Raw genomic sequence first — 57671 nt, forward strand, 5'->3', positions numbered from 1 at the left:
CAAGCTGCTGGCATTGCGCGAACAGGTCAGCACCGCCACCGGCGCTACGTTTATCTTGCAGCCCTGCATCGGCCTGGTCGAACGCATCGAGCAGTGCGCGATGGGCAACGAACCGGGCGACGCCACCAGTGCCATGCTGGAACGCTATATCGCCCCGCTACTGGCGCAAGGTGTCGACACCCTGGTGCTCGGTTGCACCCACTACCCCTTCGTACAGGACGCCATCACCCGCACGGTGCGCGCCCATACGCAGCAGCCGGTGACCCTGATCGATACCGGCGAAGCCGTGGCGCGCCAGCTGGCCCGCTTGCTGGATGCAGCCAGCCTGCGCCGCAACCTGAACCACGCGCCGCAGCTGCACGGCTACACCACCGCCGGCGTCGAGGCCTTGACGACCGCGTTTGCCGGTTTGCTGGACTTGCATCCGCCCGTGGCGCAACTGTCGATCTAAGGGAAACGCGGTGTTTTCAGGCAATCTTTCGAATAATTAAAAAAGACTGCATTTAGATTTGCCACTTCGCCGAGTTCTTTGTATAATTCGGCACCTGTTCAGCAAAACACTCGCTGAACTAGCAGTAAGACAGTGGTGGCTGTAGCTCAGTTGGTAGAGTCCAGGATTGTGATTCCTGTTGTCGTGGGTTCGAGCCCCATCAGCCACCCCACAGAATAAAGATGAGCCCGGTTTTCGAACCGGGCTTTTTCTATTCCGGCGCCGGTTTATCTATTTCCAATACATCAAATCTGAGCGGCTTTGCGATTGAGGTTCGCCTTGGCAGGAACCGCACTTTCAAGATCGGCTTGAGGAACATACCGAGATCTCAGCATGTTCCTCAAAGCGGCACCAGCACATGGCTTTGGCGCTCCCTCCTAGACCTCTTCCCCTCCACGCAAGTTCTCCAATGCCAAACGCGACTAAACGCAAGGCGCTCGACATCATCGAGGGCAAGATCATCGCCGGCTCGGTGACCCAACTCATCGAGCGGTTCCGCGATGAGATCGCGCCCACCCATTACCTCGACCAGTCCAAGGACGGCCTGGCCGTCCGGGAATCCGGCTACAAAAACTTGACCAAGTTCTTCGGCAAGATGGACCCAAAATCGCTGCGCTTGCTGCACGGCTATCAGTACCTGGACGCGCGCGCCAAAGCCGGCGCGCCGGCGAAGGCGAACAAGGAATTGTCGCTGATGTCGACCATCTGCAAATACGCCGTGCGCTGGGGCGTGATCGAGGCGATGCAGTTCACCGGCATCATGCAGAACGACATCGAGAAGGATGTACGGACAATCACCCGCAGCCAGGTGGTCCGTTTTTATCTTTGGTCGCTGCGCCAGACCGCCACATTCCGCAACCTGGGCTGCGCCGCCATGTTCACCTACCTGACAGGCTTTCGCGCGGCCGAGGTGCGGCCGTTCCATATCTCGGGTAAGACAAAAGAAGGCGTCATCGTTACCTGCGCCAAGCGCAAGAAAGGCCAGGCCGAGGTAATGAAGCTGCGGGAATGGTCGACCAAGTTGCGCGTGGTCGTCGCGCGCGCCGAGCAGACGCACTCGGTGCCGCGCCAGTTCCTGTTCGCCAACTCAAAAGGCCAGGCCTATACACGGTCGGGAATGGGGTCGGTGTGGCAGGACGCCATGTTCGAGTGGATCGCGTCGTCTGACGCCCAGGCGGCCGCCGCACTCGCTCGCAAACGCGCGGCCGAGCTCGAATATATCCTGGCGTACAAGAAGGGGCTGAAAGTGGCAAAGTATGAAGCCGACTACCGCCTGGCAGACCACGCGCAATATTTTTTCACTGCAGGATATGCGGCCCGCCGCCATCACAGCCAAGTTCGATCAGCGTAACGTCGACGCGTACGATTTCGCTGCTCACGCGAATCCTAGCACCACGCACAAACATTATGATCGTAGGAAAATAAAGAAGGCCGGAGCCACTGAATAAGTATTCTCCTTAGCCCGAGCATCACCCCCCATCACAAACCACCACCCTACTGCCTCCCCAACCCGGACAACGACTTTTCTGTTTTGATGCCATTCTGAAAAAAAGTTGTCGCGGGCCATTTTCGAACCGAAGCGTCCCTTGGTAACAAGATGCTTCGAATCCTTGAAATGGCTATTGTTACTGGCCAGCCACTGTATCAACCGTTCCAGAAGAAAGCCTGTTTGCTCGGGAAGTAGCCCACCCTTGAAGTATAAGTGGCGCTATGGCGCCAGTTTGGAAAGCAAGAATTGCACTGAACACATCTCCTGAAAAAAGATACATGGCAACGACAAAAATGCCAGCTAGTGGTAACCCGATCAATAATCCAATTACGAAAAACGGATATTTCCAAATAGACAATTTGTCTTCTATTTTTCTTTTCGAATGCTTAATGAGCTCGACGATAACACCCATTAATCCTCCCAAGGCTCCAAAAATTAGAGGACCCGCGATAGGATAATTTATCCACCACGTTTGTAATAAATTAGCCGCCAAAGTCAATCTCCTGACGATTAGACGCGAAAAAGTCCGTGAATTTTTCCTCCAATGAGGCCTCAGACACAAACCGTTCTTTGGTGGTAATCAAAACATTTCCATCTTTAGTTCGCTTAGGAAATATTTTTAGTTTCTTTGCGAAATTTCCATCCCCTCTAATACCGGTTTTTATTAGACCTGCTGGTATTTTTGTCTCACGAGATATTCCAATTAGCGTACGCCCCCTGTATTTTCTATTTGAAAGTAACTTTATAATTTCCTTCTTTTGTTCTTCAGTCAAGTCTCCCGTACTAGAGTGAGCTTGTTTTTTTGGCCTGCCAAACATAGTAATTTCTCCAATAATTATTAACTCAAAGACTACATATCCAATGGAGTCATATTTACTCGCCTTATTGCCTTTAAGTAATAGAAAACCCATCCACTGGCGTGAATATTATGTAAGGTTGAAGGAGCGGTTTAACCGAACTCAGCCGTTGGCCACTAGAATAGCATCTTGCAAATGAGGATACTCATTGAGGCGCTCGTTAGCAAGCTACAATTTTCCAACGAGCAGGCTGCAGGCCGCATAGGCTAGTGAGGAAAAATGCTTCATCGTTGGAACAATATATTCTTAAGTATTTGATTATAAAAATAAAATTCTGTTCAGCGCTAGGATTATGATTCCTGTTGTCGTGGGTTCGAGCCCCATCAGCCACCCCAAAGAATAAAGATGAGCCTGGTTTTCGAACCGGGCTTTTTCTATTGCGGATCCAGTTTTATCATGACCCGGGATAACGGCACCGCAGCGCTACTTGCACCTGATGGCGATCTTGTTCTCCCCGACATGCTCACCTTGTCGATAAGTGAAAGTGCAGCTGTCGATGCTGTCATCGAGCCGCTTTGCCAGGGTCAGCTGGCCGGTGCCACCGTAACGGCAGGCCAGCCATTTCCCCTCCGGGAACTTGCCATCAAGCCGATAAGTATCTATCCAACCGTTTTTCACACGCTGTTGCCGGAAGTCCGACAGTTCGCCCAGTTGTTCCGGCGGCCCGCTCATCGGCACCGCCGCATGCAGGTAGAGCGGCGAGCCGACAAACGTGCTCCAGCCCGGTGGCGTGTCGATGAGTTGCAGGGATCGTTGCGAAATGGATGCGGGGCATTCAATCAAAGGCGTCGCAGCGCTTGCCGTCGATTGCAGGTATGACATCGCAAACAATAACCTTGCTGGCCAGCGCACCCATGGTGCTATCTTCGTTTTCGAACACGTCATGACGAACCTCAGTCAATCACGGAAAAGGCATCGGCGTTATCGCTGGCGTGGATGTAATTACCTCGTTTGTCCTTGCCTTGCGAGCGTATCAGCCGTACCGAGATTTCGGTCTTGCCGTCAGCCTTCCACTGGTCGGCAATATAGATGCCGTTTATTGCCAGGCCCATGAACAAAGCGGCATGATTGCCGTGTGCACGGTTCGGGTAACGCCCCCGGATAAATGTGGCGATCGCGGTTCCTGGTTTGATCGTGGCATTCCCGACCACGGCTTCACCCTCGCGCCAGTTTGCCGTGACCGGCGCGCCGGCATAGTGCTGCACCAGCGCGACGCAGTGGCGGCTGCCGACTACCGGCTTGCCTTTCAGCTCTGCGGCATCGGAATAAATATAGGACATGAATCATCTCCTTGAGATCGAAGTCATGCCACTTTATCGGCGTTCAAGGGTGGCGCTTTTAAGCAAGCACAACGGCCTTTCAATACCATGCATATCCATGCAAAAAAGCCGGCACGCGGCCGGCTTCTCTTCTTTCACGCCACGCTGTTTATGCCGCCAGCACCGACTGCACCGTCGTCGCCAGGTCTTCCATGCGCACAGGCTTGACCAGGAAATGGCGGAAGCCCACCGTCAGCGCGTCGTCCATGTACATCGGCAGGCTGTGGCCGGTGACGGCGACCAGCACGGCGTTGGCCGTGTCGGGATTGTTGCGCAGGCGGCGGCCGATTTCGATGCCGCTGATGCCGGGCATTTCGATATCGAGGTAGACCGCGTCGGGTACGCATTGCTTGACTTGCTCGACCGCCATTTGCCAGTTGCGCACCACCACCACGTTATGGCCAAAGGTTTCCAGCAGCATGGCCAGCGATTCGCCTACTTCCTGGTTGTCGTCGACCACCAGCAAATTGAGCTTGCGCGGCGGTGCTGTCGTGTCTCCACCTTGGCGGCGTTCCGTGGACTGGTTTTCGATTGTTTGGCTCATGTCTGTGTATTTTCTGGCGTCGGCGAAAACGGCAGTATACAAGAAGGTGCGCTTGCCCATCGCACGCGAGTCCCGTACCGCGCCAGCAAGACGCGTACCACCGCCACAACAAGCCAGCTTGGCGCATTGACGAAGAGAATGAGAATCACTATCATCCAGTCCCCTGCCCTCTGGAGTTAGCACCATGCCCCACCCTCTTCCATTTACGCTGCGCCCGTGCGCGCTGGCGATTACCCTTGCCTGCCTGGCGTTGCCTATCGGTGCGCAGGCGCAGCAGGGCAGCTCGGCAGACGACGCCGGCCCTGTGCTCGAAGCGATCCAGGTCAGCAGCAATCTGCTGGGCACCAGCATGGCGGCCAGCACCAAAAATTTCGCCGGTGCACGCAGCGTGGTACAGAAGGAAGAGATCGAAAACTCGGGCGCGTCCAGCGTCAGCGATGTGATGCGCCGCATTCCCGGCGTGCAGATCAGCGACAACTCGGGCAGCGCCGGCAGCGCCGTGTCACTGAATATCGGCGTGCGTGGCTTGCCCGGGCGCTATTCGCCGCGCAGCACGGTCTTGCTCGATGGCATACCGATGTCAGTGGCGCCCTACGGCCAGCCGCAGCTGTCGTTCGCGCCGGTCAGCCTGGCCAATGTGGAAACAGTCGACGTGGTGCGTGGCGGCGGCGCGGTGCGGTTCGGCCCGCAAAACGTGGGCGGCATCATCAACTTCAAGACGCGCCGCATCCCTGCCGGCGAAGGCATCACGGGCGACGCCAGCGTGCGTTACAACAGCTATGGCGAAGGCGGCCACAACATGCAATACAGCGCATTCGCCGGCAGCCAGCTGGACAGCGGCCTGGGCCTGGCCGTGCTGTATTCGGGCATGAAAGGCAGCGACTGGCGCGTGGCCAGCGATGAAAAGCTCAATGACTTCGCGCTGAAGTTCCGCTACGACCTCAGCCCAACTGCCGAGGTCTACGGCAAGCTGTCATACTACGACGTCACCTCGCGCACGCCGGGCGGGCTGACGCAGGCGCAATACCGTCTTGACCCGTTTCAAAATACGCGCCGTAGCGACTTCTGGAGCGGCGAGCGCAAGGCGTTTGATATCGGTTATCTGAACAGCATTTCCACTACCCAGGAACTGGAAGTGCGCGCCTACTACAACGAGAGCTCGCGCCAGAGCACCCTGATCAATGCGGCCGGCACCGGCCTGGGCCACCAGCCGCGCAATTACGAAACGGCTGCGTTCGAGCCGCGCTACACGCAGCGCTTCAAGGCCGCCGGCCTGACGCATGACGTGACGGTGGGCTACCGCTACCTGCGCGAGCGCGCCGACGAGACGATTTACAACGTGGTGGTTGCCACCGGCGTGCAGCAGGCGCCAACGCGCTTTGCCGACAACAGCACCGACGCCCAGGCCATCTATATCGACAACAAGATTGCCGTCAACGCCTGGCGCATTACGCCGGGCGTGCGCTATGAACATATCAAGACGCAGCGCATCAATCATTTGCCGCAGGAAGAGAAGATCGATCTGCTCAACAACAAGGCCCTCCCGTCGCTGAACCTGGCCTATTTGCTGAGCAATAACGTGACCCTGTTCGCCAACTACAACAGTTCGTTTGGCGCCGTGCAGAACACCCAGCTCAACGCGCAATCGGCAGCGAACCCGCTGCAGCCGGAACTGGCGAAAACCATGGAGCTGGGCAGCCGCTGGAAGAGCGCCAGCCTGTCGGCGGAAGCGACACTGTTCAATATCAAGTTCGACAATCAGATACAGTCGGTGGGCAGCGGCCTGAACGCCACCTTCTTCAACCGTGGCGCGACCCACCACCAGGGCCTGGAAACGGCGCTCGATTACCGCTTCGACGAGTCCGGCCCATTGCGTGGGCTGAACGCCTATGCCACCTGGACCTATACCAAGGCAACCCTGGAAGAAGGCGCGAATGCGGGCAATGACGTGCCGTATTACTCGCGCAATACCGATACGCTGGGCTTGCATTACCAACGCGGGGCCTTGGGCTTTGATCTGTCGAGCACGCATCAGACGCGACAGTTCGCCGATGACGCCAACACGGTGCTGGAAAACCGCGCCGGCGACCTGGGCCTGATTCCCGGCTACCGGACCTGGAATACGCAAGTGAAGTGGAAGGTGCCGGGCCAGCCTGCCCTGGAGCTGCTGGCAGGCGTCAACAACCTGGCCGACAAGCGCTACTTCACGCGTACCTCGGATGGCAACCTGGGCAAAATGGTCGGCGCGCCGCGCATGGTGTACCTGGAGGGACGGCTGGCATTTTGAAGATTTCCATCGGGAAATAATTTGTTGCAGAAAGTATACTTTCAGTTTCAAAAATGAAAATAATCTGGCGAACAACTGCTCAGTTTCCCGGCTTCAATGCTACCATTTGCATGTCAATCAGGAAACAAGATTATTTTTAAATCAACAAATGGGAAAACCATAAAATTGCCAAACACCATCTTGAACATTGCCGCCCTGGCGGCCCTGCTGTCGGCCGGTGCCGCCAACGCAGCAACCGAGCTGGTAGTCAATGGCAGCTTTGAAAGCAACTCCATCGGCTCGTCATGGGCAGCAGTCAGCAGCGTTACCGGCTGGACCTCGTCGGCCAGCGGCAATTCGGCATTCGAGATCCAAAAAGGCTCCACCCAGGGCGGCGTCAGCGGCTTCATGCCGACGGCGGCCAACGGCGTGCAATACCTGGAATTGAACACCAACCGCCTGACATCGATTTCGCAAACCATCAGCACCAGCGCCGGCAGCAACTACCTGCTGTCGTTTGCCTACTCGGGCCGTCCCGATACGGCGGGCAATGCCAGCAGCCTGATGAATGTGTACTGGGGCAACACGCTGCTGACCGCCAGCCCGCTGGTCGGCACCACCACGCCTACCTGGCAGACCTTCAGCCAGAGCGTCAGCGCGCTGGGTGCCTCGACCGTATTGCGTTTCGAATCGGTAGGCCCGACTTCGGCGTCCAGCTACGGCTCCTACCTTGACAATGTCTCGGTGTCGGTCTCGGCCGTGCCAGAACCACAGACCTGGGCCATGATGCTGCTGGGCCTGGGCCTGATGGGTTTTATTGCAGCACGCCGCAAGCGCCAGGCATAAGCATCGCGCATCAGCGCAGCGCCTGCTGAAGAGCCACCCCGCAGCAATGCCGGGTGGCTTTTTTCATGCGGGCAAAACCATAAAATTCCGTCCTTGTTGCCCTATAGAATTAGATTGGGGCTACAATACTTTACTTATGTCAAACAATGCCAAGCGCGCATTGTTCCGCCGAGGCCGCCACCGCGCCTTGATTACCAATACGCACTGATAGAACAGGATGGCGAGCGCCATCAGTACCAACCATGGCTGAAGAAAAACCGATCACTGAAACGAGTTCCTATGGCAAGGACACCCCGGTGGGCCGTCCCGATATCGATGGCCGCGCCGGCGTCTTCGTGCCGACCGAAGAGTTTGACATCAATAACAGCACTTCCTTCCGCAAGGGTGCCGGCATCGTCGGCTTCGGCAATCACGACGGCACCCTGACCGTGTATTTCGAATCGAACCGTTTCGATGAAAGCAATCTGCACAAATGGGAAAACAAGGCACGCAAGGCGTATGACCGCATGGTGATGGGTGCGCCGACGGTGTCAAAAGGAAAGTTCGATGCGCGCTTCCTGGAGCAGGTGGGCATCATTGATGGCATGGGCATCAACCTGAAACACCCGGAACGGCTGACGCACTGGCTGGCGGTTTCGAACCTGCCCGAGACGGCGCCGGAAGAGCCGGTGGTGCGCTGGAAAAATCGCTGAAACGGGCTGTCAGCAAGCTATAGCTTGATTCGCAAGCATTTATCCTACACGGTGGCGGACATTCATCTGATTCCTGTAGGAATTAAATGTAACTATGATGGAGTCATACCGTAGCGCAACAGCGTTCAACCCGCCACCCATCAGGAGTTCATCATGTCCCGCCTTATTCCCTTCAGCTTTGGTGCCTTCCAAATCAGTCTGGCTGGCGCGGCAATGTACATCCTGTGCTCGGCGGACGTGCTGCATCAAGCTTCCGTGTACTTCCACTAAGAAGCTTGGCAGCATTTCCAGCGTTACCAGCGGCGGCCGCCATGATAGCGGCCATGCCCGCCCCATCCGCCACGCGGACCACGGTAGCCTGAACGCCCGAAGCCGAACATGAAGTCCAGCCCGATCGACACGGGCGGATTGTAATAATAGGGCTGCGGCGCATACACCGGCGCCGGCACATACACCGGTTGCTGCACATACACCGGTTGCTGCTGCACATACACCGGTTCAGTCGTATATTCCACCCGCGGCTCGCTCACCACGCGCGACGACTGCACGGGCTCGGACGACACCGTATGCCATTCATAAGGGTTGTAGGCCGCCTGTGACGCACGCGTGCCATAGTAGGCGGGGCCGGGCGGCGCCACCACGCAGCCGCCCAGGGCGGCCATCGAGATTACTGCCAACAAGGTTTTCATCGCACACTCCTTTTGCAATATAGTAGTGTAAGAAATAAAGTGCCCTTGCGCTGTGGATTTACCGAATGTTACACGCCGAAGCAGAGCGCAACATGAAACGTGGCGCACCTGCCACAAGCGGCGCCAGCGGCGTCAGATAAACGGAATCTCGCACTTGTCGATCGCCTTGCCGGATGCATCATGGCGCTGCGCACAGACCTGGTAGCGCACGCCGAAATCGAGCTCAATCTGCTCTACCTTGCCATACTTCAAACCAATCGTGTGCTGCACCTGCTGCTTGCCGGCCAGCGCCGCCACGTCTTTCGGGATCGCCATTGCCGTCTGCACTTCACCCTGGCGCGCATCCTGGCGCCGCGCGATGTCGATCGCCAGCGCGAAGGTCATGTTGACGCCGCCGTCGGCATAGGCAAACGACGGTGCGCTGCGCTGGGCCCGCATGACGCCCCAGGCGCACTGCCTGTCCTGCGCATCGCAGCGTTTCAGCTGCGACAGAGGATAATACTCGGCCGCCACCTTGCCATGCTTGATGGGCCAACTGGTACGCACGCCGTCGCGCTTGCCGCTCATCGGGTTGATCCAGCTGAGGCTATTGACGAGCGCCACCGTCTGCCCCATTTCCAGTCCGGGCGGGGTGCTGAAACCGGCGCAGGCCGACAGGGAAACGATGGTGGCGGCAGCAAGAGATAGTTTCAAGATGGAATGCATGATGGCCTCTGGGCATGAAGGAAACACGGCAGTATAGTGCCGAGCGTAACAGATACGGGGCGCCGTGGCGCCGCGCACATGACAGAACGGGCGGCACCGCAATCGCGGCGCCGCCCGTCAGGGGGAACAAACATCAAACCGGGCGGAAAAACACCGGCCGGCGGCGATCAGTCCAGCTTCCAGGCGTAGTCGACCTTGGTCCAGGTCTGCGCCGCGCTGCCGTCCTTGGTGCCCGGTTTGAACTTGCATGCAGACAAGCCCTTGATGGCGGCCTTGTCCAAGTTCTTGAAACCGCTGCTTTTCTCGACTTTCGAATCAGCAACAGTACCGTCGGCATTGACCAGGAAGGACATCGATACCGTGCCCTGCTCCTCGTTCATCAGCGATGCTTTCGGATAATCGACCTTGCAGGTCTTGGCATCGAAGGATGCGGGAACCTCTGCCGCAAAGCTAGCGGACGAGACAGAAAACAGCAATGCTGCTGCAACACCCATATGACGCATACTTTTAGACATTTGCTTCCCCAATAAAATCAAACAGAGTGATTACAGCTTCCAGGAATAATCGACCTTGGTCCAGGTTTGGGCCACGCTGCCATCCTTGGTGCCTGGCTTGAACTTGCAGGCGCTGATGGCCTTGACGGCGGCTTTGTCCAGGTTCTTGAAGCCACTGCTTTTGTCGACTTTCGAATCGACCACTTTGCCGTCGGCCGAGACCAGGAAGGACATCGTCACGTCGCCCTGCTCTTCATTGACGAGCGAGGCTTTCGGATATTCCGCCTTGCAGGTTTTTGCATCGAAGGTCGCTGGCACTTCGCTGGCCAGGACGGTGGCGCTTACGCCGGAGAGGAGTACAGCTGCGATAACACTACGCTTATTCATAGATACACTTTTTCAACAACGTTAAACAAAATCGTAAAACCGGCTGCGCGACTGGCCGCGCAGCCCAGGACTCTACTGCCACCATGGCACTGCTACTGGATGCTGCTACAAATTAAAACTCTTCCCATTCATCATTGCTGGTGCTGGCCGCCACAGTACGCTTGCTGGGCTTTGGTGCCGCAGGAGCGGCAGGCGCAGCCGCTTCGGTCTTGCGCGTGATCGACTTGACCGCACGCACAGCCGCGGCCGGCTTGCGCGCCAGCACCGCTGCCGGAGCTTTTACCTGCGCCGGAGACGGTACATGGACTGCTGCACGCTCTTCACCCTCGACCAGCTTGAAGATGCTGACCACGTGCGACAGTTCCGCCGCCTGGTCCTGCAGGCTTTGCGCGGCAGCCGCCGATTGCTCGACCAGCGCCGCATTTTGCTGCGTCATGCCGTCCATCTCGATGATCGACATATTGACCTGCTCGATGCCGGCGCTTTGCTCGGCGCTGGCGCTGGCAATCTCGCTCATGATGTCGGTAACGCGGCGCACGCTGTCAACCACTTCGCCCATCGTCACGCCGGCCTGGCCCACCAGGCGCGTGCCGCGCTCGGTTTTCTCGGCCGAGTCATCGATCAGGATCTTGATTTCCTTGGCGGCGCCGGCCGAACGCTGGGCCAGGTTGCGCACTTCGGAGGCCACCACGGCAAAGCCGCGGCCCTGCTCACCGGCACGCGCCGCTTCCACGGCGGCATTCAGGGCCAGGATATTGGTCTGGAAGGCGATGCCATCGATCACGCCGATGATGTCGACAATCTTCTTGGCCGATTCGTTGATCGAGCTCATGGTATCGACCACCTGCGAGACCACCGAGCCGCCCTTGATGGCGACATCCGACGCGGTCGCGGCCAGCTTGTTGGCTTCACGGGCGTTGTCGGCGTTCTGCTTCACGGTCGAAGTCAGTTCTTCCATCGCCGAGGCGGTTTTTTCCAGCGCGCTGGCCTGCATTTCGGTGCGCGAGGACAGATCCAGGTTACCGTCGGCGATTTCACGCGAGGCCGTGCCGATGGCTTCCGTACCACCGCGTACCTGGCCAACGATGCCCACCAGACTGTTGCGCATTTCCTTCATTTCGGCCAGCAGGCTGGAATTGTCCGACGAGTGCGTGTGGATGCCGATCGACAGGTCGCCCTTGGCGATGCTGCCGGCGATCGACGCCGTGTAGTCCGGTTCGCCACCCAGCTGCTTGAGCAGGCCACGGGTAATCACCAGCGCCGCTGCCACGCCCAGCGCCACGGCCAGTGCACCGAGCACGATCATGAACAGGCGCGCGCTGTCGAACGCCTTGCGGGCATCCGCTTGCATTTGTTCGTTGAGCTTGTCTTCCAGGGTAGCCAGTTGCTCCAGCGCATCGATCCATTTTTTCTGCACCGGGCGGATTTCCTTGATCATCACACGCGTTGCGGCTTCGGCATCGTTGGCCATCCACAGCGCCGACGCCTTGGCAATGGCCGGCATGGCGGCAGCTTCATATTCCTTGATGGAAGCGAGCAAGGTTTTTTCTTCGGCCGTCGACTCGACGGCGAACTTGGCTTCGAGTTTTTTCTGGGTTTCCTGGTAGGTATTGGTCTGCGACTTGATGCGCGCCATTTCCGGTTCCATGTCGCCCGAGTCCGTCATCAGGGTCAGTATGCGCAGCGAGGTGATGCGGTCGCTGACATTGCCACGCATGTCGATCACCAGGCGGGTGACCACATTGTTGACGTTAATGACGTGATCGAGACGTTCCTGGATTTGCGCCATTCGCGCAATGCCGAGTATCGTCACAGCTACCAGCAGAACCAGTACCAGGGCAAACCCCAGGCCCAGGCGTGTACCAACCTTCATTTTTGCTAAATTCATTTCGGCTCTTCGTAAATGAAACTATTGATAAGAATTTTGCCCGGCACGACAAGACGAACGTTGCGCAACGCCAATATCCGCCATGGGCCTGATCGGCCTGCCAGCGGTATCGGCTGCACGCAACACGGTGTGGTTCCTGTCCCGGCAGCTCTGTGAATACCACAGTGACTGCGCATGCAAATTTGCCTCTCATATTGCTTTTTATCTACGATTGATTCTACCGAGACATACAAAATTCATATGAGAAATATTTGTCTATAATCAATTATAGGTGTAAATTTTGCCTCAAAGCAAGCATTAACTGCCTGAATAAGTTGCAGATTAACTTTCTTCGGGGAAATGACAACATCACCGTTTCTTGCACCGTAGAAATGCCCCATGACTGTGCAAGGGTGTGCCAAAACAGCACATTGTCAACATGCATTGCCGTGTGAAACAGTGTTTTTTCACCAGAAAAAGGCAGGAATGGTAGAGGTGCAAAAATGCCTGAAAAGCAGTATTAAGGACCTGATATGGCGTAAAAACGACGCTTCAGCTATCCCAGCTGCAATGCAATAAACAGGCATGGCCGGCGGCACCGAAAACATACACGCTCCAGACCGCGCCCAGCTCCCCGGCCAGGCTGCGCCGGCCATCCGACACCAGCCGATGCCATTGCGGCTCGGCCTCGAATAGTTCGAACACCTCGCGCTCGAAACCGTCGAACAGGCGATCGTCCAATGGTCGACGATCCGGCTCGTTCATCGGGCGCAGGCGTTCGAGCAGCCACTGGCGCGGGGTACAGGCGGCGCCGCTGCAGCTCACCGTATCGAGCCGCGGCAAGGACAGGCCCTCGGGCGACAAACCCAGGGCATCGCACAGCGCCGTCAACGCCGCCTCGGGCGACACGGCGCCCAGGTAGTCACACAGAAAAGCGCTGCCGTCGTCCTTCAGTGCGCTGACCGCTTGCAGGTAACCGTGCAGCTGACGCGCTTTATCCTGCATCAGCCATGCGCCGGCGACAGACGCGCCGCAGCTTCAAGCAGCAGCCGCGGGTCGCCCGAGGCCAGTTTTTTTGAATCGGACAGGGTCTGGCGAAAACCGCGTGCGCCGGGCAAATTCTGCATCAGGCCCAGCATGTGGCGCGTAATGCTGTTGAGCTTCATGCGATCCTCTTTTGCCAGCTGCGCGCTGATATAGGGAATCATGGCTTCGAGCACCTGTTCGCGCGTTTTCACTTCCGTCTCGTCACCGTAATAGCGCTGGTCGAACTGCGCCATTACATACGGGTTGTGATACGCCTCGCGGCCCAGCATCACGCCGTCCAGGTGCTGCAGATGCAGGTCGATCTCGTCGAGCGTCTTGATGCCGCCATTGATGATGAATTCGAATTGCGGAAAGTCGCGCTTGAGCTGATAGGCGTACTCATACTTCAGCGGCGGCACTTCGCGGTTTTCCTTCGGGCTCAGGCCTTTTAAAATGGCATTACGCGCATGCACGATAAAGGTCTTGCAGCCGGCCTCGGCCACTGTACCGACAAAATCGCGCACGAAGTCGTACGACTCGCTGTCGTCGATGCCGATGCGGTGCTTCACGGTGACGTCGATATCGACCACGTCGCGCATGGCTTTCACGCAATCGGCCACCAGTTGCGGCTCGGCCATCAGGCAGGCGCCGAACGCGCCTTTCTGCACCCGCTCGGACGGGCAGCCGCAGTTCAGGTTGATCTCGTCATAACCCCACTGCTGGCCCAGCCTGGCGCTGGTGGCCAGGTCTTTCGGATCGCTGCCGCCCAGTTGCAGGGCAACCGGATGCTCTTCCTCGTTGAAGCGCAAGTGGCGCTCCACGTCGCCATACACCAGCGCACCAGTGGTGACCATCTCGGTATACAACCAGGCATGGCGCGTGATCTCGCGGTGAAACTTGCGGCAATGGCGGTCGGTCCAGTCCATCATCGGGGCGACGGACAGGCGGCGGGAAGGCAGGGAGCCAGGCGCTGCGGCTTGTTCGGTGGTCGGCTGATCGATATTGGTCATGGTCACTGGGGGGAAACGGATGGGGGTCGTCATTATACAGCGAAACACTGGCCTGCCTGGCCGTCACATCCCATGCCTTCCACTGCGCCCATCTCGCTGACCCGGGTGCCGTGCCTCGCATATTCATTGATATTCCGCCATATTCAGCTGTTCATTCCTGCATGAATCCACAAGAATACAGCTGCTCCCTACCTATACAGAAAGGTCATATCGATGAATTTTGGCGAAAAGCTCAAACAGATCAGAACGGAAAGAAACCTGACGCAGCCGCAGTTCGCGGATGCCCTCGGCATCGAGCAGTCGTATTTATCGAAACTCGAGAACGACAAGTCGCAGCCTTCGGCGGACATGTTCGGCGCCATCATCAAGGCGCTGGAACTGGCCCCCGGCGATTTTCTGGCCGGTATCGACCGGCATGTGCTGCAAAGCGCACTACGGCACATTCCCGAAGTCAGCCAATTCCTTGGCGGTGTCGCAACACGCCGCGTCCATGACGCAAGAAAATATCTGTACGGCGCCGCAGCCGCCTGCACCATTGGCTTTGCGATGATGCTCGCAGCCAACGACGGCATTTTCTTTCCCAACAAGCAGTACAAATACATCTCCCAGGGTGTGATCCTGAAAGGCGAATCGGAAGACGTGTTCAGCCAATTCCAGGAAATCTTGAATTTAAAAATGCTGGCGAACAAGATCACGATACAGGAGCGCAGCGAGATGCTGGCCAATTTCACGGCAAACCGCGCCAAAGTGCAGACGCTGGAATCGTGGGACGACCGCGGCAGCGTCTTTTTTGAAGACGTCGGCAACGGCCGGCGCAAGTTTGAACTGGCAGATACGCGCAGCGTACATTCGATGGCCAACCGGATTTTGCAATACCTGGGCGCACTGCTCACCTTCTGCGGCGTACTGGCCGTGGTGGTGGAATGGCGCATGCGCAAGGTGGCGGCAAACGCTGGCGTCACGTCCCGATAGACCAGAACAGGAAATCACATGTCAAGGTGGGCAAAGTGCGCAAGAGCATTTCATCGACATCGAGCGACTAGTGGCGGTCGAGCCGGATGCCATCATCGCAGATGATGGAAAATCCGTTGACCAGGCATGAAAAAACCGCCCAGCGGGCGGTTTTTTCAGCAGGACACCGAAGCGCCAACTAATTACGCGTCACGCGACGCTTTTTTACGCTCGTGCTCTTTCAGGAAGCGCTTGCGCAGGCGGATCGATTTTGGCGTGATTTCGACCAGTTCGTCGTCCTCGATGAATTCGACCGCGTATTCCAGCGACATCTGGATTGGTGGTACCAGGCGTACCGCTTCGTCGGTACCCGACGAACGCACGTTGGTCAGCTGCTTGCCCTTGATCGGGTTGACGACCAGGTCGTTGTCGCGCGAGTGGATGCCGATGACCATGCCTTCGTACACTGGATCGTTGTGCGACACGAACATGCGGCCGCGGTCTTGCAGTTTCCAGATTGCGTAGGCAACAGCAGCGCCGTCGTCTTGCGAGATCAGCACGCCGTTACGACGGCCAGCCATTTCGCCACGGGTGTTGTCGACCGGTGCGTATTCGTGGAACACGTGGCTCATCAGGCCGGTGCCGCGGGTCAGGGTCATGAATTCGCCCTGGAAGCCGATCAGGCCACGCGCAGGGATCAGATACTCAAGACGCACGCGGCCCTTGCCATCCGATTCCATGTTTTGCAGGTCGCCGCGACGACGGCCCAGTTCTTCCATGACGCCGCCCTGGTTGGCTTCTTCAACGTCGACCGACAGGTTTTCAAACGGCTCGTGGCGCACGCCATCGACCATTTTGAACACCACGCGTGGACGCGATACGGCCAGCTCGAAGCCTTCGCGACGCATGTTTTCGATCAGAATCGTCAGGTGCAGCTCGCCGCGGCCAGATACTTCAAAGATCGTGTCGTCGTCAGTTGGCGAAACGCGCAGCGCAACGTTGGCTTTCAGTTCGCGGTCCAGACGGTCGCGCAGCTGACGCGAGGTGACAAATTTGCCTTCGCGGCCAGCCAGTGGCGAGTTGTTGACCATGAAGTTCATGGTCAGGGTCGGCTCGTCGACGGTCAGCATCGGCAGCGGTTCCGGGGTGTCCGGTGCGCACAGGGTCGAACCGATACCGATTTCGTCGATACCGTTGATCAGGCAGATGTCGCCGGCAACGGCTTCGTCAACCAGCACGCGCTCCAGGCCCTTGAAGTTCAGCACTTGGTTGATGCGGCCTTTGACTGGCGTGGCGCCTGGGCCATTGATGACCAGCACGTCCTGGCCGACCTTGACGGTACCGCGGTTGACGCGGCCAATGCCGATCTTGCCGACGTAGGACGAGTAGTCCAGCGAGGTGATCTGCATCTGCAGCGGGCCTTCCGGATTGTCGTCACGCACTGGCACGTGTTCCAGGATGGCGTCGAACATCGGCTTCATGTCGCCGCTGCGGATATCTTCGGTCAGGCCGGCGTAACCGTTCAGGCCCGACGCGTAGATGATCGGGAAATCGAGTTGCTCGTCGGTCGCACCGAGTTTGTCGAACAGTTCGAAAGTCTGGTTGATGGCCCAGTCCGGGCGCGCGCCTGGACGGTCAATCTTGTTGACGATGACGATAGGCTTCAGACCCAGTGCCAGCGCCTTGCGCGTGACGAAACGGGTTTGTGGCATCGGGCCTTCTTGTGCATCGATCAGCAGCAAGACCGAGTCAACCATCGACAGAACACGTTCCACTTCGCCGCCGAAGTCGGCGTGGCCTGGGGTGTCGACGATATTGATGTGGGTGCCTTCGTACTCAACAGCGCAGTTCTTCGACAGAATCGTAATGCCGCGCTCCTTTTCCAGGTCGTTCGAGTCCATGACTCGGGTGTCGACCGCTTGGTTTTCACGGAAGGTGCCGGACTGGCGCAGCAGCTGATCCACCAGGGTAGTTTTACCGTGGTCAACGTGAGCGATGATGGCGATATTACGAATTGCGCGTTTTGTAGTAGACATGGTCGTTATATTTGCTGAAAAACTGCAGGGTGCGTACGGGGTGTACGGTGCGTTTCGATACTGGCTGAAACTGGAACCGCGTAGTATAGCATGTTGCGTTGCGCGGCTATTTAAATATGCTTGCGGGTCGAAGTCTCAGGATGGGATATCTTAAAAAAGCAACACAGCGCCGTAGGTCGGATTAGGCCCAAGGGGCCGTAATCCGACAACATGGTTGGCGCCAACAATATTGTCGGATTACGCGGCGCTGCCGCTAATCCGACCTACGATTCATTATGCGGTAGCAATCAAGCGCTCGGGCGCCAGGATGCTGTATTCCTGCAACTGGCCGGTGCCCAGCAACCTGGCGTCGTGATACACGCGCACCCTGCCCGGTTCGGCTGGCACGGCGACGTCTTCCTTGCCAAGCGCAATCCTCTGGCCATGCAAAAAGCGCTTGGCCAGCTCTTCGGTCAGCTGCACCGCTGGAAAGCTCGACAGCAAGGCGTCCACCGGGGCGAGCAGGCTGAGCGGCTCGGCATGCGCTGTCAGTTCGTCCAGCGTGATCACGCCGTCCAGCGTCAGATTGCCGACCTGGGTGCGGCGCAAGGCGTTCAGATGCGCGCCGCAACCCAAGGCATTGCCGATGTCTTCGCCCAGCACGCGAATATACGTGCCCTTGCTGCACATTACCGACAGTTTCAAAAACGGCGCTTCGTAGCTCAGGAACTCCAGCTTGTGGATGGTCACCGGGCGCGCTTCGCGCTCCAGGGTGATGCCGGCGCGCGCGTATTCGTACAGCGGCTTGCCGTCACGTTTCAGGGCCGAATACATCGGCGGCACCTGCATGATGTCGCCCCGGAACTGCGCCAGCACGGCATCGATCTGCTCAAGCGTCACGTTCACCTCGCGGGTAGCGATGACGGCGCCTTCGGTGTCGCCGGTGTCGGTCGTCAGGCCCAGGTGCACCAGGGTTTCATAGGTCTTGTCGGCTTCCAGCAAATCCTGCGAAAACTTGGTGGCCTCGCCAAAGCACAGCGGCAGCAAGCCGGTGGCGAACGGATCGAGCGTGCCGGTATGGCCCGCTTTTTTCGCGTTCAGCACGCGCTTGGACTTGATCAGCGCATCGTTGCTGGACCAGCCGACCGGCTTGTCCATCAGCAGCACGCCATCGACCAGGTCGCGTACGCGCTTGATGCCCGGTGGTCGTTTCGGTCCCGCCACGTTTATTGCTCGTCCGCTTTGTTATCTTCCGGCTTCTCGTCCCGCTCGGCGTCCGCCGCGCGCGTGGCGTTGGCCTTGTCGATCAACAAGGACATTTCCATGCCGCGCGAGGTCGAGCTGTCGTGCACGAAATGCAGCATCGGCAAGGTGTGGATATGCAGGCGCTTGCCCAGCAGGCCACGGATAAAGCCGGAAGCGGCCATCAGCCCTTCGGTAGTGTTCTTGATGGCTTCCTTGCTGTCTTTCAACATCGTGAAAAACACCTTGGCGTGCGCGTAGTCGGGCGTGATCTGCACTTCGGTGATGGTGATCATCGTGCCCACGCGCGGGTCTTTCAGTTCGTAGGCGACGATTTCGGCCAGATCGCGCTGGATCTGGTCTGCCACGCGCAAGCCGCGCGCCGGCATGGTTTTGCTATGTTTGGCCATGATTATGCTGTCCTAAGTGCCGCAGGGCGCATGGGTCAAACGGTTGCCCGCTGACCAATGCGCCCCACGTGTTGTGCGCGGACATCGATATGCCCGCGCTGTCGTTCTTGCTGAGATTACAGGGTACGAGCGATTTCCTGGACTTCGAACACTTCCAGCGTGTCGCCAATCTGGATGTCGTTGTAGTTCTTCAGCGACAGCCCGCACTCGAGGCCGGCGCGAACTTCTTTTGCGTCGTCCTTGAAGCGTTTCAGGGAGTCGATCTCGCCACTCCATACCACGATGTTGTTGCGCAACAGGCGGACCGACGAAGCACGCTTGACGACACCATCGGTGACCAGGCAACCGGCAATCGCGCCGACTTTCGAGACCAGGATAACCTGGCGGATCTCGACCTGGCCGATGACCGTTTCGCGTTTCTCTGGTGCCAACATGCCCGACAACGCCGACCGGATCTCGTCGATCGCATCGTAAATGATGTTGTAGTAGCGAATGTCGACGCCGTTCGACTCGGCCAGCTTGCGTGCCTGGGCATCAGCACGGGCATTAAAGCCGATGATGACCGCTTTCGAGGCAACTGCCAGGTTGACGTCGGACTCCGTGATACCACCAACGGCGGCGTGTACAACCTGTACGCGCACTTCCGAGGTCGACAGTTTCTGCAACGAACCCACCAGCGCTTCTTGCGAACCCTGCACGTCGGTTTTGATGATCAATGGCAAGTTTTTCACTTCGCCTTCGGCCATCTGGTCGAACATGTTTTCCAGTTTCGCGGCTTGCTGCTTGGCCAGTTTCACGTCGCGGAACTTACCTTGACGGAACAGACCAATCTCACGCGCCTTGCGCTCGTCGGCCATCACGACCACTTCTTCACCGGCGACCGGTACTTCGGTCAGGCCCTGGATCTCGACCGGGATCGATGGACCGGCTTCGGCAATTGCCTTGCCGTTTTCGTCCAGCATGGCGCGCACGCGGCCATACGAAGAACCAGCCAGGATCACATCGCCACGGCGCAAGGTACCGGACTGCACCAGGATCGTTGCGACCGGGCCGCGACCCTTGTCCAGACGCGCTTCGACTACCAGGCCACGCGCTGGTGCATCGACCGGCGCCGTCAGTTCCAGCACTTCGGCCTGCAGCAATACCTGTTCCAGCAGATCGTCGATACCCTGACCGGTTTTGGCCGAGACCGGCACGAATGGCGATTCGCCACCGTATTCTTCCGGCACGACCTGTTCGGCGACCAGTTCCTGCGTCACGCGGTCAACGTTGCCACCCGGTTTGTCGACCTTGTTGATCGCCACCACCAGCGGTACGCCAGCAGCTTTCGCGTGGGCAATCGCTTCTTTCGTTTGCGGCATCACGCCATCGTCGGCGGCAACCACCAGGATGACGATGTCGGTTGCCTTGGCGCCACGGGCACGCATGGCGGTAAACGCTTCGTGACCCGGGGTGTCGAGGAAGGTGATCATGCCGCGTGGCGTATCGACGTGGTAAGCGCCGATATGCTGCGTAATGCCACCAGCTTCGCCCGACGCGACTTTGGCGCGGCGGATGTAATCGAGCAAGGAAGTTTTACCATGGTCGACGTGACCCATGACAGTGACCACCGGTGCGCGCGGCTTCGATTCGAAGTGCGCGTGTTCGCCCACGTCGGCCAGCAGCGCTTCCGGATCGTCCAGTTCGGCGGCAAACGCCTTGTGGCCCATTTCTTCGACCAGAATCATGGCCGTTTCCTGGTCCAGCACCTGGTTGATGGTGCACATCTGGCCCAGTTTCATCAAATGCTTGATGACCTCGGAAGCCTTGACCGACATCTTGTGCGCCAGTTCGGCAACCGTAATGGTTTCCGGTACGTGCACATCCTTGATGACGGCTTCGGTAGGCGCCTGGAAATTCGTTTCGCGGTCGTCATGGTGCGTCGGGCGACGGCCCTTGGCACCACCACGCCAGCTGTCGCGGCCGGCTGGGCCACTGTTGCCGCGTGGCTTCGGACCACCGGTCGTGCCGCGTTTTTTCGCGTCATCGGACCAGGTCGACGATACATTGGCCGACTTGATCGATTTCTTGTCTGCCACGGCAGGCTTCTTGTCACCAGGCTTGTCGCCAGGTTTCTTGTCGGCCGGCTTGTGCAAGGTGCCTTCCGGCGCTTTCGGCTTGACTGGAACCGGTACTGGCTCAGGGGCCTTGATGGCGCGGCGTGGCGCGTTCATCATGGCCTTGATCTGGGCAACCTCGTCCGCCACGGCCTTGCGGGCGCGGTCGGTGGCTTCGGCCTTTTCAGCGGCTTCCTTGGCAGCGACGGCGGCGGCGGCAGCTTTTTTCTTTGCTTCTTCAGCGGCGGCAGCTTTTTTCGCTTCGGCGGCGGCATCGTCGGCGACTGGCGCGGCGGTGCTGGCGACAGGCGCGGCGGCGGCCTTGGCGGCGGCTTTCTTCGCTTCGGCTTCGGCTTCTTTCTTGGCGGTCAGTTCAGCCTGTTGCGTGGCTTTCGCCTGGGCTTCTTTTTCCGCGTCGAGCTTGGCCAGGCGTTCCTGTTTTTCACGCAGATCGGCTTCCTGGCGTGCAATCAGTTCAGCTTGTTTGCGAACTTCTTCTTCACGGCGCGCCACTTCGGCAGGGTCGATCACCGGTGCGACAGGCGCAACCGGTTCAGGCGTGGCGACAGGCGCCGCTTCGTCACGCTGGACGAAGGTGCGTTTCTTGCGCACTTCCACCTGGATGGTGCGCGATTTGCCGGTTGCATCGGCTTGCTTGATTTCAGTCGTTTCCTTGCGGGTCACGGTGATTTTCTTCTTTTCTGTGTCAGCCGCTGCGCCATGGGTGCGGCGCAGATGATCCAAAAGCTTGTCCTTATCATCTTTCGACAATGGATCTGACGTCGAACTTTTCTCGACGCCGGCAGAACGCAGCTGCGTCAGCAGCAAATCTGCAGGCATCTTCAGTTCGGTGGCAAATTGGGCTACGTTGTTACTCGCCATTCAGTCCTCTTTTCTATGTGTCGCGGAGATGATAAAGATACTCAAATTAAGCCTTTGCGGATTCAGCCTGACTCCATGCCTTGGCTTGCAGCGCCTTGGCACGATCGTCGTATTTCGAGTCAACCAACTTCATCTCATCGTCGGTCACATCTTTAAATTCACTTGTAATCAGTTCACGCGCACGGTCCGCAGACAAGGCCAGGATTGCGCCAAATTCGTCGTATGCCAGTGCTGCAAATGCTTCAACAGTCTTGATACCAGCCAGACCCAGCTTGCCAGCGGTGACGCGGTCCATGCCTTCCAGACCCACCAAGGCTTCGTCCATGCCTTCCAGACCCTCTTCCGAAGCGATTGCTTCGGTAACCAGCGCATCACGCGCACGGGTACGGAGTTCATTGACGGTATCTTCGTCAAACGATTCGATTTCCAGCATTTCGGAAATTGGCACGTAGGCGATTTCTTCCAGACTGGCGAAACCTTCTTCCACCAGAATGTCTGCAACTTCTTGGTCGACATCGAGCTTTTCCATGAACAGGATGCGCACGGCAGCCGTTTCCTGGGCAGCTTTGTCGGCCGATTCTTCGGCCGTCATGATGTTGATCTTCCAACCGGTCAGGTCGGCGGCCAGGCGTACGTTCTGGCCCGAACGGCCGATCGCGATGGCCAGGTTTTCTTCGTCGACAACCACGTCCATCGCGTGCTTTTCTTCGTCGACCATGATCGACGACACGTTCGCCGGCGCCAGGGCGCCGATCACGAACTGCGCCGGATCTTCCGACCACAAAACGATGTCGACGCGTTCGCCGCCCAGTTCGCCGGTGACAGCCTGCACGCGCGAACCGCGCATGCCGACGCAGGTACCGATCGGGTCGATGCGCTTGTCGGCCGTGTAGACGGCGATTTTTGCGCGCACGCCGGCATCGCGGGCGGCCGATTTAATTTCCAGCATGCCTTGTTCGATTTCCGGCACTTCCAGTTCGAACAGCTTCATGATGAAGTCCGGCGCGGTGCGCGACAGGATCACCTGCGGGCCACGCATGTTGCGGTCGATGCGCAGGATGAAAGCACGCACGCGGTCGCCGATACGCAGATTCTCTTTCGGGATCATCTGGTCGCGTGGCAAACGCGCTTCGATCTTGCCGGACTCGACGATTGCATCGCCGCGTTCCATGCGCTTGATGGTGCCGGTGACGAGCGAGTCGCCGCGTTCCAGGAAGTCCACCAGTATCTGTTCACGCTCGGCGTCACGCACGCGCTGCAGGACTACCTGTTTGGTGTCTTGCGCAAAGCGGCGGCCGAATTCGACGGACTCGATCGGTTCTTCGATATGGTCATCGATTTCGATGTCGGCGATCTGCTCTTTCGCCTCGAAGTGCAGGATCTCCTGATCCGGCAACTGCAGGCCGGCTTCGTCAGGCACCACGTGCCAGCGGCGGAACGATTCGAATTCGCCCGAATCGCGGTCGATCGAAACGCGGATGTCCACTTCACCCTCATATCGTTTCTTCGTGGCTTGCGCCAATGCGAATTCAAGGGCGCCGAAGACGACATCCTTATCGACGTTTTTTTCACGCGCCAGCGCGTCTACCAATAATAAAACTTCGCGACTCATGCTTTGCGTCCCTTAAAAACCACCTGCGGCACCAAGCGTGCCTTATCCACGTCGGCGAGCGTAAATTCCAACATCGCCGGACCATCCTTACCTTCAAATTCCAACGACAAATTCTCGCCCACGGGTTCTTGCAAGATCCCTTGGAACGATTTCCGGTTGTTCGTACCCGGCATCGCCTCGCGCAGCTTGACGATGATTTCCTGGCCTGCGAAACGGACGAAGTCTTCCAGCTTGCGCACCGGCCGGTCCAGGCCCGGGGAAGAAATCTCGAGACGCTCGTAAGGAACGTTCTCTACCGTCAGCACATGCGATAACTGGTGACTGACCGTGGCACAGTCTTCGACCGTGATCGGACCTTTTTCAGCGGCATCGGCGGCGCTGAAATCAATAAAGACGCGCAGCATTCCGCGCTCGGCACGTTCGACATCAACGAGCTCATAGCCCAAACCTGTGACTGTCTTTTCAATTAATCCCAACTGCTGCAAGAAATTCTCCAGAAATAAGGCCCGTTTTTGCATTGCGGCGCCCGATTTGACGCCAGGCGCATGCAAAAACACGCATTCAATCATATATGGCCCCTCGCGGAGCCATTACAAACGGTTCAACAAAAAAAAAATGGGCATCTGCCCATCTTCTTGTATTTCCCCAACCAGATGAAAGCACTCCCCACCGAACAACCCTGCGGAGAACTTTTATTAGGCTGCAGATTATAACCTCTTATTAACTTCGCCGCAATCCCGCACATGCGCGCAGGCCCGGCTTACAACAGTTACAAGAGTGTGCGCTGCCGGGGCAGAACCCCGGCGTGCGCTACAAGAAAGGCCTTGCTTAACCTTTGTTGCTACGACGACGCGGCATGCCATCCATGCCGCCACGCGGCTGACCACCGGAACGCACCTGGCCGGCGCCACCGCCACCGCCACCACTACGGCGCGGGCCGGTATTGGCAAAGCCGAACGTGGTTTGCAGCGGATCAGGCTGGCGCGGCGCACGTTGTTGCGGCGCACGGCCTTCGCCACCGGGACGACCCTGGCCGGCGGCGCGCGGCGCACGCCCCTGGCCTTGCGGCATGCCGTCGAAGGAAGCAGCCGAACGCGGCTGACCACCCTGGAACGGACCTTGCGGCTGGCCACGGCCAGGACCACGCGCTTCGCCGGGACGGCCCATGCCGCCTGGACGGCCTTGGCCTTGCGGACGGGCAAACTGCCCGGCCGGCTGGCCACGGCGCGGCGCGACCGGGAACGGATCGGCGTTGCGGTTGCTGGCATCGATGCGGTTGCCATTCGGCTCGTCATCGCGCTCTTTGCGCTCGACCTTGCGCGCTTCGCGGCCCTTGGCGGCGCCAGCGGCGCGTGGATCACCCGAGGCCGGCATTTTCTTCTCGATACCGTAGGCTGTCAGCAGGTCGCGCACGGTGTTTTCATCCATTTCTTCCCAGCGGCCGCGCTTCAGGCCACTCGGCAAGGTCATCGCGCCGTAGCGGGTACGGATCAGGCGCGACACCGTCAGGCCGATCGCTTCGAACATGCGGCGCACTTCGCGGTTGCGGCCTTCGCCGATCACCACGCGGTACCACTTGTTGATGCCTTCGCCGCCGCCATCGGCGATCTTCGAAAACTGCGCCAGGCCGTCTTCGAGCTCGACGCCGGCCAGCAGCTTCTGGCGCATGCCCTCTTCCAGCTCGCCCAGGGTACGCACGGCGTACTCGCGGTCGATGCCGTAGCGCGGGTGCATCAGGCGGTTGGCCAGGTCACCGGAGGTGGTAAACAGCAGCAAACCCTCAGTGTTAAAATCGAGGCGGCCAACGGCCAGCCATTTGCCGGCTTTCATGGTCGGCAGGCGGTCGAACACGGAAGGACGGCCGTCCGGGTCGTTGTGGCTGACGATTTCGCCGGCCGGCTTGTGGTACACCAGCACGCGCGGCGGCTTCTTGCTGACGCGGCGCTGGATCAGTTTGCCATTGATGCGCACATGGTCCGACGGCAGGATGCGCTGGCCGATATGGGCCGGCTCGCCATTGACGGAAACACGGCCCGAAACGATCAGGTCTTCCATGTCGCGGCGCGAACCGAGACCGGCTTCGGCCAGCACCTTGTGCAGTTTTGGCGCGTCGTCGTCGGACGTCAGGTCGCGGCGCACGGCGGCCTTTTGCACGCGGCCTGCGCCACCCTCTTCGCTGTCGAAGGCGTCGGAGGTAACGAACGAAAAGATCGAATCGGCTTCATTGAGCTTGCCTGGCGCAGCCTGGCGGCCCTTGCCTTTTTTGCGGCTCTTGCCGGCGTTCTTGCCAGTGCCCGGCATATCGTTGCGCGGCTGGCGCGGCTGGCGTCCTTGCGGCGCGGAGACCAGGTTGCCTTCGGCATCGAACACATCGGCCACCGGCGCTGCATCGGCAGCGGCAGCGGCTTCCTGCGGCGCGGCTTCAGCCTTCGGCGCTTTCTCGGCCTTCGGGCGCGGCGGCTGGCGCAGCGCGCGCTCGGCTTGCACGCCGCGCATCTGGCGCGGACCACGCGTGGTGCGGGCTTCTTCGGTTTTTTCCACCGCAGCTTGCGGCGCAGTTTCGGTCTCGACAGCGGCCGCCTCGACAGCAGCGGCCTTGGCGGCGGCGCGGGCGCGCGGCGGGCGCGGCGCCGGGGCGGCAACTTCCGCTGCAGGAACGTCGGCAGCTTCGGCAGGCGCTTTCGGCGCGGCCTTGGCGCGGGTTTTCTTTACAGCTGGCGCGGCCTCGGCCACTTCGGCGGCCGGCGCAGCGACTGCATCGGCGGCAACTTCGGCCTTGGTACGGCGCTTCGGCTTGGCGACGGCTGGCGCAGCGTCAGTGGCTGGCGCGGGTGCGCTGGCGGCGGCGGCTTCGATCTGAGCCTTGGTGCGGCGCTTGGGCTTGGCAACGATGGCTTCGTCGCTGGCGGTAACTGTCTCGGGTGTGTTCGGATTATTCATTGTTCGTTTCTTGGCTGTGCTGACCTGGCGCAGCGTCAGCCGTTAGTTCTGGCGCAGGGTCGTGAGTATAGGCTTCGTCCGTGGGCGAAGCATCGGGGCCGGCATCAGGGCTTGCTGTCACTACTGTCACAGCCGTACTGCTACCTGCACCAAGCGGTACTGCAACGTCATTGGTTGCTTTTTCAAAATTTTCTTGCAGAGCGGCTTCCAGGGCTTCGAGCCCGTTGCCCTGCATTTCGCTGATTTGCTGCAAGGGCGGCAACTGGGACAGCGAATTCAAGCCCAGGTCGTCCAGAAACTGTTTGGTGGTGGCCAGCAAGGCCGGCCGACCCACTACATCGCGGTAGCCGACCGCATCGACCCAGCCGCGGTCTTCCAGCATCTTGATCGTCTGCGAGTTGACGGCCACGCCGCGAATTTCTTCGATGTCGCCGCGCGTGACGGGCTGGCGATAGGCGATGATGGCCAGCGTTTCAAGCGTTGCCCGCGAATACCTGGGCGGCCGCTCGGGCGTCATCCGGTCGAGATACATCTTCATTTCAGGGCGGCTTTGAAAACGCCAGCCCGACGCCAGGCTGACTACTTCGATGCCGCGCCCTTCCCACTCCTGCCGCAATTCTTCCAGCAACTGCTTGATGGTATCGGCACCAACGCCGACGCCGCGCACACGGCCATTGTCATCAGCATCGACGAACAGCTTTTTCAGACTGTGGATCGTCAGCGATTCACGCGCGCACAGCAGCGCTGTTTCGAGGACTTTCTTGGCCTCAATGGTGTTCATAGCAATTCTGTGCGGATATGTATTGCAATTCGTATGCAGAGAAAGAAATCAAACGTTCATTTCAACGTAACAGATGGCATGCACCATTGACGATGTCATGCTGGGTTACAAGTTGAGGCTGTTTTTCCGACGCCTTGGCCTAAGCGCGCAAAGCGGGAGTCTTGCGGATGCGATGAAAAAATCCTGCGATCCATGGCGCTGGCCTTAAATAACCAGCAATGAAACGATGCTCCGGGCAGTTGAGCGACAGCCGTCGTTTCATCCAACGATGCCAATTGTACCTGATAAAAAGCGGAAAAGCGCAAAACCGGGCAAAACAGCATTTTGCCCGGCGTAAACGCGACAGCCCAGTCCGCTTTAATGTGACGACAGTTTCTCGGCCAGGATGGCCGAGGTGCCGAGGAAGGCCGGGTATTGTGCAGTAATCACGAAAGTGGGCACCTGCGACACATAATTGGCGAAGCGGCCCTTGCGCTCGAAACGGGCGCGGAAACCCGAGCGGTCAAAGCGCGCGCCCAGGCGTGGCACGATGCCGCCACCGATATAGATGCCGCCCAGCGCGCCGAGGGTCACGGCAACGTTGGCCGCCACCGTGCCGAGCATGCAGCAGAACGCTTCGATGACGTCGTCGCACAGCTGCGATTCGCCGGCCAGTGCACGGCGCGTGATTTCGGCGGCCGGCAGTTTTTCGTCAGGCACGCCGGCACGGTCGGCCAGTGCGCGGTAGATCAGTTCCAGGCCATCGCCGGAAATCAGGCGCTCGGCCGAGACATGTTCGAATTCGCGCCAGGCAAACTGCAAAATCGACACTTCGAGCTCATTGAAGGGCGCGAAGTTGACATGGCCGCCTTCGCTTTGCAGCGCGATCCAGCCGCCGTGCGACGGGATCAGGCCCGATACGCCCAGGCCCGTGCCGGCGCCGATCAGGCCAATGGCGGTGTTCGGACGGGCCGTACCGGCGCCCACCTGGTGCTTTTCGCTGCTCGACAGCATCGGCACGGCGCGCGCCAGTGCGGTGAAATCGTTGACCACGTCCAGGGTGGCGAAACCACACTCTTCGCGCATGGCGCGGATCGAGAACGACCAGTGATGGTTGGTCATGCTGAGAAAATCCCCGGCGACCGGATTGGCGATGGCGATCACGGCGTGGCGCACCGCCTGGCCACCGGCGGCGGCGATTTGCGGCAAGAGCAGGTAAGCTTTCAGCGCGGCGGACAGGCTGGGGTAGTCGGCACAAGGCAATACTTCGATGTGGCCGATCTGGCCGGCAGCAACTTCCAGGGCGAAACGGGCGTTCGTGCCACCGACATCGGCCAGCAGGCGCGGGCCATCGGCGTAGGCGGAATCAGGCAATGCGGGAATAGGTGCGCTCATGATTGTAAGTATAAGTGGGACGCGTGGGACGCCAAGCTTAAAGGATGAAGGAGCTTCGATGCAAGCAAAGTTTGTAGTTTAAGTACATCAAAAGGCGCATTTATCGGTAGTTCCACTCCAAATACGACAGGCAGTCACCAGGCACGCAATCGAAGTAAGTACCCGCACTCGCCACACATCAGTAAAGCATGTTGCGCAGCAGCAGAGCCGTTGCTGGCTTGCTGCTTGAAGGGCAGGCCAGCGCCACGCGTGCCGGGATGACGATTTACACCTGTTTTCGTAGGATTACTACCAAATTCCGACAACAAGATTCAGGAAGCCAGGCCTTCGTTGAGCAAGCCGGCTGGGGCCGGCGCGTCGGAACGGTAGACGGCGTTCCAGGCGTCCAGGCCGCCATGCAGCGGCTTGGCGCGGTGAAATCCATGTTCATTGAGCAGCTTGGCCACTTGCGCAGCCGTCACGTCGTTGGGGCAGCTGCAATAGACGATGATATGGCGATCCTTGTCCAGGCCGATCAGGGCCGGTACCGGTTCCTTGCCATTGAAGAACAAGGCGCCCGGCACGGCAGGCTCCAGCGCTTGCGCCGTGGCGCTGCGGGCGTCAACGATCAACGGTTCATGACCCTGCTCGATCAGGTCCAGCAATTCGGTGATGCTGATGCGTTCGACCTGCAAGGCCTGGCGGAAGCGGCGGCGTTCGAGGTATTTATACAGCAGGAACAGGCCCAGCAGGGTGGCCAGCACCAGCAGCGCGGTGCTGCCCATGGTGCTGAGCAAGTCCAGCACTTTTTCCACGCTGGCGTGAAAAATCACGCCGACCAGGATGCCGGTGCCGCACCACAGCAAGCCACCGAGGCCTGCATAGGTAAAAAAACGGGGAGCGGAGATGCCCATGGCGCCCGACATCGGTGCGGCAATCGTATTAAAACCGGGCACGAACTTGGAAACGATCAGCGCTTTCGGGCCCCAGCGCTTGAATTTGTCTTCGGTCTGGCTGACGCAATAGTCGGGCGACAGCGAGATGCGGCACAGCAGGCGCAAGATGCGCTTGCCGAAATGGCGCCCTGCCCTGAACCAGGTCAGGTCGCTGAGCAGGCAGGCGGAAAGGCCCGCCGCCAGCACCAGCGCGCCGTTCATGTCGCCATCAACGGACAAGGCGCCGGCCACCACCAGGATCGGAAAGGCGGGAATCGGCAGGCCAAGCTGCTCCACCAGCACGATCCCGAAGACAATCAGGATACCGTAATGTTCGAGCAGAAAGATAAGGTTGGGCATGACGCTATCTTACCGCAAAAGCACGTTCACACTTGCAGTCCTCTTGGTATGGCACTGAGGAGAGTACGGGTATAGGGATGGACCGGATTGCGGTACAGCTCGTCCGAATCGGCCAGTTCCACCACTTTGCCCTGATGCATCACCATCACCTGGTCGGCGATATATTTCACCACCGACAAGTCGTGCGAAATAAAGATATACGACAGGCCGAATTCATCCTGCAAGTCCTGCAGCAAATTGAGCACTTGCGCCTGCACCGATACGTCCAGCGCCGACACCGATTCGTCGCAGACCAAGATTTCCGGCTGCATGGTCAGGCAGCGTGCAATCGCGATGCGCTGGCGCTGGCCACCCGAAAACTCGTGCGGATAGCGGTGGAAGGCCTGTTCCGGCAGGCCGACCTTGTCGAGCAGCCAGTAGGCCTTGGCGATGCGCTCCTGGTCATTGGCGCCGATCTTGTGGATGCGCATCGGTTCGAGCAAAATCTGCCCCACCGTAAAGCGCGGGTTCAGCGACGCGTACGGATTCTGGAAAATGATCTGGATACGGCGTTTATACGGCAAATACTCCTTGTTCGGCATGGATATCAAGTCCTTGCCATGGAACATGGCCGTGCCGCCGGTAGCCTGGTGCAGCCGCAGCAGGGTCAGGCCCACCGTGGTCTTGCCGGAACCGGACTCGCCCACCACGCCCAGGGTCTTGCCGCGCGGCAGGGTGAATGACACATCCTTGACGGCCTGGAACTCGCGCTTGCCAAATAAGCCTTCGCGCATGTAGAAGCTCTTGCTCAGGTTGTTGACCACCAGCACCGGCTCGTCACCCGCCGTATAGCCGCGCGTGCGTTGCTTTATTTCCACACCGGGGCCGGCCTTGCCTTCCATATAGTCGGCAATCACCGGCAAACGCCATGGGCGTTCGTCCAGCGAAGGCCGGCAATGCAGCAGCGCTTTCGTGTAAGCGTCGGTCGGCGCGTCGAACACCTGGCGCACTTCGCCGGTTTCGCGCACTTCGCCGTGGCGCATGACGATCACATGGTCGGCGATTTCGCCCACCAGGCCCAGGTCGTGGGTAATGAACAGCACCGACATCTGGTGTTTCTTTTGCAGCGCGGCGATCAGGTCCATGATCTGCTTCTGGATCGTCACGTCGAGCGCCGTGGTTGGCTCGTCGGCGATCAGCAGTGTCGGCTCGCAGGCAATCGCCATGGCAATCATCACCCGCTGCTGCTGGCCACCCGACATCTGGCTCGGATAGGCGTCAATTTTGTTGGCGGGGTCCGGAATGCCGACTTCGTCGAGCAACTCCAGGGTGCGGGCGCGCGCCTGTTTGCGGTTCATGCCCATATGCTGGCGCAGCACTTCGGCGATCTGGAAGCCGACCGTAAATACCGGGTTCAAGGACGACATCGGCTCCTGGAAGATCATCGAGATATCCTTGCCGCACATGTTGCGCCGCTCGGCGATCGACAGTTTCAGCAAGTCGCGCCCGCCGAAGAAGATGCTGGAGGCCGGATCGATGATGGTGTTGTCCGGCGGCAGCAGGCCCATCACGGCCAGCGAACTGACCGACTTGCCGCTGCCCGATTCGCCCACCAGCGCCACCGTGCTGTTGCGCGGCACATTGAAGGAGATGCCCTTGACGGCTTCAAACGTGGTCTTTTTGTCGAGACGGAAAGTGACGCGCAGGTCGCGCACTTCCAACAGGTTATTCTGGTCCATGAACAACTCCTATTTCACTTTGGGGTCGAGCGCATCGCGCAAGGCATCGGTAAACAGCGAGAACGCCGTCACCAGCACGGCCATCGCCGTGGCAGCGGCCGTCAGCTGCCACCATTTGCCCAGGATCAGTTCATTCTGTGCCTCGTTGAGCATGCTGCCCCACGAGACGGTGCCGACCGGCACGCCAAAGCCGAGGAAACTCAGAATCACTTCGGCCTTGATAAAGCCCACCACCAGAATCGACATCTGCACCAGCGCCACGTGGCTGACGTTGGGGAAGATATGCGAGAACATCTTGCGCCAGTGCGAAGCGCCAATCGCGTCGGCCGCCATCACGTATTCGCGCGCCTTGTGCTTGATGTATTCGGCGCGGATCAGGCGGTACGGGCCGGTCCAGCCGGTCAGCCCCAGGATCAGCACGATGGTCAGCACGCCCTTCTGCTGCAGCACGGCGGCCACCGTCAGTATCATCAGGATCGACGGAATCGAGGTAAAGATGCTGTAGAACCAGTTGAAGAAATCGTCGACCAGGCCGCCAAAGTAGCCGGACACGGCGCCGAAGATCGTGCCCAGCACGACCGCCAGCAAGGCCGCCACCAGGCCCACCACGATCGACGTTTCGCCGCCCTTGATGGTTTTTTGCAGCACATCATGGCCCCATTTGTCGGCGCCGAACGGCAAGGTGGTGGCCTTGTGGGCAATCACTTTCTTGGTCTTGCCCATGCTGCCGCGCAAGGCGGTCAACTCGTCGGCCAAGGGGTCCGTCACGCCGTACATCTCGACGCCGGCCGATGGGTTGCTGCCCATCTGGGCACGCAGTTCGGCGATATCGTCGGCCAGCGGATCGAGCACATTGACCGGCGTCGGCAGGCTGCGCTCGTCGGTCACGGGAATCGCGCCGTCGATACCGGCGACGACCGGATCGGCGCCGGCAAAGGTCGGCGGCGCATAGCTGACGGCCACTTCATCTTCCCAGTTTGCCCCCACCAGGCCGCCGCTTGACGCCAGCACCAGCAGGAAAAACGCGCCGACCACGGCCAGCGATACCATTGCGATTTTGTCGCCGCGCAAACGGCGCCACGCCAGGGCCCACAGGCCCGGCGATGTATGAGGTTTCGACATCGTCACTTTCTACTTCAGTTGGACACGTGGATCGACCGCTTGGTACATCAGGTCGGTCAGCAGGTTGAAGAGCATGGTGGCGGCGGCAACATACACGGTGATCGCCTTGATCACCGGAAAATCGCTGCGCTCGACCGCCAGGATCACTTCACGCCCGATGCCGGGGATGCCGAAAAAGCGCTCCAGCAAAAAGGCCCCGATCAGCAGCGCCGGCAGGTTCGACATCACGTAGGTAATGATGGGAATGGCCGCATTGCGCAGTACGTGGACCCACATGATGCGCCCTTCCTTCAGGCCCTTGGCGCGCGCCGTGCGCACATAGTCCTGGTTCGCTTCGTCAAGCACGAAGGTGCGGAACAGGCGCAGGGTCGGCGCAATCGAGACGGCCAGGCCGATCAGGATCGGCAAGGTCGAATAGCGCAGCAGGTTTTCCCAGAAGCTGTCGCCCCAGCCCTGCACCGGAAACAGGCCCAGCTTGTAGGCAAAGCCGTACTGGAACACGATGATGTACACCAGGATGGAGATCGACATGCCAACCGTGCAGGCGATCATCACGGCGCGGTCCGTCAGCGAGCCGCGCACAAAAGCGATGGCCAGCGCCAGCGCCACGCCGAAAAACGTTTCCAGCACCGTCAGCGGTATCAATACCATCATCGACGGGCCCAGGCGCGAGGTGATGATATGCGACACGGTTTCGCCGGTGGCCCAGCTCTGGCCAAAGTCAAACGTGACGATCTGCTTGATGAAGATCCACAGCTGGACGTAGTACGGCTGGTCGACACCGAGCTGGCGGCGGATATTGGCGATGCTTTCGGCGCTCGACATCTTGCCGGCCAAGATATAGGCCGGGTCGCCGCCGACCCAGTTGAACAATATAAACACCAGCAGCACCACGCCCAGCATGGTCGGCAGCATCTGCCACAAGCGGCGCAGGATATAAGCAAACATAATGATTCCCTAGCGTTATAAGCTGCGTTTATTTGGCCGCTGGCGCTGGCGCTGGAACCGGTGCGCCGTTGCTGTCGATATCCATAAAGGCCCATTCCTGGAACAGGATCGGATGCTTCTTGTAGCCCAGCACCGATTTTTGCGCCAGCATGTTGCGGTAGCGCGCATAGCCGATCAGGGCGCCGGCGTTGACTTCCAGGCGGCGCGCCATTTTATGGTACAGCGCGCCGCGCTCGGGACTGGCCGGCATGGCCTGGCTGGCCGCATACCACTTGTCGTAGTCCGGGTCCTGGTAGCAGCCATTGTTGTTCTGGTGCGTGTTCGGGCCATAGAACAGCTGCATGAAGTTGTCGCCGTCGGGGTAGTCAGCCAGCCATGGCGCGGTGCGCGTCTGCATCTTGCACTGCTTTTCCGTTTTTAAAATGTCGGAAAAAATCATGCGGTCGTTTTCCATGCGGATGCCCAGCGAGTTATAGGTCTTGCGCCACATTTCGGCCTGCAGCACGCCATTGGCTTCGTTGCGCGAGGCGTAGCGGATCACCAGCGGCTTGCCGTCCGGCAAGGTCCGCCAGCCGTCGGCGCCCTTCTTGTAGCCGAACTTGTCGAGCAGCTTGTTGGCCAGCACAGGGTCGTATTGCAGCAGGCTCTTGTAGTGCGGATCGTAGCCGACCACGCCTGGCGGGATCGGATAGTCGAGGCGCTTGGCCTGGCCGTTCCAGATAATGCGGATTTCTTCGTCAATATTGTGTGCCATGGCGATCGCGCGGCGCAGGGCGATTTTTTCCTTGCCAAAGCCGCCCAGTACCGGGTCTTCCATATTCCAGTAGTAATAGCTGATCTCCGGGTCGAGCAGGCGCGACAGCTGTACGCCCTTCTCGGCCAGCTCGGGACGCAGCTTGCCGTTCAGCAGCGCTTTCGGCGCCAGGGGACCATCGAGCCAGAACACATCGGTGCCGCCGCTCTGGAACGACAGCCAGCGCGACTGGTCTTCGATCATTACGGTGATCTCGATGCGGTCAATGGCGGGAATCGGCTTGCCCTGCATCTGGCGCACGATGCGCTGGTCTTCGGGATCGTCGCCGGCCAGGAAGTTCCAGGTTTCGGGCAGGTGCTGCGGGTTTTTATTCAGGACGATGCGGTTGCCGCGCGTCCATTCACCGAGGGTGTAGTAACCGGTGCCGACCGGGTTCGAACCGACTTCGCCCTTCACGTCGCCGTATTTTTCCACCACTTCGCGCGCCACGGCAGCGGTCGGCACATAGGCCAGGATCATCGGGAAATTGAAATCGGTCTTGGTCAGGGTGATGCGCAAGGTATAGGGGTCGAGGATTTCCAGCCCCGCCACTTTCTTGCTGTAGTCGAACTTGTTGGTCTTGGCCGCCTCTTTTGCGACGTCGTCGAGGCCGACGATCTTGCCTTCGAACAGCCAACTGTGCGGCGAGGCCAGGCGCGGGTCGAACAGCCGCTTCCACGAATACACATAATCGTTCATGGTCAGTTCGCGGCGCTTGCCGCCGAAGGCGGCGTCGGGCGTGTACAGGATGCCTTTTTTCAGGCGGATGGTATAGGTCTTGCCGTCGCTCGATACTTCCGGCATGGCCGCGGCTGCCTGCGGCACCACCTTGACCGGACGCGCCAGGTAGTCATAGGTATACAAGGTATCGAACACGGCTTGCGTGATGTGGTTCGAGTACAGGTCGCGCGCGGTGGCCGGATCAAAACCGGTCTCGGCGGCTGGCAGGATGTAGCGCAGTGTCTTGACCGGCTTGGTGGACGCTGGGGCGTCGGCAGCGGCCAGCAGCGGCAGGGAACTCAGGCAGGCCAGCAGCGCCAGGCGCCGCATCCATGGTGACTTCATGTAATACCCTTCATCTCGATTATCTGTCGCACCGTATTGGTGCGCTTGTACTGGCTTCGTCCTGTGATACAGGAGTCCACCGCCAAAACCAGTCCATCTACGCAAGATCTATGCCTTGTTCCCAGCCGCCGCAGCGACCGTGCTAACTGTGCGAAAAACGCGTAACGATAACGCATATTGTGCCTGCCAGGCAAAAAGCCGCACTGCCGCAGCAAATGGCCAATCCCGCCTGGCAGCCTGCCGGGCGAATATTGCGCACTGCAACAATTAAAGACCTGCCGGGCAAAATCGCGCCTATGTAGTAACCCTTACATGCAAGAATGAAAAGAATTCCTGGCCGGTGAGCGTAACCCTGCATCGCACTGCAACATTCCCTACATTGTAAAAAATAAAATGAAAATATATTCACACTTTCCTGTTGTTTCCGCGATGAATCTGCATCGCGCTCCGTTGACAGGGCTTCTCGCCAGGTGGTCTGATGACTCCCGGCATTTTAAAAAATGCCATGCAACATTAACGACTGCCGACGCAGCAGTCATGATTGATAACAAAGCAAAACTCGGCCTTACATCGGCCGGTCAGTGACCCTTCAGGAGAGTTGAGAATGATGATGGAAACAGTGATGTCCCGCTCCGTACGATTGATTTTTTCGGGCAGCGTTGCAGTGCTCAGCCTGGGCCTGATGGCGCCAGCAATGGCACAGGACGCCAGCATCCAGCGTGTTGAAGTAACGGGCTCCAGCATCAAACGTGCGACCGCAGAAACGGCCTCGCCCGTGCAAGTGATCAGTCGTGACGACTTGCTGAAATCGGGCAAGGCCACCGTGGCCGAATACCTGCAAACGCTGACCGCCGACGGCGCCGGCTCGCTGCCTACCGGTTTCGGCAACGGTTTTGCCGCAGGCTCGACAGCGATTTCGCTGCGCGGCCTGGGCGCCACCTCGACCCTGGTGCTGCTGAACGGGCGCCGCATGGCGCCGTTTGCACGCGCCGATGATGGCCAGAAAAGCTTTACCGATCTGTCCACCGTGCCGATGCAAATCGTCGAACGGATCGAAATCCTGAAAGACGGCGCCTCGTCGACCTATGGCGCCGACGCGATCGCCGGCGTGGTCAATATCATCCTGCGCAAGGATTTCCAGGGCGTGGCCCTGAAAGCCGATACCGGCATTTCCGGCGACAGCGACGCCAGACAGCACCGCGCCTCGATGACCTTCGGCAAAGGCGACCTGGAAAACGACAAATACAACTTTGTCTTCAATGCCGAATACAGCAAGTCGGACATGCTGATGAACAGTGACCGCGCCGGCCGCAAATGGATCGGCCAGGCCGACTTGCGCCCGTATGGCTACCCGATCGGCACGCAGTTTGCGGGTGGCTACATCAATGGCACCAACGATGCGAATGCCTCGCCGGCTGGCCTGATCCGCGATCCGAATACGCTCAACTACGTGTCGCTGCCAGGCTGCGCCACGCTGTCGGCATCCTCGCCACAAGATCCCAAGGGCGGCTGCGTCTGGCACCATGACCAGTTCCGTTCGATGCAACCGAAAATCGATTCGATCAACCTGTACACGCGCGGCACCTGGCAAGTCAATGCCGACACCCAGGTCTATGCGGAAGCGGGCTACTCGAAACGCGACACCGCATTTACGCTGATCCCGCCATCGATCACGCCGACCATCGCCTTTCCACCCAACGCCTCCAATCCCAACGGCGTGATCAACTACGGCTCGGGCGCCGGCACGACCATGGTGCTGGCCGCCAACCATCCGCAAAATCCGTACGGCGTGCCAGTGCGCGTGCGTTACCAGGCATTCGACGCTGGCGCCAGCACGCGCCAGGCCAACAACGAGTTCAACCGCATCGTGCTGGGCATCAAGGGCACGGCTGCTGGCTGGGACTATGACGCCGGCTATACGCACTCGGAGTCGAAGCTGCATCTCGACTACAGCAACATGCTCAACATGGCGGTCGTCAAGGACGCACTGGGCAATCCGAACAGCCCGTACTTCCCGTACTACATCGGTGCGCAGGCCGGCAAGAATCCCGCTTCGCTGTACGCGGCGATGGTGACCAATGCCACCTCGGACTCGACCACCAAGCTCGATATCGTCGACTTCAAGGCCACGCGCGAACTGATGCAGCTGCCGGGTGGCGCGATGGGCCTGGCCGTGGGCGCCGAGCACCGCCGCGACAAGCTGGACAACCCATCGCTGTCCGGTACCGAAACTGGGCAGATCAACTCCAGCTATGTGGCGGCCAAGGGCGACAGCAAGGTATCGGCCGTGTACCTGGAAGTGCTGGCGCCGGTGATCAAGACAGTCGAACTGTCGGGCGCGGTGCGTTACGACAAATACGACCGTTTCTCGTCGACCACGCCAAAACTGGGCGCCAAATGGACCCCATTGAAAACCTTCGCCTTGCGCGGCACCTATTCGGAAGGCTTCCGTGCGCCAGGTCCTGCCGAGAGCAATGCCGATTCGCAATCGACCGGCACCTCGACCGTGCGCGATCCGATCCGCTGCCCGAACGGCACGCCGCTGGCCGGCGCGACGTCGACCGATTGCGCCGCTTCCGTGGCGGCCGTGAAGATCGGCGACCCTAACCTGAAACCGGAACAATCGAAGGGTTACACCCTGGGCCTGGTGTGGGATCCGTTCGATGGCACCAGCCTGTCGCTGGACGGCTGGAAGATCAAGCGTGAAAACGAGATCAACCCGCTGCCGTACAACCAGGCCGCCGCCCTGCCGACCGCGATTCGCGCCGACAACAACCTGACCGTCAATGGCGTGGTCGTGCCAGGCACGGGTACCCTTTTGATCACCAAGGCGCCGTACCGCAATTCCAGCTTCACGGAAATCAAGGGCGTCGACCTCGACATCAAGCAGCGCGTGCGCCTCGGCGACTACGGCCGCGCCATGTTCGGCCTGACCTGGACCCATGTCGCTTCGTGGGTACGCGCCGAGTCGGACACGGTACGCTATCAGTATGCCGGCACGCACGGCAACTGCGACACGTCGAACTGCGCCGGCACGCCGAAAAACAAGATCAACCTGACCGGTTCGTGGGACATCGGCAACTGGAATCTCAGTGGCGTCGTGAACTACCGTTCGGAGATGAAAAACGTCTTGTTCTCCGGTGACCTGTGCGCCTCGCACCTGGCCAGCGGTGCCGATGCACCGAATGGCTGCAAACTGGCCTCGTTCACCACGCTCGACCTGTCGACACGCTGGAACGTCAGCAAGCACGTGCAACTGTATGCATCGATCAACAACGTGACCGACAAGATCGCACCGCTTGACCCGCTGACATATGGCGGCATGAGCTACAACCCGATGGACGCCAGCGGCGCCATCGGCCGCTACTTCAAACTGGGCGCCAGCTACACTTTCAACTAAGTTCCTGGCATCAGCAACAAGCCTCGGGGCGGTGAGCGATCACCGCCTTTTTTATTGCGTAAACGCAAGTCCTCCTGTTGTCGCGGCTGTTAAAAGTCATCTCTGGGCCATCCGGCCGACAACCCGCACCAGGAGAGTCGCATGACATGCAAACACACCCCCTCGCCCTCTTTACGCCTGCTGTGCACGGCCATGCTGGCGGCAAGCAGCCAGGCCGCGCTGGCGCAAACGGCCGACGACACCACCGCGCCGGCCATGCAGCGGGTGGAAGTGACCGGTTCCTCGATCAAGCGGCTGGTATCGGAAACAGCCACGCCTTTATCCATTTTCAAGGCCGAGGATTTCGCCAGGCAGGGCTTGAGCACCGCGCAGGAAGTGCTGAGTAAAATCCCCTCGAATGCGTCGAGCATGGGCAGCGGCAACGCCGTCGGCGGCAATACCAGCGGCCTGCCCACAGGCGGCCAGGCCAGTGCCGACCTGCGCGGCCTGGGCGGCGACAAGACGCTGGTGCTGCTCAATGGCCGGCGCATCGCCAACCATCCGTATGACGGCGCCAGCGTCGACCTGAACATTATTCCGATCGCCGCGCTCGAACGGGTCGAGGTGCTGCGCGACGGCGCCTCGGCCATCTACGGCACCGACGCCATCGGCGGCGTGATCAACTTCATTACCAAACGCTCGGTCAACACCACCAATATCACGGCCGAAGCCGTCGCACCGCAGCATGCGGGTGCGGACGAGCGCCGCCTCAACCTGTCGTCCGGCATCGGCCAGCTGGGCACCGACGGCTACAACCTGTTTGGCGTAATCGACTATCACAAGCAGGATGTCTTGAGCTCGCAGCAGCGCGCCTTTTCCAGTAGCGGCATCAATGCCGGCCGGGGCCTGTCGGTGACCAGCGGCACCAGCTTTCCCGGCAATTATTTTGACGCTGCCGCGAATGGCGGCGCTGGCCTGGCCGGCAATCCGTATGCGGCCAGCGGCTGCCTGCCGCCCTTGTCGGTGGCTGCCGCCAACGGTACCTGCCGCCAGGATTACACGCGACAGATCGACGACCTGCCGGCGCAGCGGCAACTGGCGCTGTTCGGCAAGGGCAGCGTCAAGTTCGGCGGCGGCCACCTGGCCACGCTTGAATACCTGCACGCCGAAAACAAGGTCAGGGCGCGCACGGCGCCGCCGCCGCAAATCGGCCTGGTGCTGCCGGCCAGCAGCGCATGGTATCCGGGCAACGCCGGTGGCGTGCCGGCCCAGGCCGGCCTGTCGGGCCAGCCATTGAGCGTCAACTGGCGCCCGGTGGAAGCGGGCCAGCGCCAGATCGACTCGCGCGGCAAGAGCGACCGCCTGGTGCTGGCGCTGGAAGGCGCGCTGGCAGGCTGGGATTACCAGGGCGCGGTGAGCCGCGCCATCAGCCGCTCGTCGGAAGATTTTACGGGCGGCTATGTACAGGACGCCTCGTTTGCCGCCGGCGTGCTGAGCGGCATCCTCAACCCGTTTGGCGAACAGAATGCGGCAGGCAGGCAATATCTGGCCAGCACCGCCTTGCGCGGCGAGGTACAGAACGCCAGGGTCACCACCACCGGCATCGATGCGAAAGCCAGCCGCGAGCTGATGCAGCTGGCGGGCGGCCCGCTGGCCCTGGCGCTGGGCGCCGAATTGCGGCGCGAGAAAGCACAATTCAATGTCGACCGCGAGATCGCCGCCCAGGCCAGCAGTTCGGGCCTGTCCGGTTCGCTGTCAAAAAACGGCGCGCGCGATATCGAAGCCGTGTTTGGCGAATTGAACCTGCCCTTGATCAAGAATCTGGAAGTGCAGCTGGCGGCGCGCTTCGACCACTACAGCGATGTGGGCAGCACCACCAATCCGAAAATCGGCCTGCGCTACCAGGCCAGCGACAAACTGGTGCTGCGCGGCTCGGCCAGCACGGGCTTTCGCGCGCCGACCCTGTTCGAGAAAAATGCGCCGCCGTCACGCAACGACACCAACGACAGCTATGACGACCCGATTTTGTGCCCGGACGGCGTGCCGCAGCCGGGCGCCAATCCCCTGCGCGACTGCGACCTGCAGCAGTACAAGCTGCAAGGCGGCAATGAAAACCTGAGACCGGAGAAATCGAAGACCTTTGCCTTCGGCGTGGTGCTCGAACCGGTGCGCGAGGTCACCGTCGCGCTTGATTACTGGAACATCCACCTGAAAGACAAGATTGCTTCGCTGCCCGAACAATCGATATTCGGCAACTATGAAAAATACCAGGCGCTGTTCCTGCGCAACCCCGATGGCTCGCCGAACGCCATCCTCGACCTGAACGACAACCTGGGCAAGGTGAAGACGGATGGTGTCGATGTCAGCCTCAACGCCCGCCTTTGGCGCGGCGCGTATGGCGAACTGAGCACCTCGATCGACGGCACCTGGATTCACAAGTATGACTACCAGAACGAGCGCGATGGCGAATTCATCCATAACGTGGGCCGCTATGCGGACAACAATCCTGTGTTTCGCTGGAAGCACACCGCCACCCTGAACTGGCGCCTGGGCGCTTGGGGCGCCACGGTGACGCAAGCGTACAAGTCTGGCTATACCGACCAGAACAGCGTCGATGAGCAATACCGGCACGATGTGTCGTCCTACAGCCTGATCAATGTGTCGGGCAGCTATGCGCGCCAGGGCTGGCTGCTGACGGCGGGCGTGAAAAACCTGTTCGACCGCGAACCGCCGTTCTCGAACCAGGGCACGCTGTTCCAGAAAGGCTATGACCCGCGCTATACGGACCCGGTCGGCCGTGCCTGGTACTTGCGCGGCAGCTATACGTTTTAAGGGAGCAGGACAGAAACAACACGGAAGGGATGCACCACGGGACGGCGCCAGCAGCGATGCTGAGCGCCGTTTTATTTTACGCCGCTGGGCACGCTTGACAAGCGAACTCGATACTTTATTGCTGAAGCAATGTAAAACTAACAAAAATATGTTGCGTTTTATCCAAAAATATTAAGTGAAATTGACAATTTATGACATGAATGTTTTGATGGCGGGCCTGAAAATGTTCCGAATTTTCATTGGCCGAATTGAATTAAAGAAAATTAATTATTATTAAGCAACCAGTTATCTCAAAATAATTGCTGCCTTTATCACAAAAACAAGGAATTTCAGAGAATGGTCGAAAATGTAATGTCGCGCACCCTGCGCCTGATGTTCGCCGGCAGTATTGCCCTCGGCATGCATGCAGCGTATGCGCAAGAAACAACAGAAGCGCCGATGCAGCGCGTGGAAGTCACCGGTTCCAGCATCAAGCGCCTGGCCTCGGAAACAGCCTTGCCGATCACCTCGATCAAGGCCGATGATTTCGCCAAGCAGGGCCTGACGACGGCGCAGGAAGTGCTGTCGACGATCTCGATGAACCAGAGCACGCAAAGCAGCTCGCAGTCGGTCGGTTCCGGCACCGGTGGCCAGTCGCAGGCGGATCTGCGCGGCATCGGTGGCGACAAGACCCTGGTGCTGCTGAACGGGCGCCGGATTGCCAGCCATCCGTTCAACGGCTCGTCCGTCGACCTGAACATCATTCCGATCTCGGCCCTGGAACGGGTGGAAGTATTGCGCGATGGCGCCTCGGCCATCTATGGCACCGACGCCATCGGCGGCGTGATCAACTTCATCACCAAACGCTCGGTCAAGGGCGGCTCGGTCACGGTCGAACATTACGAACCACAAAAATCGGGCGGCGGCGACGAGTCGCGCATCAACCTGTCGGCCGGCTATGGCGACCTGAACAAGGACGGCTTCAATGTCTTCGGCGTGGTCGACGTGCATCGCCAGTCGGCACTGAACGCCAGCGACCGCGATTTCTCGGCCAGCGGCTATATCCCGAACAAGGGTGTCGACAACCTGAGCGGCACCACCTTCCCGGCCAACTTCTACGACACCGGCAATGGCGTGTCGGGCAACCCGGCGTTTGGCGCCGGTTGCGTCGGCCCCAACCTGTACAAGAACACCTCGGGCAAGAGTACTTGCGCGATGGACGTGACGCCGTACATGCAGACAATTCCGAAGACCAAGCAGGAATCGTTCCTCGGCAAGGCCAGCTTCAAGCTGAACCAGGATCACCTGGCGACCGTGGAATACCTGCATGCGCGCAGCACCAATGAAGCACGCATTTCGCCACCGCCGATGTCGAACATCGGCATCCTGATGTCGTCCAGCTCGCCTTACTATCCAGGCGGCAGCGCCGGCGTACCGGCCGTACCCGGCCTGTCCGGCGAAGACCTGGACATCAGCTGGCGTCCGGTGGCCTCGGGCCAGCGCAGCGGCTTTGACACCAGCACTTCGGACCGCCTGGTGCTGGCGTCCGAAGGCGTGATCGGCAACTGGGACTACAACGCTGGCCTCAGCCATTCGATCAGCAAGGCCACCAGCGCGTTTACCGGCGGCTACCTGGCCGACCAGCGCATCATTGATGGCATCGGCAGTGGCCTGCTGAACCCGTTCGGCGAGCAGAGCGCCGCCGGCCAGGCCTACCTGAACGACTCGGTGCTGAAAGGCGAGTACCTGAGCGCCAAGATGACCAGCACGGCGATTGACGCCAAGATCAGCCGCGAACTGTTCAACCTGCCAGCTGGCGCCGTCGGTTTCGCCGTCGGTACCGAGTTCCGCAAGGACAAGGCCGAATACAGTGTCAACCGCGCCCTGGCCGGCCAGGCGTCGAGCTCCGGCTACGCCGAAGCGCTGGACCAGTCCGGCAGCCGCACCATCAGCGCGATTTTCTCCGAGCTGAGCGTTCCTGTCGTCAAGAACCTGGAACTGTCGCTGGCGGCGCGTTATGACCACTACAACGATGTCGGCGGCAGCTTCAACCCGAAAGTGGGCGTACGCTGGCAGCCAACGAGCGAAGTGTTGTTCCGCAGCTCGTACAACACGGGCTTCCGCGCACCGACCTTGTATGACCTGCATGGCCCGCAAACCAAGACCTTTACCGCCAACCAGTATGACGATCCGCGCCTGTGCCCGGGTGGCACTCCTATTCCTGGCGCCAACGGCAACGTGGCCTGCGGCGCGCAGCAATATATCCGCTCGGGCGGCAATCCGGACGTCGGCCCTGAAAAATCGAAGACCTTCAGCGCCGGTATCGTCATCGAGCCGGTCAAGTCCCTGACCGTGTCGCTCGATTACTTCCAGATCAAGCTGCGCGACAAGATCGGCACCGTGACTGAGCAGACGCTGTTCGACAACTACGACAAGTACAAGGACAACTTCATCTACTCGAACGGCGGCACCAGGCTCGACTACGTGGTGGCGACCCTGGACAACCTCGGCGAAATGCATACCTCGGGCATCGACCTGGGCCTGAACTGGAAACTGCCACGCAGCCAGTACGGCACTTTCACCTTCAACTTTGACGGCACCTGGGTCAAAAAGTATGAATACCAGAACGAGCGCGGCGGCGAATTCGTGCAGAACGTCGGCGTGTATGGCGACAACGCACCGGTATTCCGCTGGAGGCATAACGCTTCCCTGCAATGGAACCTGGACAAATGGAACGCCACCCTGTCGAACAAGTACATGAGCGGCTACCGTGACCAGAACTATGTCGACACGCAATACGAGCAAAGCGTGAAGGCTTACTCGGTCTGGTCGCTGTCGGGCGCCTACTCGGGCTTCAAGAACACGGAACTGACCGTGGGCGTGAAGAACCTGCTGAACGAAGATCCACCGTTCAGTAACCAGATCGGCACGTTCCAGACCGGCTACGATCCGCGCTTTGCCGATCCGCTGGGCCGTACTTTCTACGTACGCGCTACGTACAAGTTCTAAGCTGATACCAGTGCATGCATAAAAAAGCCCGGAAAGCTTCACGCTTTCCGGGCTTTTCCCTTGTGGAGAACGGTTATTCCTTGTCGCCCTGCAAGCGGCGCTGCTTGACCGCTGCTGCCAGGTTTTCCAGCACGGCAACGCTGGCGCTCCAGTCGATGCAGCCGTCCGTCACGGACTGGCCGTAGACCAGTTCCTTGCCAGGCACCAGGTCCTGGCGCCCTGCCACCAGGTGCGATTCGACCATCACGCCAACGATGCGCTCGTCGCCGCCGGCCACTTGCGCGGCGATGTCGGCACAGACGGGCACCTGGTTTTCCGGCTTTTTCGAGCTGTTCGCATGCGAGGCGTCGATCATCAGGCGCGATGCCAGCCCTTGCGCGGCGATCGCCTTGCAGGCTTCTTCCACGCTGGCCGCATCATAGTTGGGCAGCTTGCCGCCGCGCAGGATGATATGGCAGTCTTCATTGCCGTTGGTCGAGACGATGGCCGAGTGACCGCCCTTGGTGACCGACAGGAAATGGTGCGGCTGCGAGGCGGCCTTGATCGCTTCGACAGCGATTTTCACATTGCCATCGGTGCCGTTCTTGAAGCCGACCGGGCAGGACAGTCCCGACGCCAGTTCGCGGTGCACCTGCGACTCGGTAGTGCGCGCGCCGATCGCGCCCCAGCTGATCAGGTCGGCGATATATTGCGGGCTGATCACATCCAGAAATTCGGTGCCGGCAGGCAGGCCCAGTTCGTTGATGTCGCGCAGCAGCTCGCGCGCCATGCGCAGGCCGTCGTTGATGCGAAAGCTGTTGTCCATGTACGGGTCGTTGATCAGCCCCTTCCAGCCCACGGTGGTGCGCGGTTTTTCGAAATACACGCGCATGACGATTTCCAGCTCGCCGGCAAAGCGCACGCGTTCCTTGACCAGCAGGCGCGCGTATTCCATCGCCGCTTTGGTATCGTGGATCGAGCAAGGGCCAATCACCACCATCAGGCGGTCGTCCTGGCCATGCAGGATGCGGTGCAGCGCCACGCGGGAATCCGCGGCGGTCTGGGCGGCAGCTTCCGAGCAGGCAAATTCGCGGATCAGGTGGGACGGCGGAGTCAATTCCTTCATTTCGCGAATACGCAAATCATCGGTGCGGGGCATTATTTTCTCCAAAATTTGAACAGGGGTAAAACATCTGGGTAAAAAAAAACCGCCATCAGTGGCGGTTTTTTTAGAATTTGCTGGGATCTCGTTTTTGCTGCTACGTGAACCGACCGCTACTCCACCGCCTTTGGGTTGGAATTGCTAAAGTAAAAATAGGCGGTAAAAAAGTGGCGAGCGAACATGCGAGTGATCCGTAAGTGATGACCGACTATAAACCCATACGGCAAAGCTTGGCAAGCATATTTGTCGGCAAAGCCGCAGATGGCCGTCGTTTCAGGCGGCAAAGTGGGCATATAACCGCAAAAAGTTGCGCACCGCCGCCCCCTCGCCCGTTCCTTACCTAACTTTACATTGTCGCCAGCAGCCGCATGCCAGCCTGGAAACCGGTGAACTGTGTCCAAATGTAAGCGTTGTGCATCACATATTCAAGTCACCCTGCGCACCGCATGCCCCCAGCGCCAGCCGCCAGCCACAAGCACATGTTTCTGCCGCCTGCAGGCGATGACGCACGGAAGCATCTTTACATCTGTGATGCTTGGTGACTGTTGTTCATTTCCACACTTGATTTTCTGGTCATTGCTGCGTCACTTTTCACATGTTTTGATGGCTGCGCTCGCTATCCCAGGAGGATGGCAGGCACATCGCATCGGCGACGTATCCGCCTAGCCGAACAATCAAACTCAAGAATTACCTCAGGAGTGTTAGCCATGATGATAGAAAGCGTGTTGTCCCGATCCCTGCGCCTCATGTTCGCCGGTTCGCTGGCGCTGGGCGCGCATGCCGTCCAGGCGCAGGCGCTGGCCGGCGATGCCGACGGCGAGATGCAGAAAGTGGAAGTGACGGGGTCCAGCATCAAGCGTTTGTCATCGCAAACGGCGCTGCCGATCACCTCGATCAAGGCGGAAGACTTCATCAAGCAAGGCTTGACCACCGCGCAGGAAGTGATGAACACCATTCCGATGAACCAGAGTTCGGTTGGCAGCAGCCAGTCGGTCGGCGCCGGCACCGGCGGCATGTCGAGCGCCGACCTGCGCGGCCTGGGCAGCGACAAGACGCTGGTGCTGCTCAATGGCCGGCGCATCGCCAGCCACCCGTTCAACGGCGCGGCGGTCGACCTGAACATCATCCCGCTGTCGGCGCTGGACCGGGTCGAAGTGCTGCGTGACGGCGCTTCGGCCATCTATGGCACCGACGCCATCGGCGGCGTGATCAACTTCATTACCAAGCGCTCGGTACAGGGCGCCACCGTCAGCGTCGAGCACTACGCGCCGACAAAAAGCGGCGGCGGCGAAGAATCGCGCATCAACCTGTCAGGCGGCTTCGGCAACCTGGCCACCGACGGCTATAACTTCTTTGGCGTGGCCGACGTGCACAAGCAGTCGGCCCTCTCGGCCACCTCGCGCGCGTTTTCCAGCACCAGCGTGATTCCCGGCCGCGGCGTCGACAACAGCAGCGGCACTTCGCAGCCGGCCAACTTCTATTCGGACAATGGCCTGACGGGCAATCCTTACGCGGCGGCCAACTGCCCCGGCACGGGATTGATCACCACCGCCAGCGGCACCTGCCGCACCGATACCGTCAAGTATATCGACGACATTCCGGAAACCAAACAGGAGTCCCTGCTGGGCAAGGCCACCTTCAAGCTCAGCGCCGACAATATCGCCACCGTCGAATACCTGCATACACGCAGCACCAGCACCAGCAACATCGCACCGTCACCACTGACCGGGATTGCCATGACCTCGGCCAGCCCCTACTATCCGGGCAACGGCAGCGTGCCGGGCGTGGCGGGCCTGGCCGGCGAAGACCTGACGCTCAACTGGCGCACCGTGGCGGCCGGCAAGCGCACCGGTTTCGACACCAGCACCTCGGACCGGCTGGTACTGGCCTCCGAGGGCCTGATAGGCGGCTGGGACTACAACGTGGGCCTGACGTATTCCATCAGCAAGGCCGCCAGCGCCTTTGTCAACGGCTATACCAATGACAGCCAGGTGAAAGCCGGCGTGCTCGACGGCACCCTGAACCCGTTCGGCGAACAATCGGCAGCTGGCGCGGCCTACCTCGACGCGGCCCAGCTGCGCGGCGAATACCTGAGCGCGAAGATGACCAGCACCGGCGTCGACGCCAAGGTCAGCCGCGAAATCTACCAGTTGCCGGCCGGCGCGGTCGGCTTTGCCGTCGGCACCGAGTTCCGCCATGACGAAGCCGAATACAACGTCAACCGTGCGCTGGCCTCGCAGGCGCAAAGCTCGGGCTACGCCGACGCCCAGGACCAGGCCGGCTCGCGCAATATCGCCGCCGTCTATTCGGAGCTGAGCGTGCCGCTGCACAAGGACCTGGAATTGTCGCTGGCGGCCCGCTACGACCATTACAACGACGTTGGCGGCAGCTTCAACCCGAAGGTCGGCCTGCGCTGGCAACCAAGCAAACAGGTGCTGCTGCGCACCTCGTACAACACGGGTTTTCGCGCGCCGACCCTGTATGACCTGCACGGCCCGGCCACCTCGACCTTCACCGGCAACTCGTATGACGATCCGGTGCTGTGCCCTGGCGGCACGGCCGTCGGTGGCGCCAACCCGAACGTCGCCTGCGGCCAGCAGCAATATATCCGCAGCGGCGGCAACACCAACCTGAAACCTGAGAAATCGAAAACTTTCAGCGCCGGCATCGTGTTTGAACCGGTCAGTTCGGTGACCATGTCGCTCGATTATTTCAATATCAAGATCCGCGACAAGATCGGTACCGTGGCCGAACAGACGCTGTTCGACAACTACGAGAAATACCAGTCGGCCTTTGTGTATTCGGCCGATGGCAAGACGCTGCAGTATGTGAACGCCGTGCTCGACAACCTGGGCGAAGTACATACCTCGGGCATCGACACCAGTTTCACCTGGCGCCTGCCACGTAGCAGCTACGGCAACTTCACCTTCCAGTTCGACGGCAGCTGGGTCCACAACTACGAATACCAGAACGAAACCGGTGGCGCCTATATTCAGAACGTCGGCGTATATGCCGACAACAATCCGGTGTTCCGCTGGAAGCACAATGCCTCGCTGACGTGGGCGCTGGGCAAGTGGAGCGCCAATCTGTCGAACAAATACATGAGCGGCTACCGCGACCAGAATTATGTGGACGCCGACTATGAACAGAACGTGAAAGCGTATTCCACCTTCTCGCTGTCGGGCGCGTATTCGGGCTGGAAAAACACCGATATCACGGTCGGCGTGAAAAACCTGTTCGACAAGAACCCGCCGTTCACCAACCAGGGCACGGTGTTCCAGACCGGCTACGATCCGCGCTACACCGACCCGCTGGGCCGCACCTTGTACGTGAAGGCGTCGTACAAGTTCTGATCAGGCTGATACAGCGCCATGCCCGCCAGGTCTTGCCTTGCGGGCATTTTCTTTGTGACTACGGCTGTGACCGTCGTGGCCGAGGCGCCACATATCACACAATATGCACAGGTCAAGCCCTGTACAACTGATGCAGATCGAATCCCCGACAGGCCGCGCCACCGAAACTCAAGGCGCATCGACGGTTTTTCCCGTCGGACCTTTTTCGGAGAACAGCATGATCCACGACCTGTCCGTACGTCCGCTTTCCTTCCCGCCACCACCGCTGGGCCTGGCACTGGCCAGCGCCCTGTTTGCCCTGCCCGTTTCGCCAGCACTGGCGCAAGACACGCAAAATGCGGCGCCCATCGCCCGCGTTGAAATCACCGGCTCCAATATCCGCCGCGCCGAGGCTGAAACGGCGTCGCCGGTGCAAACCCTGAACGCGGCCGATATTGAACGGTCGGGCAAGTCCAGCGTCGCCGAACTGCTGCAAACCCTGGCGGTAGACAACCAGGGCTCGGTGCCGACCACCTTTGGCGGCGGCTTTGCCTCGGGCGCATCCGGCATTTCGCTGCGCGGCCTGGGCACTTCATCGACCCTGGTGCTGCTCAACGGGCGCCGGGTCGCACCGTACGGCCTGGCCGACGATGGCCAGAAGGTGTTTGCCGACCTGAACATCATCCCGCTGGAGGCGGTCGAGCGGGTGGAAATCCTGAAAGACGGCGCCTCGGCCATCTACGGTTCCGATGCGATTGCCGGCGTGGTCAACGTGATTCTGCGGCGCGACTTCCAGGGCACCACCGTGCGCGGCAACTATGGCAAGACCCGCGACTGGGACGGGCGCGATGCGCGCGCCGCCATCACGCACGGCTTCGGCGACCTCGACAACGACCGCTACAACGTGCTGCTGAACCTCGAATACAGCGAAAAGGCGGTCATCTGGCACCGCGACCGCGCCGGGCGTGGCGCGGTCGGGCGCAGCGACCTGCGCGACCTGGGCTTCAGCGCGCAGGAGTCATTGAGCGGCGCCGGCGCCATCACCACCAATAATGCGGCCGGCAGCGCCGTCAACGGCAATGTGCGCAACCCGGCCACGCTCGACTACTACAACCGCGGCAACCTGGCCGGCGCCGGTTTTACGCGCACATTCCCGGGCGCCGCCTGCGGCAATTTCACCAATCAGCCACAGGGCGACCCGGGCGGCGGCTGCCTGACGGACCCCGCGCAGCAATACGGCCAGATTCAGCCGAAACAGAAGAACATCAACTTCTTCGGCCGCGGTACGTGGCAGATGACGCCAGCGCTGCAAACCTATGCCGAGCTGAACCTATATCACAGCGAATCGACCTCAAGCACCACGCCATCGACCATCAGCGGCTCGGTCGGCTATCCGGGTGGTCCCGTCAGCAATGCGGCCGTGGCGCTGGGCGCCGCCCATCCCGACAACCCGTATTTCGGCAGCGTGGCGCGCCTGCGCTACCTGGCCGCCGACGTCGGCCCGCGCGTATCGGACATCGAATCGACGTTCAGCCGTTTTGTTGCCGGCATCAAGGGCACAGCCGCCGGCTGGGATATCGACAGCGCACTGCTGTACTCGGAAAACAAGGTCTCCAACGACCGCCGCGGCTACCTGCAGCGCGACGTTGCCTTTGCCCTGCTCAACCCCAGCGCGGCCAATGTGGCGGCTGCCAGCGCCAACCCGCGATACGCCGCCCTGCCGCCCGGCAGCGTGTGGCGCATCGCGGAAAACGCCGGCCTCAATTCGGCCGAGCTGTATGCGGCGCTGTCGCCGACCATCTCGAACGACGCGCGCACGCGCATCGCGCAGATCGACTTCAAGGCCAGCCGCAGCATGGCCAAGCTGGCGGGCGGGGACCTGGGCGTGGCGGTCGGTGCGGAGTTCCGTCATGAATCGACGCGGCTGGAACCGACTGCCGGCACCGAGAGCGGCAATATCATCGGCCTGGGCTACTCCGCCTACCGCGGCAGCCGCAAGGCCTCGGCCGTGTATGCGGAGGTGCTGGCGCCGGTGCTGGCCAACCTGGAATTGTCGGCCGCCATGCGTGCCGACCATTTCACCAGCATCGGCAACTCCTGGACGCCCAAGGTGGGCGCGAAATGGACGCCGGTGCGCCAGCTGGCGCTGCGCGGCACCTTTGCCAAGGGCTTCCGCGCGCCGAACGCGGCTGAAAACGGCGTCGGCGGCCTGGCCGCGTTTGCCACCGCCGCCGATCCCGTGCGCTGTGCGCTGGGGGTGGCAGTGGCGTGCGACCCGGCCTCGATCGCCGTGATCACCTCGCCCAACCCGGACCTGTCGCCCGAGCGCTCGCGCAGCCATTCGATCGGCGCCGTGTGGGACCCGCTGCCACGCACCAGCGTATCGGTCGATTTCTGGCAGATCCGCCGCAAGAACGAAATCAACCAGGAGCAGACCGACACTGCAATTGCCGCCGGCAACGTGGCGCGCGACCCGTCCACCGCCACCGGTATTCCCGGCGACCCGGGCGCGATCACGGCCGTGCTGGCCAGCTATGTCAATTCGGCGCAAACCAAGGTGCGCGGCATCGACCTCGATGCGCGCCAGCGCTTTACCTTGGGCAATGACATGGGTAACCTGGTGTTCGACGTGAAATGGACGCATCTGTTCAAATGGCTGCGTACCGAGCGCGACGGCACAGAGCGCGATTTTGCAGGCACGCACGGCAACTGCGACGTCTCGAACTGCATGGGCACGCCGGACGACCGGGTCAACCTGGGCGCCACCTGGGAACGGCGCAACTGGCGCGTATCGGCCAACGTCAATTACCGCGCGCCGCTGGACAACGTGCTGTTCAAGAACGATCCCGACGGCTGCGCCACCCACTACGCCAACGGCAGCGACGCGCCTGGCGGCTGCCGCATCGCCTCGTTTACCAGCGTGGACCTGACAGGGCGCTGGCTGGCCACGCCACAGCTGGAAGTATTTGCCACGGTGCAGAACCTGTTCGACAAGGTCGCCCCGCTCGATCCGCTGACGTATGGCGCGACCGGTTACAACCCGCTCGATTATGCGGGTGCGGCGGGAAGGTTTATCAGTGCGGGGTTGAAGTACAAGTTTTAAGCCATCATTAACCCAAATGAGGGCTGGGGTCAGTCGCCATGCGATCGGAATACGTCCCATTGGGACGTATTCCCCCGGCGGGTCTGACCCCGGTATTCACGCGGTGCCGCCGACCGTAATACCGTCCAATCTCAACGTCGGCTGCCCCACCCCCACCGGAACGCTTTGCCCCTCCTTGCCGCACACGCCCACGCCTGAGTCCAGGCGCATGTCGTTGCCGATCATGGAGACGCGGTTGAGCACGTCGGGGCCGTTGCCGATCAGGGTGGCGCCCTTGACCGGGTAGCTGAGCTTGCCGTTTTCAATCATGTAGGCTTCGCTGGCCGAAAACACGAATTTGCCGTTGGTGATGTCGACCTGGCCGCCGCCGAAATTGACGGCGTACAGGCCGTTTTTTACCGAGGCCAGGATCTCGCCCGGGTCCTTGTCGCCGCCGAGCATATAGGTATTGGTCATGCGCGGCATCGGCAGGTGGGCGAACGATTCGCGCCGCGCGTTGCCGGTCACGGGCATCTTCATCAGGCGCGCGTTCATGGTGTCCTGGATGTAACCTTTCAGGATGCCGTCTTCGATCAGGGTGGTGCACTGCGTGGGGTTGCCCTCGTCGTCGATATTGAGCGAGCCGCGCCGGCCTTGCAAAGTGCCGTCGTCGACCACTGTCACGCCTTTCGCCGCCACCCGTTCGCCGATGCAACCGGCAAAGGCGGACGAGCCCTTGCGGTTGAAGTCGCCCTCCAGGCCATGGCCGATCGCCTCATGCAGCAAGATGCCGGGCCAGCCCGGTCCCAGCACGATGGTCATCGGACCGGCCGGCGCCGGCCGCGCTTCGAGGTTGACCAGCGCCGAGCTGACGGCCTCGCTCGCATATTGCTCCAGCACCTCATCGGTAAAATAATCGTAGCTGTAGCGCCCGCCGCCGCCGGCCGAACCGGTTTCGCGGCGCCCGTTCTGCTCGGCGATCACGGTCAGCGACACGCGCACCAGCGGGCGGATATCGGCCGCCAGCACGCCATCGCTGCGCAGCACCAGGACAACGTCGTATTCGCCGGCCAGGCCCGCCATCACCTGCACCACGCGCGGGTCTTTTGCGCGCGCCATTTTTTCCACGCGCTCCAATAGTTGCACCTTGGCCGTGGCGTCGAGCGAAGCGAGCGGATCGTTGGGCAGGTACAGCGAACGGCCACCCTGCGGCTGCATGCTGCCGGCAATCTTGATGCGGCCGGCGCCGGCGCGCGCAATCGTGCGCGTGGCCGCCGCCGCTTCCAGCAGGGCCCGCTCGGAAATCTCGTCGGAATATGAAAACGCCGTCTTGTCACCCGACACGGCGCGCACGCCCACGCCCTGGTCGATGGAAAAACTGCCGGTCTTGACGATGCCTTCTTCCAGGCTCCAGCCTTCGCTGCGGGTCGACTGGAAATACAGGTCGGCGTAATCGACCTTGTGGCTGAACATCGTGCCCAGCGCCTTGAGCAGCTTGTCTTCGTCGAGGCCAAATGGCGTCAGCAGGATATCGCGCGCCACGGCCAGGCTGGACAGATTTGGTTCAAATGGGTTCATGGCTTATTCTCCAACAAAGATTACATGGTGCGGTGGGCCAGGGCCGGCAAGGATTCGCGCACGCCGGCCAGGAACACGGGATCGATCTGTCCGCTCACCACGCCCTCGCCTTCATCGAGCACGGCTTTCACTTCGCCCCATGGGTCGATCAGCATGCTGTGGCCCCACGTGCGGCGGCCGTTCGGATGCACGCCGCCTTGCGCCGAGGCCAGCACATAGCACTGGTTTTCAATCGCCCGCGCGCGCAGCAGCACTTCCCAGTGGGCGCGGCCGGTGGTGTGGGTAAAGGCGGCCGGCACCACGATCAGCGCGCATTCGCCCAGCGCCCGGTACAGTTCCGGGAAGCGCAGGTCATAGCAGATCGACAGGCCGACTTTGCCCAGCGGCGTATCGATGCTGCTCACCCGGGCGCCGGCAACGATGGTGCGCGATTCGTTATAGGACTCTTCGCCGCGCGTAAAACCGAACAGGTGGATCTTGTCATAGCGGCCGGCCGGCGCGCCTTGCGGGTCATACACCAGGGTGGTGTTGAGCACTTTGCCCGCTTCCAGCGACACCAAAGGCAAGCTGCCGCCGATCAGCCAGACGCCGTGTTCGCGCGCCATTTTCGCCATGCTGTCCTGGATAGGGCCGCTACCGGGCTGCTCGGCATGCGCCAGCTTGTCGGTTTCATGCTGGCCCATGATGGCCCAGTATTCGGGCAGCACCACCAGCGTCGCACCTGCACTGGCCGCCTGCGCCACCAGGCGGCGCGCGGTGGCCAGGTTTTCCGTGATCGACGGCGTGGAAACCATCTGTATTGCGGCGACTGTCTGCATCAAACTCCCCTGCTGTGTGTTCGACTATTGCTTGACCTGTTGCGCTGCCGCTGGCAGCGTGGCGGGCAGTTCCGATTTATTGCCATCGAGCTTCGTCACCACGGGCGACTTCCACGGTCCGGCAATCTGCATATGATAGGTCAGCGCCTTCATCACGGGCGCGCGCAGGAACAATTGCGCCAGGAAACTGCCCAGGCCGATCACCGGATTGACCGCCAGCGCATACACCAGCGGCCCCGTGCCGAGGTTGAATTCGGGGATCACCACCACATGCAGATTGGTCGTTTCGTTGGCGATATCGGCCGTGCCGTCCATCAGCACGGTGGCCGCCACGCCATGCATCTTGAGGTTGTCGGTGGTCACCACGCCGCGCTTGATGCTGGCGTTGGCGGTGATGCCGTCAAATGCCAGCCCTTCCGAAAATACGTCGTGGAAATCGAGTTTCAGCAGGCGCGGCAAAGCTTGCAGGCTCAGCACGCCCAGCAGCTTGGCCGCGCCCGGGTCCTGCTTGAGGAACTGCCCCGACTCGACGTTCATCTCGATCTGCCCCGACAGCGACGGGATGTCGAGCGAATACGGCAGGCCGTTCCAGGCGATGTCGCCACTGAGTTTGCCCTTGCCGCGCCGCACGGTATCAGCAAAGCCAAAGCGGTCGAGCAGCTTGCCGGCATCGACAATATCGAGTCCGAAATGCAGGCTGGTGGTGCTCTGGCCATCCTTGACCACCCATTTGCCGTTGCCGCTCAGGGCGCCGTCCGGGTTGGCCAGCAACAGCTTGCCGACCCGCCATTCGCGCCCGCTGGCGGCCATGGTGTTATAGGCCTGCAATTCCAGACGGCCGATCTGCTTGTTGAACAATTCAAAACGCTCGGCAACGATATCGAGCGAAGGGATCGATTGCGCGCTGCTCTTGCCTTCGAGCAGGTTTTTCACGTCATTGGCGGCCGACTCGGGAATGATCAGCGACGACAGGCGCGCCGTCATCTTGCCGAGGCCAGACGGCGTTTCCAGCCAGGTCACGTAACCCGACACCTGCTTGGCGTCGATATTGGCCTGCCACACGTCTTTTTGATGGGTGGCGCCGACCACCACGTTTTCCAGCTTGCGCTCGCCCAGCATCAGTTCGCCGGCGCGCGCGGCCATCATGTCGGGCACCACGTACTGGGCGATATCGGGCCCGTCGTCATTGCCTGGCGTCGTCTCGGCGGCGCCGCCGCTGCCGGCAATCGCGCTGCCGGCAGCGATCCAGCTGTCGACGTCAAACGTCTTCAGGTTCACATTGAGCATCATGCCGGTGTCCGGTTCGGGCGCGGGCGTGTTGACGCCAATCCCGCCGCGCACCAGTCGCCAGGGTTCCTTGCCCTGCTTCTGGCGCTGGTAGCGCGCAGCCAGGCCGCTACCCAAGGCGATGCGAATTTCGTCGGTGCGCAAGCCGGCCGCGTTGGCGGCATTCGCGCTCAAGGTGAATTTCACCGGCATGCTGTCGCCAGCCGGTTTTTTCAAGGGCGCCGGGAAGTCCAGGCCCAGGCCCGCCAGGCTACTGTCGACGCTGACCACCAGTTGATGGTCGCGCGCCGTGATCAGGCCGCTGTAACGCGCGCCGCCATTCAGATGTTTTGCCAGCCGCTGCAGCACCGGGGTGGGGTAGGTTTTGCGCAAGCCGTCAATCGTCATCGCGCCGCCTATCTTCACCTGGATCGAATTGTCGCTCTGCGTGCCGCCCGAAATGGCCAGCGGGCCACCGAGCAAATTGCCGTTCAGGCCATTCAGGTTGACGCCTTTTTCATTGAACTCTATACGGCCCTGGGCGCCCAGTACCGGCGGCAGGTCGTTGAACAGCACCACGTCGTTGCCGGCCAGTTGCAAGCCACCCTGCACTTTCGCTTCCAGCATGCGCTCGATCGGCAGGTGCAGTTTCAACGCCAGCTTCGCATTGCCGGTGGCCGTCGTTTCGTCGGTAAAATGATCGATCCAGCCAAGCACCGGGCTGGCCGTGACGTATTTGAGGAATTCCTGCATTGGGCCAGCCGCATTGCCTTCGATATCGAGCAGGGTGTCGAATACGGTCAGGTCGGGAATCACGGCCTTCACGTTGGCCAGCGCCACGCCGGCGGTGGTGGCCGTATCGCCGTGAATTTCCATGCGTGCACGCTCGAAGACAAAACTGCCCTTGATTTTTTCCGCTTGCGGCCACAGCGGCGCCTGGCCGGCCAGCGGGCCGCTTTCGGCAAATTCACCGGGCGCGTAATTGAGCGTGCCATTGTCGATCTTGCCGGCCACGCGGAACTCGCCCTGCTTGCGCTGGGCAGGCGTATCGCCCTTGAACGGGAACTGTTCCAGTTCGCCGCGCAAACGCAAGGTGACGTCGCGCGCCACGCCGCCTTCGAGCGCGCCGGTCAGCCAGTGGCGCAGGTGCTCCGGTGTTTGCAGCGGCAGGTAGCGGCCGATGGTGTTGATTTCAAAATTGTCCAGCGTGCCGCTCAGGTCGACCCGGCCCAGGGTCTTGCCGTCGAGCGGCATGCGGTGGCTGCCGCGCAGGTTGGCGCGCAAGCCCTGCTGGTTGAACGCTAGTTGCGCCAGGTCCACCTGCAGCATATTGTCCGCTTCGAAGGCCCAG

The 57671-nt window shown here is 60.4% G+C and carries 41 protein-coding genes and 1 tRNA gene (2 of these 42 cut by a window edge); 12 read left to right on the forward strand and 30 right to left on the reverse strand.

The genetic code is table 11. The annotated features are described in order from the left end of the window. The 3 genes from murI to AC0Z42_RS11345 form a co-directional block, all read left to right on the forward strand. Window positions 1-451, forward strand: the 3' portion of a protein-coding gene (murI, locus tag AC0Z42_RS11335; RefSeq protein WP_485468322.1) for a glutamate racemase. Its footprint begins 383 nt before the window's first position; only the last 451 of its 834 coding nucleotides appear in the window; its start codon lies off the left edge, out of view; it ends in the stop codon at window positions 449-451. Window positions 452-586: 135 nt separating this feature from the next. Further along, window positions 587-662, forward strand: a tRNA-His gene (locus tag AC0Z42_RS11340). A 237-nt stretch (window positions 663-899) separates the two neighbouring features. Beyond that, window positions 900-1841 (forward strand): hypothetical protein, encoded by a 942-nt coding sequence (locus tag AC0Z42_RS11345; RefSeq protein WP_485468323.1) that lies wholly within the window; start codon window positions 900-902, stop codon window positions 1839-1841. Window positions 1842-2115: 274 nt separating this feature from the next. Here the strand turns inward: AC0Z42_RS11345 and AC0Z42_RS11350 are convergent, their stop codons facing one another. The 5 genes from AC0Z42_RS11350 to AC0Z42_RS11370 all read right to left on the reverse strand — a co-directional run bounded on the left by AC0Z42_RS11350 (window position 2116) and on the right by AC0Z42_RS11370 (window position 4699). Further along, the gene (locus AC0Z42_RS11350; RefSeq protein ID WP_485468324.1) at window positions 2116-2472 is read right to left on the reverse strand and encodes a hypothetical protein; all 357 of its coding nucleotides are present in this window, start codon (window positions 2470-2472) and stop codon (window positions 2116-2118) included. Next, on the reverse strand, window positions 2462-2890 hold the full coding sequence (locus AC0Z42_RS11355) for a hypothetical protein (RefSeq protein WP_485468325.1): 429 nt from the start codon (window positions 2888-2890) through the stop codon (window positions 2462-2464). The genes AC0Z42_RS11350 and AC0Z42_RS11355 overlap by 11 nt, the downstream gene beginning before the upstream one ends. A gap of 369 nt (window positions 2891-3259) precedes the next feature. Next, entirely contained in the window at window positions 3260-3721 is a 462-nt protein-coding gene (locus tag AC0Z42_RS11360) for an STY0301 family protein (RefSeq protein WP_485468326.1), read from the reverse strand. 8 nt (window positions 3722-3729) lie between these two features. After that, window positions 3730-4116 (reverse strand): BPSL0067 family protein, encoded by a 387-nt coding sequence (locus tag AC0Z42_RS11365; protein WP_485468327.1) that lies wholly within the window; start codon window positions 4114-4116, stop codon window positions 3730-3732. Between the two features lie 148 nt (window positions 4117-4264). Beyond that, window positions 4265-4699 (reverse strand): response regulator, encoded by a 435-nt coding sequence (locus tag AC0Z42_RS11370; RefSeq protein ID WP_485468328.1) that lies wholly within the window; start codon window positions 4697-4699, stop codon window positions 4265-4267. 184 nt (window positions 4700-4883) lie between these two features. On the opposite strand from AC0Z42_RS11370, the gene AC0Z42_RS11375 reads away from it, so the two are divergent. The 3 genes from AC0Z42_RS11375 (at window position 4884) to AC0Z42_RS11385 (ending at window position 8503) form a co-directional block, all read left to right on the forward strand. Beyond that, window positions 4884-6986 (forward strand): TonB-dependent receptor family protein, encoded by a 2103-nt coding sequence (locus tag AC0Z42_RS11375; protein WP_485468329.1) that lies wholly within the window; start codon window positions 4884-4886, stop codon window positions 6984-6986. A gap of 165 nt (window positions 6987-7151) precedes the next feature. Further along, window positions 7152-7811, forward strand: a complete 660-nt coding sequence (locus AC0Z42_RS11380) for a DUF642 domain-containing protein (RefSeq protein WP_485468330.1) — start codon at window positions 7152-7154, stop codon at window positions 7809-7811. A 242-nt stretch (window positions 7812-8053) separates the two neighbouring features. Beyond that, on the forward strand, window positions 8054-8503 hold the full coding sequence (locus AC0Z42_RS11385) for a hypothetical protein (protein WP_485468331.1): 450 nt from the start codon (window positions 8054-8056) through the stop codon (window positions 8501-8503). 293 nt (window positions 8504-8796) lie between these two features. Here the strand turns inward: AC0Z42_RS11385 and AC0Z42_RS11390 are convergent, their stop codons facing one another. From AC0Z42_RS11390 to dusA, 7 genes are all read right to left on the reverse strand, one after another. Continuing rightward, a complete protein-coding gene (locus tag AC0Z42_RS11390; protein WP_485468332.1) occupies window positions 8797-9192 on the reverse strand; it encodes a hypothetical protein in 396 nt (131 codons plus the stop codon). 132 nt (window positions 9193-9324) lie between these two features. Continuing rightward, window positions 9325-9897: a hypothetical protein gene (locus tag AC0Z42_RS11395; RefSeq protein WP_485468333.1), complete on the reverse strand. Its 573-nt coding sequence runs from the start codon at window positions 9895-9897 to the stop codon at window positions 9325-9327. Window positions 9898-10064: 167 nt separating this feature from the next. Beyond that, window positions 10065-10400: an energy transducer TonB gene (locus tag AC0Z42_RS11400; protein WP_485468469.1), complete on the reverse strand. Its 336-nt coding sequence runs from the start codon at window positions 10398-10400 to the stop codon at window positions 10065-10067. A 42-nt stretch (window positions 10401-10442) separates the two neighbouring features. Continuing rightward, window positions 10443-10778: an energy transducer TonB gene (locus tag AC0Z42_RS11405; RefSeq protein WP_485468334.1), complete on the reverse strand. Its 336-nt coding sequence runs from the start codon at window positions 10776-10778 to the stop codon at window positions 10443-10445. A 112-nt stretch (window positions 10779-10890) separates the two neighbouring features. Then, a complete protein-coding gene (locus AC0Z42_RS11410; RefSeq protein WP_485468335.1) occupies window positions 10891-12666 on the reverse strand; it encodes a methyl-accepting chemotaxis protein in 1776 nt (591 codons plus the stop codon). Window positions 12667-13197: 531 nt separating this feature from the next. Beyond that, a complete protein-coding gene (locus AC0Z42_RS11415) occupies window positions 13198-13650 on the reverse strand; it encodes a hypothetical protein (RefSeq protein ID WP_485468336.1) in 453 nt (150 codons plus the stop codon). Further along, window positions 13650-14681, reverse strand: coding sequence for a tRNA dihydrouridine(20/20a) synthase DusA (gene dusA / locus AC0Z42_RS11420; protein WP_485468337.1), 1032 nt, complete (start codon window positions 14679-14681; stop codon window positions 13650-13652). Before dusA ends, AC0Z42_RS11415 begins: the two co-directional genes overlap by 1 nt. A gap of 213 nt (window positions 14682-14894) precedes the next feature. Here dusA and AC0Z42_RS11425 point away from each other — a divergent pair, with 213 nt between their 5' ends. Beyond that, window positions 14895-15653 carry a helix-turn-helix domain-containing protein gene (locus tag AC0Z42_RS11425; RefSeq protein ID WP_485468338.1) on the forward strand — a complete coding sequence of 253 codons (759 nt, stop codon included), beginning with the start codon at window positions 14895-14897 and terminating at the stop codon, window positions 15651-15653. A gap of 182 nt (window positions 15654-15835) precedes the next feature. On the opposite strand, the gene typA is transcribed toward AC0Z42_RS11425, so the two are convergent. From typA to AC0Z42_RS11495, 14 genes are all read right to left on the reverse strand, one after another. Next, the gene (typA, locus tag AC0Z42_RS11430) at window positions 15836-17668 is read right to left on the reverse strand and encodes a translational GTPase TypA (protein WP_485468339.1); all 1833 of its coding nucleotides are present in this window, start codon (window positions 17666-17668) and stop codon (window positions 15836-15838) included. A gap of 273 nt (window positions 17669-17941) precedes the next feature. After that, window positions 17942-18871 (reverse strand): tRNA pseudouridine(55) synthase TruB, encoded by a 930-nt coding sequence (gene truB, locus AC0Z42_RS11435; RefSeq protein WP_485468340.1) that lies wholly within the window; start codon window positions 18869-18871, stop codon window positions 17942-17944. Between the two features lie 2 nt (window positions 18872-18873). After that, window positions 18874-19299 (reverse strand): 30S ribosome-binding factor RbfA, encoded by a 426-nt coding sequence (rbfA, locus tag AC0Z42_RS11440; RefSeq protein WP_485468341.1) that lies wholly within the window; start codon window positions 19297-19299, stop codon window positions 18874-18876. 116 nt (window positions 19300-19415) lie between these two features. Then, window positions 19416-22277, reverse strand: coding sequence for a translation initiation factor IF-2 (gene infB / locus AC0Z42_RS11445; RefSeq protein WP_485468342.1), 2862 nt, complete (start codon window positions 22275-22277; stop codon window positions 19416-19418). 46 nt (window positions 22278-22323) lie between these two features. After that, window positions 22324-23889 carry a transcription termination factor NusA gene (gene nusA / locus AC0Z42_RS11450; protein WP_485468343.1) on the reverse strand — a complete coding sequence of 522 codons (1566 nt, stop codon included), beginning with the start codon at window positions 23887-23889 and terminating at the stop codon, window positions 22324-22326. Beyond that, entirely contained in the window at window positions 23886-24374 is a 489-nt protein-coding gene (rimP, locus tag AC0Z42_RS11455) for a ribosome maturation factor RimP (protein WP_065307322.1), read from the reverse strand. The genes nusA and rimP overlap by 4 nt, the downstream gene beginning before the upstream one ends. 343 nt (window positions 24375-24717) lie before the next feature. Next, complete coding sequence (rluB, locus tag AC0Z42_RS11460; protein ID WP_485468344.1) at window positions 24718-26829, reverse strand: 23S rRNA pseudouridine(2605) synthase RluB; 2112 nt, start codon at window positions 26827-26829, stop codon at window positions 24718-24720. Beyond that, entirely contained in the window at window positions 26822-27610 is a 789-nt protein-coding gene (scpB, locus tag AC0Z42_RS11465) for an SMC-Scp complex subunit ScpB (protein WP_485468345.1), read from the reverse strand. The genes rluB and scpB overlap by 8 nt, the downstream gene beginning before the upstream one ends. A 357-nt stretch (window positions 27611-27967) precedes the next feature. Further along, window positions 27968-28984 carry a glucokinase gene (locus AC0Z42_RS11470; protein ID WP_485468346.1) on the reverse strand — a complete coding sequence of 339 codons (1017 nt, stop codon included), beginning with the start codon at window positions 28982-28984 and terminating at the stop codon, window positions 27968-27970. Window positions 28985-29295: 311 nt separating this feature from the next. Next, a complete protein-coding gene (locus AC0Z42_RS11475; RefSeq protein WP_485468347.1) occupies window positions 29296-30258 on the reverse strand; it encodes a DedA family protein/thiosulfate sulfurtransferase GlpE in 963 nt (320 codons plus the stop codon). A gap of 26 nt (window positions 30259-30284) precedes the next feature. Next, a complete protein-coding gene (locus tag AC0Z42_RS11480) occupies window positions 30285-31976 on the reverse strand; it encodes an ABC transporter ATP-binding protein (RefSeq protein ID WP_485468348.1) in 1692 nt (563 codons plus the stop codon). 9 nt (window positions 31977-31985) lie between these two features. After that, a complete protein-coding gene (locus AC0Z42_RS11485) occupies window positions 31986-33098 on the reverse strand; it encodes an ABC transporter permease (RefSeq protein ID WP_485468349.1) in 1113 nt (370 codons plus the stop codon). A gap of 9 nt (window positions 33099-33107) precedes the next feature. Then, window positions 33108-34046, reverse strand: coding sequence for an ABC transporter permease (locus AC0Z42_RS11490; protein ID WP_094445700.1), 939 nt, complete (start codon window positions 34044-34046; stop codon window positions 33108-33110). A 28-nt stretch (window positions 34047-34074) separates the two neighbouring features. Continuing rightward, window positions 34075-35904: an ABC transporter substrate-binding protein gene (locus tag AC0Z42_RS11495; protein WP_485468350.1), complete on the reverse strand. Its 1830-nt coding sequence runs from the start codon at window positions 35902-35904 to the stop codon at window positions 34075-34077. A 622-nt stretch (window positions 35905-36526) separates the two neighbouring features. Here AC0Z42_RS11495 and AC0Z42_RS11500 point away from each other — a divergent pair. The 3 genes from AC0Z42_RS11500 to AC0Z42_RS11510 all read left to right on the forward strand — a co-directional run bounded on the left by AC0Z42_RS11500 (window position 36527) and on the right by AC0Z42_RS11510 (window position 45103). Continuing rightward, window positions 36527-39304 (forward strand): TonB-dependent receptor, encoded by a 2778-nt coding sequence (locus AC0Z42_RS11500; protein WP_485468351.1) that lies wholly within the window; start codon window positions 36527-36529, stop codon window positions 39302-39304. A gap of 141 nt (window positions 39305-39445) precedes the next feature. Then, window positions 39446-42115, forward strand: coding sequence for a TonB-dependent receptor (locus AC0Z42_RS11505; protein ID WP_485468352.1), 2670 nt, complete (start codon window positions 39446-39448; stop codon window positions 42113-42115). A 336-nt stretch (window positions 42116-42451) separates the two neighbouring features. Beyond that, window positions 42452-45103: a TonB-dependent receptor gene (locus AC0Z42_RS11510; RefSeq protein ID WP_485468353.1), complete on the forward strand. Its 2652-nt coding sequence runs from the start codon at window positions 42452-42454 to the stop codon at window positions 45101-45103. A gap of 73 nt (window positions 45104-45176) precedes the next feature. Here the strand turns inward: AC0Z42_RS11510 and aroG are convergent, their stop codons facing one another. Then, window positions 45177-46241 (reverse strand): 3-deoxy-7-phosphoheptulonate synthase AroG, encoded by a 1065-nt coding sequence (gene aroG, locus AC0Z42_RS11515; protein WP_485468354.1) that lies wholly within the window; start codon window positions 46239-46241, stop codon window positions 45177-45179. Window positions 46242-46951: 710 nt separating this feature from the next. Here aroG and AC0Z42_RS11520 point away from each other — a divergent pair. Together AC0Z42_RS11520 and AC0Z42_RS11525 are read left to right on the forward strand one after the other, a co-directional pair. Beyond that, on the forward strand, window positions 46952-49597 hold the full coding sequence (locus tag AC0Z42_RS11520; protein ID WP_485468355.1) for a TonB-dependent receptor: 2646 nt from the start codon (window positions 46952-46954) through the stop codon (window positions 49595-49597). Window positions 49598-49814: 217 nt separating this feature from the next. After that, window positions 49815-52679, forward strand: coding sequence for a TonB-dependent receptor (locus AC0Z42_RS11525; RefSeq protein ID WP_485468356.1), 2865 nt, complete (start codon window positions 49815-49817; stop codon window positions 52677-52679). Between the two features lie 96 nt (window positions 52680-52775). On the opposite strand, the gene tldD is transcribed toward AC0Z42_RS11525, so the two are convergent. The 3 genes in view from tldD to AC0Z42_RS11540 are tightly spaced (at most 24 nt apart) and all read right to left on the reverse strand, a layout consistent with a single transcriptional unit that may run on beyond the window. Next, window positions 52776-54236 carry a metalloprotease TldD gene (gene tldD / locus AC0Z42_RS11530; protein WP_485468357.1) on the reverse strand — a complete coding sequence of 487 codons (1461 nt, stop codon included), beginning with the start codon at window positions 54234-54236 and terminating at the stop codon, window positions 52776-52778. A 20-nt stretch (window positions 54237-54256) separates the two neighbouring features. Beyond that, window positions 54257-55054, reverse strand: a complete 798-nt coding sequence (locus AC0Z42_RS11535; protein WP_485468358.1) for a carbon-nitrogen hydrolase family protein — start codon at window positions 55052-55054, stop codon at window positions 54257-54259. A 24-nt stretch (window positions 55055-55078) separates the two neighbouring features. Further along, window positions 55079-57671 carry the 3' portion of a YhdP family protein gene (locus AC0Z42_RS11540; RefSeq protein ID WP_485468359.1) on the reverse strand. It continues 1589 nt past the right edge of the window, so 2593 of the gene's 4182 nt are visible here — the last part of the coding sequence; its start codon lies beyond the right edge, outside the window — the gene reads right to left on this strand; its stop codon occupies window positions 55079-55081.

It is taken from the genome of Janthinobacterium sp. 1L-D-8-B-C4 (genome assembly GCF_057291295.1).

Coding starts and splice junctions, on each gene's coding strand:
- AC0Z42_RS11345 (WP_485468323.1), top strand. CDS start 900: ATGCCAAACGCGACTAAACGCAAGGCGCTCGACATCATCGAGGGCAAG.
- AC0Z42_RS11355 (WP_485468325.1), bottom strand. CDS start 2,890: ATGGGTTTTCTATTACTTAAAGGCAATAAGGCGAGTAAATATGACTCC.
- AC0Z42_RS11360 (WP_485468326.1), bottom strand. CDS start 3,721: ATGACGTGTTCGAAAACGAAGATAGCACCATGGGTGCGCTGGCCAGCA.
- AC0Z42_RS11365 (WP_485468327.1), bottom strand. CDS start 4,116: ATGTCCTATATTTATTCCGATGCCGCAGAGCTGAAAGGCAAGCCGGTA.
- AC0Z42_RS11370 (WP_485468328.1), bottom strand. CDS start 4,699: ATGAGCCAAACAATCGAAAACCAGTCCACGGAACGCCGCCAAGGTGGA.
- AC0Z42_RS11375 (WP_485468329.1), top strand. CDS start 4,884: ATGCCCCACCCTCTTCCATTTACGCTGCGCCCGTGCGCGCTGGCGATT.
- AC0Z42_RS11385 (WP_485468331.1), top strand. CDS start 8,054: ATGGCTGAAGAAAAACCGATCACTGAAACGAGTTCCTATGGCAAGGAC.
- AC0Z42_RS11390 (WP_485468332.1), bottom strand. CDS start 9,192: ATGAAAACCTTGTTGGCAGTAATCTCGATGGCCGCCCTGGGCGGCTGC.
- AC0Z42_RS11395 (WP_485468333.1), bottom strand. CDS start 9,897: ATGCATTCCATCTTGAAACTATCTCTTGCTGCCGCCACCATCGTTTCC.
- AC0Z42_RS11400 (WP_485468469.1), bottom strand. CDS start 10,400: ATGCGTCATATGGGTGTTGCAGCAGCATTGCTGTTTTCTGTCTCGTCC.
- AC0Z42_RS11405 (WP_485468334.1), bottom strand. CDS start 10,778: ATGAATAAGCGTAGTGTTATCGCAGCTGTACTCCTCTCCGGCGTAAGC.
- AC0Z42_RS11410 (WP_485468335.1), bottom strand. CDS start 12,666: ATGAATTTAGCAAAAATGAAGGTTGGTACACGCCTGGGCCTGGGGTTT.
- AC0Z42_RS11415 (WP_485468336.1), bottom strand. CDS start 13,650: ATGCAGGATAAAGCGCGTCAGCTGCACGGTTACCTGCAAGCGGTCAGC.
- dusA (WP_485468337.1), bottom strand. CDS start 14,681: ATGACCAATATCGATCAGCCGACCACCGAACAAGCCGCAGCGCCTGGC.
- AC0Z42_RS11425 (WP_485468338.1), top strand. CDS start 14,895: ATGAATTTTGGCGAAAAGCTCAAACAGATCAGAACGGAAAGAAACCTG.
- typA (WP_485468339.1), bottom strand. CDS start 17,668: ATGTCTACTACAAAACGCGCAATTCGTAATATCGCCATCATCGCTCAC.
- rbfA (WP_485468341.1), bottom strand. CDS start 19,299: ATGGCCAAACATAGCAAAACCATGCCGGCGCGCGGCTTGCGCGTGGCA.
- infB (WP_485468342.1), bottom strand. CDS start 22,277: ATGGCGAGTAACAACGTAGCCCAATTTGCCACCGAACTGAAGATGCCT.
- nusA (WP_485468343.1), bottom strand. CDS start 23,889: ATGAGTCGCGAAGTTTTATTATTGGTAGACGCGCTGGCGCGTGAAAAA.
- rluB (WP_485468344.1), bottom strand. CDS start 26,829: ATGAATAATCCGAACACACCCGAGACAGTTACCGCCAGCGACGAAGCC.
- scpB (WP_485468345.1), bottom strand. CDS start 27,610: ATGAACACCATTGAGGCCAAGAAAGTCCTCGAAACAGCGCTGCTGTGC.
- AC0Z42_RS11470 (WP_485468346.1), bottom strand. CDS start 28,984: ATGAGCGCACCTATTCCCGCATTGCCTGATTCCGCCTACGCCGATGGC.
- AC0Z42_RS11475 (WP_485468347.1), bottom strand. CDS start 30,258: ATGCCCAACCTTATCTTTCTGCTCGAACATTACGGTATCCTGATTGTC.
- AC0Z42_RS11480 (WP_485468348.1), bottom strand. CDS start 31,976: ATGGACCAGAATAACCTGTTGGAAGTGCGCGACCTGCGCGTCACTTTC.
- AC0Z42_RS11485 (WP_485468349.1), bottom strand. CDS start 33,098: ATGTCGAAACCTCATACATCGCCGGGCCTGTGGGCCCTGGCGTGGCGC.
- AC0Z42_RS11490 (WP_094445700.1), bottom strand. CDS start 34,046: ATGTTTGCTTATATCCTGCGCCGCTTGTGGCAGATGCTGCCGACCATG.
- AC0Z42_RS11495 (WP_485468350.1), bottom strand. CDS start 35,904: ATGAAGTCACCATGGATGCGGCGCCTGGCGCTGCTGGCCTGCCTGAGT.
- AC0Z42_RS11500 (WP_485468351.1), top strand. CDS start 36,527: ATGTCCCGCTCCGTACGATTGATTTTTTCGGGCAGCGTTGCAGTGCTC.
- AC0Z42_RS11505 (WP_485468352.1), top strand. CDS start 39,446: ATGACATGCAAACACACCCCCTCGCCCTCTTTACGCCTGCTGTGCACG.
- AC0Z42_RS11510 (WP_485468353.1), top strand. CDS start 42,452: ATGGTCGAAAATGTAATGTCGCGCACCCTGCGCCTGATGTTCGCCGGC.
- aroG (WP_485468354.1), bottom strand. CDS start 46,241: ATGCCCCGCACCGATGATTTGCGTATTCGCGAAATGAAGGAATTGACT.
- AC0Z42_RS11520 (WP_485468355.1), top strand. CDS start 46,952: ATGATGATAGAAAGCGTGTTGTCCCGATCCCTGCGCCTCATGTTCGCC.
- AC0Z42_RS11525 (WP_485468356.1), top strand. CDS start 49,815: ATGATCCACGACCTGTCCGTACGTCCGCTTTCCTTCCCGCCACCACCG.
- tldD (WP_485468357.1), bottom strand. CDS start 54,236: ATGAACCCATTTGAACCAAATCTGTCCAGCCTGGCCGTGGCGCGCGAT.
- AC0Z42_RS11535 (WP_485468358.1), bottom strand. CDS start 55,054: ATGCAGACAGTCGCCGCAATACAGATGGTTTCCACGCCGTCGATCACG.